Genomic DNA, 56,867 nt, shown 5'->3' with positions numbered 1-56,867 from the left:
CGTGTGTCAGACGGTCGCGACCGGCGTCAGCGGGCTGCCCTGCGTACCCGGCAGGTTCAGCGGGGGAGCGGTGAGCAGGAAGCGACTGCGGCGGTGCTCGCGCAGCCAGGCGGCCAGGTCGTGCAGGTACCACAGCTCGCCCATCGGCACGCCCAGCTTGAACAGGCACAGGTGATGGAGCGGCAGCAGGGTGTGCGGGCCCTGGGCCTGGGTGACGCCCACGCCCTCGATCGCGTAGTTGTCCGAGGCGATCGCGGAGATCCGCGACTCGGCGATCCAGTCGAGCAGCTTCGGGTCGTCGGCGTCGAGGTAGGCCGCCGTCTGGTGGATCGCGACGGGGTCCGGGTTCTTCTCCCAGGCGAGGACCTGGGTGGCGAAGCCCGTGTGCAGCAGCAGGATGTCACCCGGTTCGACGACGACGTCGTCGGCCGCCATGATCTCCTGCAGCTGCTGGAAGCCGACGGCTTGGTAGCCGGTGCCCAGGTGGTGGGCGATGTCGACGAGGACGCCGCGGCCCTGGACGCCGTGCCGCGCCATGTGCTCCAGACCGAGGTGGCGGGCGAAGCCGAGGCTGCCGCTGCCGTCGCCCTTGGCGTCGTCCCGCGGTCCGACGATGTCGGTGTCCGCGCGGAAGCCGTTGTAGTAGACCGGCTCGGTGACCCCGTCGCCGTCGGCGTCGAACTCCGCGCCCTGGTGGGCGAGGGAGTCCCACTGGGTCGAGTACTGCAGCCAGAGCGTGACCACGTCGTCCGACCACACGTCGATGAGGTCGGGCGAGAAATGCTCACTGGCCCTGATGTTGTAGAAGACGTCCTGCTGGTGCTGGAGGTCCTCGGTGGGGCGCAGGATCGGCGGATAGCGGCGCTGGTTCAGGGACGTCCCGCCGGGATAGTCGAGCGGCAGGCTCAGGCTGAAGGTGATGCCGTGCTCGACCTCCCGCACGCCCTGAAGGACCTTCTCGGGCGTCAGCAGGTTGACGCGCCCCAGTTCGTCGTCCTCGCCGAAATCGCCCCACGTGGAGCCGGGCGGCCGCTGCTTCCAACGCTTCGTCACGATAAAACGCCTCCTCTGGCGACAGTCCCCGTTGACAGCCATCGGCATGCTATTTGGATTGTACCGATCGGTCAACAACTCTGACCGCCTGGACAATGCTCTTCATATTGGCTGTAGCTCGGTAATAGACTGAGTGGTCGAAACATCAACCCCTGGAGAGACCATGAGTGAATCCGCACAGGCGTGGGTCGCGGCCGGTGTGCGTGCCGTGATCGGGGCGCACACGCAGGCCCAGGACGCCGGCCGCACCGACGACATCGTCGCGCTGTACGCATCCGACGGCGTCCTGGAGCTTCCGGGCGCCGACCCCGTCCAGGGGCACGACGCGCTGCGCGAGGCCTTCAAGGGATGGGCGCCGACGCGGCCGCAGCGACACCTGGTCGGCAACACCGTCGTGACCGTCACGGCCGAGGACGGGGCGACGGCCGTGAGCGACGTGGTCTTCTTCCAGCGCGGCGAGTCGGGCTGGGCGCCCCTGGTCGTCGGGCGCTACAAGGACACGTTCCGCCGCAGCGGCGGCACCTGGCTGCTCCAGCGGCGCGTCACGACCTACCAGGCCTGATCCAGCCCCCTGTCTGTTGGGAGAGAAGCCATATGACCGTGACCGCCGAAGCGGCCCTCGCGGGTGTGCAGAACACCGTCGCCGCTTACGCCCACGCTCTGGACGCCGGCCGCACCGAGGTGATCCCCGAGCTCTTCACCGAGGACGGCGTGGCCGAGATCACCGGCCAGGGCACCTTCGTGGGCCGCGACGCGATCCGCAAGGCCTACGGAGCCTTCGCGCCGCAGGCGCCGCAGCTCCACCTCGTCGGCAACACCGTCCTCACCTCGCCGCCCGGCGACGAGGTGACGGCCGCCGGCGATCTGGTGTTCTTCGTGCGCGGGGAGGAGGGGTGGGCCGTCCAGCTCGTCGGGAGCTACCAGGACACGCTGGTGCGTGAGGACGGGGTGTGGAGGTTCCGCCGGCGGGTCACGACGTTCCAGCCGTAGCGCACCCCCGAACGCGACGCCCGTGCCGCCTGGTCCACCAGGCGGCACGGGCGTTCTTCGCGGTCAGGTCAACGGATCGCTCAGGCCTGCGGGTTCTCCGCCTTGGAGAAGGCGAAGGCCGGGAAGTCGGCGACGACGGACTCGCGGATCAGCTCCTGGAGCTTCCAGCGCCCGGTCGGGTTCAGCAGCTGCTTGACGGGCTTGCCCGGGATGTTGGCGCCGTAGAAGTAGCTGCTCTTCAGGAAGGAGGACTGGCCCGCGCTGTCGTTCACCAGGTCCGTCCACTCCTGTTCCGCCGCCGCGGTCACCTCGACGACGTCGTGGCCGTGGTCGCGGGCGTGGACGAGCAGGTCCATGACGTAGTCGACCTGGTCGCCGGAGTAGCGGGGGTTGTTGCCGAGCGCGCCGTGCGGGCCGCCGGGGAAGTAGAGGTTGGGGAAGCCCGCGGTGGTGACGCCCAGGTAGGTGGACGGCCCGTCAGCCCAGTACTCCTCGAGCGGGAGCCCCCGCCGGCCCCGCAGGCCGAGCCGGTTGAGGGCGCCGGTGCCGAAGTCGTAACCGGTCGCCCAGATGATGATGTCGAACTCCTCGTGGCCCTCGGAGGTCTCGATCCCGGTCCCGGTGATGCGCACGATCGGTGTCTCGTTGAGGTCGACGAGCGAGACGGTCGGCTTGTTGTACGCCTCGTAGTAGCCGGTGCCGAACGGGGGTCGCCGGCCGCCGTAGCCGTGCCCCTTGGGGATCAGCTTCTCCGCCGTGGCGGGATCCTCGACGAGGGAGCGGATCTTGTCGGCGATGAACGCGCACCACTCGTCGTTCACGGTGGCGTTCGTCGTCATGTCGTAGTAGTGCTCGGACAGCTTGGTGAAGCCCGGGCCGTTCCACTTCTGCTCGTAGAACTCCTGCCGTTGCTCCGGCGTGTCCTCCAGGCCCGACCGCATGGTGATCCGGTGGAGGAAGCCGCTCGGCGACGTGTTCAGCGTGTCCCGGACGGACGCGTAGTCCGCCTTGAGGGCGGCCTGCTCCTCGGGGGTGATCGGCCGGTTGTTGAGCGGGGTGAGCCAGTCGGCGACCTTCTGGTAGACCGTCAGCCCCGCCACCTCGTCCGCGATCGCGGGGACGATCTGCACCCCGCTGGAGCCGGTCCCGATCTGGGCCACGCGCTTGCCGGTGAAGTCCACGGGCGTCCTGGGCCAGCGGCCGGTGTGGTGCTGCTCGCCCCGGAAGGCGTCGCGTCCCGGGATCTCGGGGACGAAGGGTACGGACAGGATGCCGGTGGCGGCGACGACATGGCGGGCGCGGTGCTCGGCGCCGTCCTCGGTACGGACGGTCCACGTCCCGGACGTTCCGTCCCAGACGGCGGACGTCACCTTCGCGTCGAAGACGATGTGGCGGCGCAGGTCGAAGCGGTCGACCACGTGGTTGAAGTACCGCTCGATCTCCGGCTGCCCCGCGAAGTGCTCCGACCACTCCCACTCCTCCCACAGCTCCTTCGAGAAGAGGTAGCCGTAGGTGTAGCTCTCGGAGTCGAAGCGGGCCTCGGGGTAGCGGTTCCAGTACCAGGTGCCGCCCACGCCGCCGCCCGCCTCCAGCAGCCGCACCGTGAAGCCCGACTCCCGGGCCCGGTACAGCTGGTAGATGCCGGTGACACCGGCGCCTATGACCAGTACGTCGACCCGGTCCAGGTCCGCCGGGCCCGTCTTCGTCGTTTCGCTCATGTGCTCTCCCGCGTGAGCCTTGATTCATATGTCGACCGGTCGATCGAATATTGAGCAGAGAGTAGAGGAGGGGGTGGATCCGTTCAATGGATGCGAATCTCACCTGGGGCATTGATTGTACCGACCGTCTGGTCTAACTTTCGCTGAAGGACGCGAAGCCGCGCAACGGGAGCGAGCCATGACTGACAAGGGCGTCGAGGAAACCACCGATCTCCGGGCCGCCGGCTGGCGGGCCATGCGGGCCGCCCTGCCGGGCGTGTTCCCCGAGAGCGAGATCGACCTGCGGGACGGGCGCCTCGGCGAGGACCTCGTCGACATCGGCCTCACCAGCGTCTGGGGGGCGCTGTGGGGGCGCGAGGGACTGGCCCCGCGCGACCGGAGCCTGGTCACGCTCGGCATCCTCATCGCCCTCGGGGCGGAGACCGAGCTGAAGACCCATGTCCGTATCGCGCTGACGAACGGACTGACCCGGGACGAGATCGCCGAGGTCGTCTACCACTCCAGCGGTTACGCCGGTTTCCCGCGGGCGGTCGCCGCCCGCACCGCGGCCCGCGAGGCGCTGGGCGACCAGTAGTCGTCCAGTCGCCGCGGTGCCGAATGACACGGACACGAGGAGCACGTATGTCACTGCAGGGAAAGGTCGCGGTCGTCACGGGCGGCGCCCGGGGCATCGGACGCGGGATCGCGACCGTGCTCGCCGCCAAGGGGGCCGCGGTGGCGGTCTGGGACCTGAACGCCGAGGGCGCCGAGAAGACCGCCGCTCAGATCCAGGAGGCGGGCGGCACGGCCGTCGCGGTGAGCGGTGACGCCGCCGACGCCGCCGGGGTGGCCGCGTCCGCCGCACGCACCCGTGAGGAGCTCGGGCCGGTGGCGATCCTCGTCAACAACGCGGGGACGACCGCCTACGAGCCCTTCACGAGCATCAGCGAGGCGGCCTGGGACCGCATGATCGGCATCAACCTCAAGGGGCCGTTCCTGGTCACCCGGGAGTTGGTCCCCGACATGCTCGCCGCGGGCTGGGGCCGGATCGTCAACATCTCCTCCTCGTCCGCGCAGACCGGGGCGCCCTCCATGGCGCACTACGCGGCGTCCAAGGGCGGCGTCATCGGCCTCACCAGGGCGCTGGCGGTCGAGTACATCGGCCAGGGGATCACCGTCAACCACGTCCCGCCGGGGTTCATCGACACCCCCCTGGTGCGCCAGGGCCCGGTCGACGTGGAGGCGGCCGCGGCCACGATGCCGATGAAGCGGGCCGGCACACCCGAGGACGTCGCGCACGCGGTGGCCTACCTCGCCTCCGAGGAGGCGGGCTATGTCACCGGCCAGACGTTCAGCGTCAACGGCGGGCGCTACCTCACCTGATCAAGCCGGTCCGTCTCGCACGGAACACCGCACCGACACCGCGATGGAGCCGCGAATGAGCATGCAGGACGACACCGGGGCCCCGGGCCGCGTCCTGGTGGTGGGCGCCTCGGCGTCCGGCCTGACCACTGTGGAGGCGCTGCGGCGCAAGGGCTACACGGGCGCCGTCACCGTGCTCGGCGACGAGCCGCACGCGCCGTACGACCGCCCGCCCCTGTCCAAGCAGGTGCTCTCCGGAGCGTGGGCACCGCAACGGGCCGCGTTGCGCGACCAGGAGACCCTGTCCGCGCTCGACGCCGAGTTCGTGCTGGGCGACCCGGCCGCCGGACTGGATCCGGCGTCCCGCACCGTCCGCACGGAGTCCGGGCGCGAACTCTCCGCCGACGCCGTCGTGATCGCCACCGGGGTACGCGCCCGGCTGCTGCCCGGACAGGACGGCCTGGCCGGCGTCCACGTCCTGCGCACGCTCGACCACGCGCTCGCGCTGCGCGCCGATCTGCTGGCCGGCGAACGGCTCGTGGTCGTCGGCGAGGGCGTGCTCGGCTCCGAGATCGCGGCCACCGCGCGCACCCTGGGCCTGGACGTGACCCTGACCGGACCCCTGTCGGCGCCCATGGCCCTGCAAGTGGGGCCGCTGGTGTCCGGGATCCTGGCCGACCTGCACACCGAGCGCGGAGTCAAGCTTCGACTGGGCGACGGAGTCGTGGGCCTCACCGGCGAGCGGGGTCGAGTCACCGGCGTCCGGCTCGCCACGGACGAGGTGCTGCCGGCCGACGTGGTGGTCGTGGCGATCGGCGCGTCCCCGGCGACGGAGTGGCTCACCGACAGCGGCCTCGCGCTCGACAACGGGGTGGTGTGCGACTCCCGTTGCCGGGCGGAGGCGGGCGTCTACGCCGTCGGCGACGTGGCCCGCTGGCACCACGAGGGCCTCGGCCGGCACATCCGCCTCGAGAACCGGACCAACGCCACGGAACAGGCCATGGCGGTCGCCGGGGCGATCCTCGGCGAGGACCGGCCGTACGCGCCGGTGCCGTACTTCTGGACCGACCAGTACGACGCCAAGCTCCAGGTGCACGGCTTCCTGCCGGCCGACGCCGAAGTGGACGTCGTCGAGGGCGACCTGACGGCCCGTCGCTTCGTCGCCAGGTACCGCAGCGAAGGCCGGGTCACCGGCGTCCTCGGCTGGAACATGCCCCGGCAGGCCCGGATGCGCCGCCAGGAGATCGTCGACGGTCTCGGCACCCCCGCGCCCACGCACTGAGGGCTCCCGCCCCACCCACTGAACGATCAGGAGAGATCCCATGAAGGTTGTCGTCGACGAGGAGAAGTGCGTCGCCGCGGGGCAGTGCGTGGCCGCCGCCATGGACGTGTTCGACCAGCGCGAGGAGGACGGCATCGTCGTCGTCCTCGACGAGAACCCGCCGGCGGAGCTGGCCGACGACGTCCGCAACGCGGCAGCGGTGTGCCCGGCGCTGGCCATCCGCATCGAGCAATGACCCCCGAACGCCACCCCTTCCCCCCACCCCACCACCGGAGGAACCCACCATGGCTGAGGCAGACACCCGGCACGCCCCCGACGAGGCGACGTACTTCTACCAGGACGACCGGGACCCCAAATGCCCCTACGCGCCGCCGCCCGGGCTGCGCGCGCTGAACGAGAAGGGCCCGGTCTCCCGGGCCCGGATCTGGGACGGCAGCACCCCCTGGCTGGTCACCGGCCACGCCGCGCAGCGCGCGATCCTGTCCGATCCCCGGGTGAGCTCCGACGACAAGCGGCCGGGATTCCCGTATCCCAACCGGGCCATGGCGGAGACCGCCCACGAGCACCCGCTCACGATCTTCAACGCGGACGGCGCCGACCACACGCGCATCCGGCGCATGATGACCCGCCCCTTCACCCGCCCCCGCATGGAGGCGTTGCGGCCGCAGATCCAGCGGTTCACCGACGAACTCATCGACGGGATGCTGGCGGGCCCCAAGCCGGCCGACCTGGTGACCTCGCTGGCGCTGCCGCTGCCCTCGCTGATGATCTGCGCGCTGCTCGGCGTCCCCTACGAGGACCACGACTTCTTCCAGGAACACGCGTCGTTCGCCACCCGCAGCGACAAGACGGCCGAGGACGACCGGCGGGCGGGCGAGGCACTGGGCGGCTACCTGGCGGGGCTTCTGCAGAAGAAGATGGAGGAGCCCGCCGAGGACGTCCTCTCGGACTTCGCCGCGCGGATCAAGGACGGCGACCTCACCCTTCCCGAGGCCACTCTCCTGTCCATGATCCTGCTGATCGCGGGGCACGAGACCAGCGCGAACATGATCACGCTGGGTACCGGCCTGCTCCTGGAGAACCCCGAACAACTGGCCGCGCTGCGCGAGATCGACGACACGAAGGCCGCCGCCAACGCGGTCGAGGAGATCCTGCGCTATCTGACCGTCGCCACGTTCGGGCAGCGGCGCATCGCCGGCGAGGACTTCGAGTTCGAGGGCGTGAGCATCAAGGCCGGGGACGGCATCGTCGTCCCGCTGCCCGCCGGCAACTGGGATCCGGAGGCCTTCCCCGAGCCGGAGAAGCTCGACCTCGCGCGCAGGGCGAGCCACCACCACGCCTTCGGCTGGGGCATCCACCAGTGCCTCGGCCAGCAGCTCGCCCGGATCGAGCTCCAGGTCGTCTTCGGCACGCTCTACCGGCGCGTCCCGACCCTGCGGCTCGCGGTCGACCGCGACGAACTCGCCTTCCGCCCGGCCGACGCGCTGGCCTTCGGCCTCCCCGAACTGCCGGTCACCTGGTAGCCGGGGGCGTCCGCCCCACGGCCCTCGGCCGACCCGCCGGTCTCGCCTCCACGGGCGGGGCCGGCGTTCGTATCCGCATCTCCCTCCGCAACTGCATCCGTGACCGCATCCGCAATCGCAGGACAACAGGAGTCACCCATGAACGAGTTCAGCTTCGAAGGACGCGTGGCGGTCGTCACCGGCGCGGGCCGGGGAATCGGCCGGGCCCATGCCCGCCTGCTGGCGGAACGCGGCGCGAAGGTCGTCGTCAACGACCTCGGTGGATCGATGGACGGCGACGGCTGGGACGCCGGTCCCGCGCAGAAGGTCGTCGAGGAGATCGTCGCGGCGGGTGGCGAGGCCGTCGCCGACACCCACGACGTCTCCACGCCCGCCGGCGGCCGGGCGATCGTCGACACCGCGATCGAGCACTTCGGCCGCATCGACATCCTGGTCAACAACGCCGGCATCATCCGGTGGGCCGGCCTCCCCGAGGTCGACGCCGACAACCTCGAACGCCACCTCGCCGTCCACCTCCTCGGCTCGTTCAACACGCTGCGCGCCGCCTGGCCGCACTTCGTCGAGCAGCGCTACGGCCGGGTCGTGCTGACCACCTCCAGCGGGATGTTCGGCCTCGACAACAACCTGTCGTACGCGGCGGCGAAGGCGGGCACGGTCGGGCTGGCCCGCAGCGCGAAGCTGGCCGGCGAACCCCACGGCATCAAGGTCAACCTGATCGCGCCGGCGGCGATGACCCGGATGGGCGGGGGTCCCGAGGAGGAGCCCACGGAGCCGGTCTCCGGTCAGCCGTACATGCCGTCGGACGCGGTCGCGCCGATGGTCGCCTTCCTCGCCCACGAGGACTGTCCGGTGAACGGCGAGATCTACACCGCCGGAGCCGGCCGTTTCGCCCGCCTGTTCATCGCCTCGACCGAGGGGTACGCCCACGAGGCCGGCCCCGCCACCGTCGAGGACGTCGCCGCGCACTGGGACACCATCAACGACGAGAAGGGCTACTACGTCCCGTCCGACCTGATGGCGTGGTCCGGCGCCTTCCTGAAGCACCAGTTCGCGCCGATCGCCGGTTCCGCGGACTCGTAGACCCGCGCGGGACGACACGGACGGCACGAGGGCCGGGCGAACCGCCCGGCCCTCGTGCCGTTCCCCTGTGTCAGGCCGCCCGGCCGACCACCCCTGCCTCGTCGAGGCGCTTGCCGCGGGGGATCAGCAGGACGAGGAGCGTCCCCAGGGCGCAGCATCCGACGACCAGCCAGAGCCCGTTGGTGAAGCCCTCGTCGAGGTAGAACTGCGTGCCCTTGAGGATCGCGCCGTGCTGGGCCATCACGACGAAGGCCAGCTGGGAGACGATGATCTGGGCGACGCCCTGACCCAGGGTCTGGGCACCGTTGGCCAGAGCCTGCTCCTCGGGGGTGACCACCTCGATGATCATGATGGGGACGATGGCGACGACCATGCCCGTGCCCAGGCCCGCGATCAGGCCCATCTCGACGATGTCGGCGGCGCCGTGGTGCAGTTGGGTGCCGATGCCGTAGCCGAGGACCGTGAGGGCGGAGCCGGTGCCCAGCAGGATCCGGGCGTCCACCCGGCGGGCGAGCCAGCCGGTGCCGACGGCCGCCACGACGATCATGGCGCTGATCGGGCTCGTGACGAGGGCGTTGTGGGTCCCGGACCAGCCGAGGCCCTCGGAGACGGCCGGGATGGCCGGCATCAGCACCAGCAGCTGGATCACCACGCCGACCGCGCTGAGCGAGCCGGCCGCCACCGAGGTGGCCAGCAGCACCGACCACACCGGACGGCGCCGTGTCATGGCCGACGGGAACAGCGGTTCGGCGACCCTGCGCTCCACGAGGACGAAGGCGACCAGCGTGAGGAGCGCTCCCGCGACGTAGGCGGCGAACTTCCCGCTGTCCCAGCCCCAGTGCGACCCCTGCCCGACGGCGTAGACGATCGCCGTGACCCCACCGCCGAGGAGGAGACCGCCGATCCAGTCCATCCGGCCGCCGCCCTCGCGCACCGGGCTCTCGGGCACGAAGACGCTCACCAGGACGAAGCTGGCGGCGGTGCTGATGGCCATGAACCACAGCACGCCGCGGAAGCCGTGGTGGTCCAGCAGCCAGCCGGACAGGAAGGGCCCGCCGAAGGCGACGAGACCGACACCGCCCGCCATGATCCCGGTGGCGAGTCCGACCCGGCGGCGCGGCAGGATGTCACGGGTGATCGCGTAGGCGAGCGGTGCGGTGGCCGCGTAGACGCCGGCGATGCCGCGTCCGATGAGCAGCGTGCGGTAGTCGGTGGCCAGGGCGGCGACCAGGTCGCCGACGAAGCCGAGCCCGGTGGCGACGAGCAGGACGCGCTTCTTGCCGTGGAGGGCGGCGGCCTTGACGGCGAACGGCAGGAAGAACGTCCCGGTGAGCAGGGTCATCAGGGTGAACCACGCGATCTCCGTGGTCCGGAAGTGGATCGCCACCTCGGCCTGCGAGATACCGGACAACGCGGCCACGAGCGCGACCAGTTGGACGGTCCACAGGAGCGCGATCACGATCAGCGCATGGCGCGTGGTGGACAGGGATCTCTCTTGGGCCTGCGGGGCGGCGGTCTGGGTCGGTGACATCGGCGGCCTTCCGTGGGTGAGCGGAGCTGGGGAGCGAGCGGCTCCGGTCCGGCGGTGCGACAGCCGGAAAGATAGACCCAACGGTCGGTACAATCAATGAGGTGCACAGAAATTCGACGCGGCACCGGTGCGCATCAGGCGAGTCGCGGTGCGACCTGGGTCGCGACCCACTCCATCGCCTCTCCGACGTGGTCGGCCGCGACGGGCAGCCACAGCGTGCAGACGGTGAGCCCTGCCTCGGCGAGCCGCCCGAGGTCGTCGGCCACGCTCTCCGCGCTGGGCGCGGCGCCGCCGAGCGGCCGGCCCGGTGGCGGAACCGCCGCGGGGACACCGGGCGGAGTGAGGAACGCGGCCGAGGCGAGCGTCAGGCGGTCGGTGTCCTCCGCGCCGGCGAGATCACGCAGGCGGTGCCGGACGTCCGCGACCTCGGAGGCGTCGGCGCCGGTGCCGTACCAGCCGTCACCGAACCGCAGCACGCGGCGCAGCGCCGCGTCACTGTGCCCGCCGACCAACACGGGCGGACCGCCGTCGGTGAGCGGAGGCACGCCCAGGCGCGCGGCGCGCAGTGTCGTGAACGGCCCGTCGAAGTCCGCCGGACGCCGGGTCCACAGGGCCCTGGCCGCCGCGAGATGGTCGTCGGTGCGGGCGCCACGCTCACGGGCGGACACGCCGACGGCGTCGAACTCGTCCGGGTTCCACCCGGTGCCCACGCCCAGGATCAGACGGCCGCCGGACACGACGTCCAGCGTGGCCGCCTGGTTGGCGAGCACCAGCGCCGGGTAGTACGGCGCGACGAGTACGGAGGTCAGCAGCCGTAGACGCGTCGTCGCACCCGCGACGGCCGACAGCAGCACCAGGGGGTCGGTGTCGAGGCCGAAGCCGCTGTCCAGGAGGCGGTTGCCGACGGCGACGTGATCGAAGCCCAGTTCTTCGGCGTGCCGTGCGGCGCGGAGCGCGGCGGCTCCGTCGTCGAGCGGCCAACGCGGCTGGAGGGAGACACCGAGGCGGATTTGGGGCATGAAGGGGCCTTTCGCCGGCGGTCCGGTGGCGACACGACGATCACCGACCGCCCTGTCGCCACACCCAACTACCGCACCGCCCCTCTTTCATCCCGTCCGGGACGCACCTCGTCGGGCCGATGCTCCCGGGAGGTTCGCGGGCCGTGATGATGGTGCGATGAGCATCCAACCGATCGGCAGTACACGGCAGATGCCCGCCGGGCTCGTCGCACTCGCCCTCGGCAGCTTCGGGATCGGGCTGACCGAGTTCGTGATCGCGGGGCTGCTTCCGCAGGTGGGGCGGAGCCTGGCGGTGTCCGAAGCCGCGGCGGGGTGGTTGATCTCCGGGTACGCCCTGACGGTCGCGGTCGGTGCGATCGTGGTGACGGCCGCCACCGCCCGCCTGCACCGCAAGACGGTCCTCACCGGGTTGGTGGTGCTGTTCGTCGTGGGCAACCTCCTGTCCGCCGTCGCACCGAACTATCCGCTGATGCTGCTCGGACGCGTGGTCGCGGCGTTGTGTCACGGCTCGTTCTTCGGCATCGGCTCGCTCGTCGCCCGGCGCATGGTCGCCCCCGAGCGGGCGTCCAGGGCGGTGGCCGTGATGTTCGCCGGGCTGACGGTCGCCAACGTGCTCGGCGTGCCGTTCGGCGCCCTGGTCGGCGAACGGTGGGGCTGGCGTGCCACGTTCTGGGCGATCACCGGTATGGGCGTCGTCGCCGCGGTCGCCATCGCCGTACTGGTGCCGCGCTGGGCCGGTGACGTGAACCGGCCGCCCTCCGCCGAGGACACGGGCCCGGACACGGGCCGCGCGGACGGGCTGCGTGCCCAGCTGCGAGCCTTCCGCTCGGGGCAGGTCTGGCTGACGCTCGCCGCCACCGCGCTCGGCTACGGCGGGATGTTCGGCGCGTTCAGCTATCTGGCCTACACCTTCACCCGGGTCACCGGCTTCACCAGCACCGATGTCGCCTGGCTGCTCGTCGTGTACGGCACCGGCCTCGTGGTCGGCAACATGGCCGGCGGACGAGCAGCCGACCGCAACCGCGACCTGACACTGATCGCCTCCCTGGCCGGTCTCACCGTCACCCTCACCGCGTTCGGGCTGCTGGCGGCCAGCCCCACCGCGTCGGTGATCCTGGTCTTCCTGACGGGACTCTTCGGATTCGCCGGTGTCCCCGGCATGATCACACGTGTCACCGACCACGCTCACGGCGTCCCGCTCGCCGCCAGTGCCAACGTGTCCGCCTCCAACATCGGCAACGCCCTGGGCGCCTGGCTCGGCGGCTTCGCCATCAGCGCCGGCCTCGGCTACACCGCCCCGCTCTACGTCGGCGCCGCCATCGTCCTGACCGGCCTCGCCGTGATGACGATCGCCGCACGCCGATCGGCCCGGCCGGAGCCCGCCACCACCGGCCTCGGTCCGGTCCAGGACCGGGCGTCCACAAGCTGAGGTCCGTGCGACGCGACCGTCTCCGCGACCGCCTGGATCCGTCCGCGATGCGAGATGGGTCACACGGCCCGCGCCTGCGGTAAATTACTAGGACGTCCTAGTATCTCGGGGTCGGCGTACCCCTGACCTCTCCGGGAAGGCCCCCATGAGCGAAGTGCACCGTCCCGTGCACCCCATCCGTCTGATCACCGCTTCGGCGCTGTTCGACGGGCACGACGCCTCGATCAACATCATGCGCCGGATCTTCCAGTCGCAGGGCGCGGAAGTGATCCACCTGGGCCACAACCGTTCGGTTCAGGAGGTCGTGGACGCGGCGCTCGAGGAGGACGCCCACGGCGTCGCCGTCTCGTCGTACCAGGGCGGGCACGTCGAGTATTTCGAGTACCTGGTCGACTCGCTGCGCCGGCAGGGCGCGGACCACGTCCGGGTGGTGGGCGGCGGGGGCGGAGTCATCGTGCCCGAGGAGATCGCCCGGCTGCGTGCGAGCGGGGTGACGATCTTCTCCCCGGAGGACGGCCAGCGGATGGGCCTGGCCGGGATGGTCAACTCGGTCGTGAAGGACTGCGACTTCGACCTGTGGGACGGCAGGCCGGCCGACGCGGCCGCCGTCCTCGCGGGCGAACGGTTCGCGATCGCCCGCGCCGTCACCGGCGCGGAACTGGGCAGGCTGCCGGCGGACTTCCTGGAGAAGATGCGGGTCACGGCGGCTGCCAGGACCGCGCCGGTGCTCGGCATCACCGGCACCGGCGGCTCGGGGAAGTCGTCCCTGACCGACGAACTGGTGCGCCGGTTCCGCGTCGACCAGCAGGACAAGCTGCGGATCGCGGTGATCGCGGTCGACCCGACCCGCCGCCGGGGCGGTGGCGCGCTGCTCGGCGACCGGATCCGGATGAACTCCCTGGACGGCAACCGGGTGTTCTTCCGGAGCCTGGCCACCCGTGGCAGCCGTGAGCTGCCCGAGCAGCTGCCGGACGTGATCGACGTCGTGAAGGCGGCCGGGTTCGACCTGGTGATCGTGGAGACCCCGGGCATCGGGCAGGGCGACGCGGCGATCGTGCCGTTCGTCGACACCTCGATGTACGTGATGACGCCGGAGTTCGGCGCCGCCTCGCAGCTGGAGAAGATCGACATGCTCGACTTCGCCGACGTCGTGGCGATCAACAAGTTCGAGCGGCGCGGCGCCAAGGACGCGCTGCGTGACGTGGGCCGTCAGCTGGTCCGCAACCGCGAGGCGTTCGGTATGCGGCCGGAGGACATGCCGGTCTACGGCACCTCGGCGGCCACGTTCAACGACGACGGCGTCACCGCCCTGTACCAGCACCTCAGGACCGCCCTGGGCGAGCAGGGGCTGCCCCTGGCCCAGGGCGCGCTGGCGCCGGTCGACGTACGCCACTCCTCCGGGATCCGGCAGGTGGTCCCCGCGGACCGGGTGCGCTATCTCGCCGAGATCACCGACAGCGTGCGTGCCTACCACACCGAGACCGGCCGGCTGGCCGAGGCGGCGAGGCGGGTCCAGCGACTCGACGCCGTGAAGGGCGAACTCGTCGCGGCCGAGGCCGACTTCGCCAACGTGGAGGCGCTGCTCGACGACGCCCGCCGGGACCTCCCGCACCACGTCACCGAGCAGATCCGCGACTGGCCCGCCGTCGTCGCCTCCTACTCAGGCGACGAGCAGGTGGTGAAGGTCCGGGACAAGGAGATCCGCACCCGGCTGACCCGCGAGACCCTCTCCGGGAACAAGGTCCCCCGCGTCGCCCTGCCCCGGTTCACCGACCACGGGGAACTGGTGCGGTTCTGGCGCGGCGAGAACCTGCCCGGCTCCTTCCCGTTCACGGCCGGGGTGTTCCCCTTCAAACGCGACGGGGAGGACCCGGCGCGGATGTTCGCCGGCGAGGGCGATCCGTTCCGCACCAACCGGCGCTTCAAGCTGCTCTCCGAGGGCCAGCCGGCCACCCGCCTGTCCACCGCCTTCGACTCCGTCACCCTCTACGGCCGTGACCCCGACGAACGCCCCGACATCTACGGCAAGGTCGGCACCTCCGGTGTCTCGGTGGCCACCCTCGACGACATGAAGGCGCTCTACGACGGCTTCGACCTGGTCGCGCCCACGACCTCGGTCTCCATGACGATCAACGGCCCCGCCCCGACGATCCTGGCGTTCTTCCTCAACACCGCGGTCGACCAGCAACTGGACGCCTTCCGCGCCGCCGAGGGACGCGACCCCTCCCCGGACGAGGCGGCCGAACTGCGGGCCAGGGCCCTGGCGAACGTGCGCGGCACGGTGCAGGCCGACATCCTCAAGGAGGACCAGGGCCAGAACACCTGCCTGTTCTCCACCGAGTTCAGCTTGCGGATGATGGCCGACATCCAGGAGTGGTTCATCGCCCACAAGGTCCGCAACTTCTACTCGGTGTCCATCTCCGGCTACCACATCGCCGAGGCGGGCGCGAACCCCATCAGCCAGCTCGCCTTCACCCTCGCCAACGGCTTCACCTACGTCGAGGCGTACCTCGCGCGCGGCATGCACATCGACGACTTCGCCCCGAACCTGTCGTTCTTCTTCTCCAACGGCATGGACCCCGAGTACTCCGTCCTCGGCCGGGTCGCCCGCCGGATCTGGGCCGTCGCGATGAAGGAGAAGTACGGCGCGGGCGAGCGCTCGCAGAAGCTGAAGTACCACGTCCAGACCTCCGGACGCTCCCTGCACGCGCAGGAGATGGACTTCAACGACATCCGCACCACCCTCCAGGCCCTTATCGCGATCTACGACAACTGCAACAGCCTGCACACCAACGCCTACGACGAGGCCGTCACCACCCCCACCGAGGAGTCCGTACGCCGGGCCCTGGCCATTCAGCTGATCATCAACCGGGAGTGGGGCCTGGCGATGAACGAGAACCCCCTGCAGGGCTCCTTCGTCATCGACGAGCTCACCGACCTCGTCGAAGAGGCGGTCCTGCGGGAGTTCGAGCGCATCAACGAGCGCGGCGGCGTGCTCGGCGCCATGGAGACCGGCTACCAGCGTGGCCGTATCCAGGACGAGTCGATGCTCTACGAGCAGCGCAAGCACGACGGCACCCTGCCCATCATCGGGGTCAACACCTTCCGCAACCCCCACGCCGACACCACCGAGCCCGGCGCCATCGAGCTGGCCCGCGCCACCGAGGGGGAGAAGCACTCCCAGCTGGAACGCGTACGGGACTACCAGGCCGGCCACCGCGACGAGGCGCACGCGGCGCTGGCCGCGCTCAAGGACGCCGCGGTGAACGACCGCAACGTCTTCGCCGTCCTCATGGACGCCGCCCGGGTCTGCTCCCTCCAGCAGATCACCGACGCCTTCTTCGAGGTCGGGGGCCAGTACCGCCGTAACGTCTGACCAGGCGCGTCGCGCTAGACTATGACGGGTGTTATAGGCCAGAGGGGAGCACGATCTTGGCCAAGTCCAGCGCGCCGTCGCGCGAGCGCATCGTGGCCGGTGCCGCCGACCTGATCAGCAGGCGCGGGCTGAACGCCGCGAGCATCCGGGAGGTGGCCAAGCACGCCAAGGCGCCGCTCGGCTCGACGTACCACTACTTCCCCGAGGGCAAGCAGCAGTTGGCGACCGAGGCGGTGCGGCACGCGGGCGGAGCGGTCGCCCGCATCCTGCGCAAGGAGCTGGACGCGGGGCCGGTCGCCGGGCTCCGCGCCTTCCTGGGGTTGTGGCGCGGCATCGTCGTCGAGAGCGACTTCCGCGCCGGCTGCCCCGTGCTGGCCGTCTCCGTCGAGGATTCGGCGACCGAGGAGACGCCGCCCGCCCTCCTCGCCGCCGCGGAGGCGTTCGAGGGCTGGGAGCGGCTCCTCGCCGACTCCCTGCGTCACCATGGCGTCGGCCCCGAGCAGGCCCCGGAGCTCGCGGCCCTCGTGGTGGCGGCCGTCGAGGGCGCCACCGCCATGTGCCGTGCGAAGCGCAGCGTGCTGCCCCTCGACCAGGTCGCGCGACAGCTCGAACCGGTGATCGAGGAGGCCCTCCGTCGCCCTTCCTGACGCCGGAGGGCCTCCGGCGTCAGTCGTCGCTCGCGGTTCCGTGCCCGGAGCGGGGGCCCCGGTGGTGGTGTCCCCCGTCTCCCCGGTCCCTTCCGTGCTCCTCGTTCCCGCCGCTGTCCCCGCCGCCGGTGCCGCACTCCGGTCCGGCCTCCCCGGAGCCCGAGTCGGAGCCCGGGTCGGTGTCCCCGCCGGGCTCCTCGGTGCCGGTCCCGGGATCCGACGTGTGCGGAGCCTCGGGCTCCGGCGTCTCGGGGGCCGGGGACGAGGGCTTCGGGGACTCCTGCTCGCCCTCGTCGGCAGGCGGTGAGGGCTGTTCCCCCTTCGGGGCGGTTTCGGTGGGTGAGGGCTCGTCGGCCTTGGGCTCCTCGGCGGTCTTCCCGCCCGAAGTCGTGGTTGTCTCCTCGCCGGTGGACGGCCGTGACGCATCCGTGGACGTGGTCGAGTCGTCCGTCCGCGGGGCGTCCGCGTCCCTGACGTCGGCCGCCTGCGCGGAGGTCACCCGGTCCTCGGCGGCCTCCGCCGGCGCGGCGGTCCCCGCGGGAGGCGCCACCGGCGTCTCCGCCACGGGCACCTGGCGCACGGGCGCGTCGGCGACCGGTGTGCGCTGTGCCGGTATCGGAGCGGACTCGGCCGGGGCGAGGACGAGGCAGACCACGACGGCGCCCGCCACGAGCGCGCCGGCCGCCACCGCCGCCGGCTTCGAGCCGCCCACCGCGGCATGGCGCACCCCGTGCAGCAGCCCGGCACCGTGCCCGGCCGCCGCGCCGACCGCGGTCGCCGCACCGGCGGACCCCGCGGTGAAGGCCAGAAGGAACTTGCCCGTGCCGCCGACGGCGAACACGAGCAGCGCCGGAGCGACGAGCGCGGGCAGCCGGTCGTTGGCCCGCATCAACGCGGCGAGCCGCGCGCGGCAGTCGTCGCAGCCGTCCACGTGACCGAGCAGCCGTTCGCCCTGGCGCGCGGACGCGGCGCCCCGGACGTACGCGGGCATCCGGGCCCAGTGGACCTGGCACGCGGGGTCGTCCGGGGCACCGGTCTGCGTGCGCAGGAAGGCCTGCCGCATGCCCTCCCGGGCGCGGTGCAGCAGCACGGCCGTCGCACCCTCCTTGGTCCCGAGTTGCGGCCCGATCGCCGCCAGCGGCTGCCCCTCCGCCTCGGCCAGCCACAGCGCCTTGACCCAGCGCTCGGGCAACTGGCCCAGCACCCGCACCACCAGGTCGACCTGGGAGACCTGCTCGGCCGGGTCGCCGTCGCGCGCGCCCGGCTCGGCCCGCTCGTCGGCCTGCGGATCCTGCGGCGTCTCGCGCACCGCGGTCCCGGAGGCGATCGCGAGATGCCGCACCGTCGTCCTGAGGTACGCCGGCACGTTGTCGATCTCGTGCCCCTCGGCCAGCCGCCGCCACACCCGGAAGTGCGCCTCGGCGACGAGGTCCTCGGCGGTCCAGGCGTTCCTGGTGAGCGAGCGGGCGTACGCGACGAGACGCGGCTGCTGTTCCTCGTAGATCCGGGCGTACGCGGCGGTCGCGGAGGACTGTGCGGGGACAGTGGTGGGCCTGTCGGACATGGAGGAACGCTCCGGTTGCCTGCTGAGGGGCGGAAGGTTTGTCAGCCTAGATGACAAAACTTTCAACGAAAGTTGCGGTGGTTGCCGGATGTGGCGCAGATCACGCCGGCCGGCCCCGACCTGTTCATCTACGCGGACGGGCTCGTCGACTGCTGGGGCCTGGTCACCCTGGAGAAGTTCGCGGAGAAGCTGCGCACCGGCTGGGTCGCCACCGAGTTCCCGGAGGGCGCCAGGGCCTCCGCCTTCGAGATGGCCGACTGGAAGTTCGCCGAGCCGGACAGCCGGCTGCCCCCCGAGCTGCTGCTCGCCGAGGTGCGCGACACCATCGACCAGCTCAACGGGCCGCACGCGCGGGCATCACCGACCCGGAGACGGGCCTGCCCGTGGGCTGACCCGCCGGGCCGCGCCGAGCCGGAGCCGGCCACCGCGGCGACCGGCTGACGCCGCCCGTCACGCCCGCCCGTGCGACTCCTGCGAGTGCCGCGACAGCGCGTCGATGACCACCGCAGCGAACAGCACCCCGCCCGTGATCACGGACTGGACGGCCGGGGGAGTGTCCGTGATCGCCATGCCCGAGGCGATCGACTGGATGACCAGCATGCCGAGTACCGCCGACCACGTCGTACCGCGCCCGCCGAACAGGCTGGTGCCCCCGATGACGGCCGCCGCGATGGCGTTCACCAGCAGGACGCCCCCGCCCGAGCTCTGGCTCACCGACGTGATGCGGGAGGCCAGGAACAGGCCGCCGACGGCGGCCATGGTGCCGGACACGGCGAGCACCGCGGTCTGCACCCGGAGCACGCTGAGGCTGGCGCGGCGGGCCGCCTCGATGCTGCCGCCGAGGGCGTACACCTGCCGTCCGTAGTGGGTCCGGCGGAGCAGGATGTCGAGACCGGCCACCACCACGAGGAAGATCAGCAGGGCGAGAGGCAGCCCCTGGAAGCGGTTGAGCAGGTACGCGACGCCGAACGCGACCACCGCCGTGACCGCGGTCCGCGTCGCCACGGTCGGCAGCGAGCGGTGCGGCATGCCGACGGCCCGGCGGCGCCGTCTGTCCCGGTCGGCCGCGAGGAACACCATGCCGGTGGCCGCCGCGGCCAGGCTGTAGGCGACGGCGTCCTGGGTGAAGTAGTAGCTGGTCAGCTTGGCGACGAGGCCGTCCTCGTCGAGGTTGATGGTGCCGCTGTCGCCGAGGACGGCGATCATGAGCCCGTTCCAGGTGAGCAGCCCCGCGAGCGTGACCACGAACGCCGGCACCCGGGTTCTGGCGATGGAGAAACCCTGGACGGTGCCCGCCACGGTGCCGGTGAGCACCCCGACGACGAGGGCGAGCCACTCCGGCACACCATTGTTCACGTTCAGCACCGCGAAGACGGCCGCCGCGAGACCGCTGATCGAACCCACGGACAGATCGAGTTCGCCGAGCAGCAGCACGAAGACGATCCCGACCGCGATCAGGCCCGTCCCCACGATGTCCACGCTCAGATTCGACAGGTTGCGCGGGGAGAGGAAGTTGTCGTTGAGGGACTGGAAGGTGATCCAGACGACGGCGAGGACGAGGACGACCGGCAGCGAGCCCAGTTCGCCCGCCCTCACCTTGCGGCGCAGCAGCGAGCCCGCTCCGCGCACGGCACGGATCCCCCCGTCCACGGCCCGGGAGGCGAGCCGCTCGCGCCGCGCCGGACGGGGCTCGCCGCCGCCGGACGCGGTCCGCTCGTCCGGGGCGCCGTCCGCCAGCTTGCGCATGTCCTTCACCACCCCGTCTCCCGGTGGGCCGACCGGCGCGGCACGTTCTCCGTGGCGCCGGTGATGGACGAGATGATCTGTTCCTGGGAGGCCGTGTTCACGTCGAAGAAGCCGTTGTTGCGGCCGAGCCGCAGCACCGCGGCCCGGTCCGCGAGGGCCTTCACGTCCCCCATGCTGTGGCTGATCAGCAGGACGCCCAGGCCCCGGTCGCGCAACCGGTCGATGAGGTCCAGGATCTCGGAGGTCTGTTCGAACCCCAGGGCCGCCGTCGGTTCGTCCAGGAGCAGCACCCGCGGCTCGCCCAGGAGCGAGCGGGCGATGGCGACCGTCTGGCGCTGGCCGCTCGACAGCGAGGCCACCGGAAGACGCAGATCGGGGACCCGGCTGGTCAGCCGCTCCAGCAGGAGCTGCGTGCGGCGCTCCATCTCCATCTCGTCGAGGAAGCCGTACCGGCGGATCTCCCGCCCGAGGAACAGGTTCCCGACGACGTCGAGGTTCCCGCACAGGGCGAGGTCCTGGTAGACGGTGGCGATGCCGAGGTCCCGCGCGTCGTGCGGGCGTCTGATGTGGACCGTCCGGCCCTCCCACTCGATGACGCCCCGCTCCGCGGGCGAGACCCCGGAGATCACCTTGACCAGGGTGGACTTGCCGGCTCCGTTGTCCCCGAGGAGGGCGACGACCTGGCCGGAGTGGATCTCCAGCTCGATGTCCGTGAGGACGTCGACGACGCCGTAGCGCTTGCACACCCCGCGCAGCGCCAGCAAGGGGGGATCCGGCACGGCAACCAACTCCTTCCCTGGACCCGGCCGGGGCCGAAGTCCGCGGAACCGGCCCGTCAGGTCAGCCCTGCCTCCTCGCAGGCGGACCGGAGCTGGGGGGTGCAGATCTGCTGGGCCGTGTGCAGCCCGTCCTTCACCACGGTGCTCTCGATGTTGTCGGCGGTCACGGACACCGGCTTGAGCAGGACGGCCGGGATCTTCCCGCCGCTCCGGTTCGTCACCTCACCCGTGGCCACCCGGTCGAGGCCCTCCTTGCGGGCCGCGGCCACGGCCATCGCACCGCCCGCCGAGGCCTCCGGACCGAAGGGCTTGAACACGGTCATGTACTGGTCGCCGGCGAGGATGCGCCGCAGCGCGCCCAGTTCGGCGTCCTGACCGGTGACCGGCGGCAGCGGATCGACCTTGTTCGCCTTGAGCGACGCGATGCTCCCGGCGGCGAGGCCGTCGTTGGCCGAGTAGACCCCGTGGATGGAGTCGGCGCCGAGCGCCGCGATGGCGGCGGACATGTTCATGTGCGCGGTCTCCGCCCGCCACTGGGGGGTGTCGTACTCCTTGCCGATCTTCACCTTGCCGCGGAGCACGGACAGCGCGCCCTCCTTGAACGAGGCCGCGTTCGGGTCGGCGGGGTCGCCGTTCATCATCACGATCTGCGGGTCCGCCACTTTTTCGCCCATGGCCTGGAGCAGCGCCGTGCCCTGCAGCCTGCCGACCTCCACGCCGTCGAAGGAGACATAGCCGGAGATCGGGCCCTCGGCGAGCCGGTCGTAGGCGATGACGGGGATGTCCGCCGCGCGGGCCTCCGAGACCGACGAGGCGAGCGACTTCGCGTCCACGGCCACCAGCACGATGGCGTCGACGCCCTTGGTGATCATCGAGTCCATCTGCTCCTGCTGGATGGCCACCTCGCCCCTGGCGTTGGCGTGCTCGACCACGCAGGTGTCGCACAGCTCCCTGATCCTCTTCTCGAGCAGCGGCCGGTCCTGCGCCTCCCAGCGGGCCGTGGTGGCGTCCGGCAGCAGCAGGCCGATGCGCGGCGCCTGCTCCCCGTCCGGGTCGCTCCCGGCGTCCGTCCCGCAGGCCGTCAGGGCGACGGCCGCCGAGACCGCGGTCACGGCGGCGGCCGTGTCCCGTATGCAGGCCTTCATGGGTGATACCTGACATAGACGACAATGATGATGATGGGTAGGTATGTTCGGTTGGTTCGTATATGCGATTCTGGTGGGTGGGTGCCCCGTTCTCAACCTGTCGGCACCTGCGGCAGGGACGGGAGGTACGTTGCGGACATGCCTCGACCGGGCCCTGACCTTGGCCGGAGCGACAAAGGCAGCGGTCTACGCGCCCGGGGCCAGGAACGAAGAGCTTCGGCTGGTGGACTCGGCGGGAGGTACCCCTTCCGAGCCGGGACCGCCGGAGCGGCTTCCCCTGTCCGGTGACTCACCCGCGGTGCGGGCCTTCCTCACCGACCGCCCGCTGTGGCTGACCGCGGACCCCTCGCTCGGCGCGCTGCCCCTCGACGTGGAGGGCAGACGGCTCGGCTGTCTCCTCGTGGTGGGCGCCTCGGCGGACGGCTTCGAACTCGAACAGCGCCGCTTCCTGGAACGCTACGCCGACGCGGTCGCTGGACTGCTCCAGCCCGTGACGGGCCCGCCCGAGCCCTCGTCGCTGCTGGATCCCGCGCTGCGCAGTCTGCGCGTCGGCACCTTCGTCCTGTTCCCGGACACCGGTCTGGTCGAGGTGGACGACACGCTGCTCGACCTGGTCGGCATCTCGGCGGAGGACTTCGACGGCAAGGCGGACACCCTGCTCGCCCATGCCCTCCCGGAGGACATGCACGCCCTGATGTCGGTCCTGGAGCCGTCCTCCCAGGCGTCCGCCCGGCGCGAGCTGGAGTTCCGGGTCCGCGGCCCCACGGGCGAGATGCGCTGGCTGAGCATGAGCTGCCGGGCCGAACCGGCCACCGTCGACCGGCTGGAACAGGTACTGGGCGTGGTGACGGCGACCCCGGTCCTGCGCCGCGGCGGCGACGACGTCGCCCGGATCCAGTGGCTGACCGCCGCACTCGACGACGCCGTGACCGTCCGCGACGTCGGGCGGGTGGTGGTCGCCGCCCTGTGCGAGCCGCTGGGTGCCGACCGGGTGGCCCTCGCCGCCCTCCAGGAGGACCGGTTGATGGTCACCGTGCTGGACCCGCCGCAGCCCACCGCCTGGCCGGACGTGTGGCGTGCCGAGTGGCGTACGGAGTGGCCCGACGCCCCGGTCCGCGCCCTGCCCACCCTGCAGGCCGCGCTGAGCGACGGACGCATGGACCTGTGGCCCGCCGGCACCGCCCTGGAACCCGGTCTCGCGGGCATCGGCCCCGGCGGCCTCGCCGTCCTTCCGCTGCCCGCCAAGGGCCGGGTCGCCGGGGTGTGCCTGGTCGGCTGGAACCGGCCGCACGCGTTCGCCCCGGAGGAACGCTCCCTGCTGACCGCCACCGCGGCCCTGGTCGGACAGGCCCTCCAGCGCGCCCACGCACACGACGCCGAGCAGGAACTCGCCACCATGCTCCAGCGCAGCCTGCTGCCCCGCCGGCTGCCCGAACTGCCCGGCGGGATCGCCGTCGCCCGCTATCTGCCCGCCCGGCGGGGACTTCAGGTGGGCGGCGACTGGTACGACGTCATCGCCCTGTCCGAGGACCGCGTCGCCCTCGTCATCGGCGACGTGCAGGGCCACAGCGCCGGAGCCGCCACGATCATGGGCCAGATGCGGACCGCCGTCAGGGCCTACGCCATGGAGGGCCACCCGCCCGACGTCGTCGTCTCCCACGCCAACCGGCTCCTCGTCGGCATGGAGACCGACCTCTTCGCGACCTGCTGCTACGCCGAACTCGACATGGAGGAGGGCAACACCCTCTTCGTCCGCGCCGGGCACCTCGCGCCGCTGGTGCGCCACCCCGACGGCGGCACCGAGGAGATCGAGGTCGAGGGCGGGCCCCCGCTGGGCATCCTCGCGGAGGCGGAGTTCCCCATGACCTCCGTCGCGCTGGCCCCCGGCACCGTCCTCGCCCTGGTCACCGACGGCCTCGTCGAGGCCGCCGACCTGCCGCTCGACGAGGGCATGCGCCGCACCCGCACCGCGCTCGCGGCGGCCGACCCGGCGGATCCCGGAGGCATGGCCGACGAACTGCTCGGCGACGCGGGCCGCCGCGAGGACGACGTGGCGCTGCTGCTCCTGCGCTACGACGGCATGGTCACCCGGCCGATCCGGGCCGGCTGGATGGTGTGGCGGCTGCCCGACGCCGTCATGCACGCCCGCCGTTTCACCGCCCGCACCCTGCGCCGGTGGAAGGTCCCGGAAGCCGCCGACGCGGTGCTGCTGGTCGTCTCCGAACTCGTCACCAACGCCCTGGTGCACACCCAGGGCCCGGTCCGCCTCGACCTGGTGCTGCGCGGGGACCGGGTCCGGGTCAGCGTCAGCGACTCCTCGCCCCGCGCACCCGCCAAGCCGGTGATCGTGGACTGGGAGTCGACCGGCGGCCGGGGGCTGATGCTGGTCGAGGCGATGTCGGAGTCCTCCGGCTCGGTCCCGGTCGCGGGCGGCAAACAGGTGTGGAGCGAGATCGTCGTACCGGACCACGAACCGGACCTCGCACCGGTCCCCGAGAGGGAGGCGGGTGGTCTGCCATGAGGACACGCAGGCGGCCGGTCATGGCCGCGTGCGCCGCGGCGCTCCTCGTGCTGCCCGTGGCCGCGTGCGGCGGCGACGCCGGCACGGAGTCCGACGGGTTCACCGTCGGCCTGCTGCTGCCGAGCCGGTCGGTACCCCGCTGGGAGCACTCCGACCGGCCCCTGATCCAGGCCCAGGTGAAGAAGCTGTGCCCCACGTGCTCCTTCGAGTACGCCAACGCCGAGAACGACGCGACCAGACAGCGGCAGCAGATGATCTCCATGATCACCAAGGGGGCGGGTGTCATCATCCTCGACGCCGCCGACACCCGTGCGATGCGCTCCTCCATCCAGGAGGCGCGCAAGGCGGGCGTCCCCGTGATCGCCTACGACCGGCTTGCCGAGGGGCCGATCTCCGGCTTCGTCGGATTCGACGGCGGGCAGGTCGGCAGGCTCCAGGGCGAGGGTCTCCTGCAGGGCATGGGGAAGCAGGCCGACGGCGGGTCGGTCGTGATGATGAACGGCGACCCGACCAGCCCCAACGCCGCGTGGTACCGGCGGGGCACGCTGTCCGTCATCAAGGACCGGGTGCGGATCGCCAGGTCGTACGACACCCAGGACTGGAGCACCCAGGTCGCCCACGCCAACATGTCCGCCGCGATCGCGGCCCTCGGCCCGGACGGGATCGACGGCGTCCTGGCGGTCAACGACAACATCGCCGCGGGCGTCATCTCCGCCCTCAAGAGCGCCGGCGTCGCCCCCCTGCCCCCCGTCACCGGCCAGGACGCCGACCTCGACGCCGTACGGCGCATCGTCAAGGGCGAGCAGTACATGACGGTGTACAAGCCGTTCCGCAAGGAGGCCGCCGCGGTCGCCGCCATGGCCGTCGCCCTGGGACGCGGCAAGGATCCCCGCGACAAGGCGCCGACGACCATCGACAGCCCCACCACCCGCGACATCCCGGCCGTCCTGCTCACCCCCTACTCGGTGACGGCCGCCGACATCGAGCGGACCCTCGTCCGGGACGGCGTGTACACCGTCGACCGGATCTGCGCCGGGGAGGTGCGGGCTGCCTGCGACAGGGCCGGGCTCAGCCGGTGACCGACCCCTGGGTCCGCAACCGCTCCGCCTCCTGAGCGGTCACCTTCTGTTCCGCGCCGCAAAAGGTGCACTGCGTCAGGTACTTCGTCGAGACCGGGAACAACGGCACGAAGAACAGCGTGAACTTGGTGACGCGCTTCCTGAGCGTGTGCGCGGCGGGGTTGCCGCAGCGGCCGCACACCAGGGTCACGATCGCCAGCTGGTACAGGTAGCCCTTGGTGCCGAAGATGATCACGCCGTTCTTTCCCTCTCGGTCGGTGCCCGACTGCACGGCACAGTCTCCTGCATGCGGCAGGCGGGTTCATGACCTGGGCCACGCGGGGGATCCCCCGGCCGCGACTGCCGCGGCCACCACCGGCCCGCCGCCATGTTCGTCTGGCGCCGCACACCGGCGTTTCCCGCCCCCTCCAAGGAGAGGCCCATGTCCCGACTTCCACGCCTGGCGGGTGTCACCGCGGCCGTCCTCGCCCTCGGCCTGCTCACGACGGCCCCCGCGGCGGGCGGCGAGCCGACCGTGTCCGACCCGCGCGTCGTCGCCCACTTCGACTTCGCCAAGGGGCAGACACCCGAGAACATCGCCCTCGAACCCGACGGCTCCGCCGACCTGACGTTCTTCTTCGCCCGGAAGGTCGTGAACGTCACCCGCGAGGGCATCAAGCGGAGCATCGCCACCCTGCCCGCCGTCGCGAACCCCGACACCCCCGTCATCGGCGCCGCCGTCGTCACGGGCATCGCCCGCGCGTACGACGGCACCCTCTACGTCAACTACGCCACCGGCACCAGGAAGACCGGCATCTGGCGCATCGCCCGCGACGGAAGCGCACCGCGGCAGATCGCCAAGCTGCCGTCCGACGGGTTCCCCAACGGCCTCGCCCTCGACGAACGCCGGGGCGTGCTGTACTCCGCCGACTCGGTGCGGGGCACCGTCTGGCGCGTCCCGATCAAGGACGGCAAGCCCGAGGCATGGGCCACCGGACCCGAACTCGAGCCGGGAACCGGCCCGGACGCCGCCGGCGTCGGCGTCAACGGCCTCCGCTTCCACCACAACGCGGTGTGGGTGTCCAACAGCGACGCCGGCACCCTCCTGCGCATCCCCGTCCGCGAGAACGGCTCCGCCGGAGCCATCCGCACCAAGGCGACCGGCCTGACGGGCATCGACGACTTCGGCTTCGCCGAGCGGCACCGCGACACCGTCCTCGCCGCGCTGGTCACCGCCAACCAGGTCGTCCGGGTCCGCCCGAACGGCACCCACGCCGTCGTCCTCACCGGCGACGACGGACTGTCCAACCCGACCGCCGTGGCCGTACGCGGCCGGACCGCCTACGTGACCAGCGCCGCGTACTTCACCCAGGAGGACCCGAACCTGCTCCTCGCCCGCGTCCACCAGCGCGCCCGCGGCTGACCGGCGACGGCCGCGGTCCCGCCCGGAACGTCTCCGACTCCGGGCGGAGCCACGGCCGTCGTCTCAGCGTTCGTGGACGACCCGCCCGTCGAACACCGTCATGTCCACCTCCACCTCGGTGATCGCATGCGGGTCGAGCGCGAGCAGCGGCCGGTCCAGGACGCACAGGTCCGCCGCCTTCCCCGCCTCCACCGTCCCCTTCCACTCCTCGGCGAAGTCCTGCCGCGCCGGATGGACCGTGTACGCCCGCAGCGCGTCGGCGAGGCCCACACGCTGCTCCGGGCCACTGGTGCGGCCGCTCGCCTTCGACTCCCGCAGCAGCATCGCGGCCACGCCCTGCCGCCAGTCGGGCTCCGTGATCGGCGCGTCGGAGCTCGCACAGACCGCGACCCCGGCCTGGAAGGCGGACCGCACCGGCCACTGGTAGGCGGACCGCTCCCGCCCCACGACCTCGTCCATCAGATCGGAGATCGTCCACTTGATGGCCGGGTTCATGTTGACGCCCCAGCCGTGCGCGGCCAGCCGGGCCAGGCTGCCCGGGCCGATGAAGTCACCGTGGATGACGTAGTGCCGGGCGTCCGGGCGGGGCATCGCCGTGTCGGCCGCGACGAACGCGTCCACGACCGCGTCGATGGCCAGGTCCCCGGTGACGTGCACACCCAGCTGGAAGCCCGCCGCATGCGCGGTGCGGATCATCTCCCGCAGCTCCTCCGCCCGGAGGGCGGGCGTGTCGCCGTGCACGCACAGCGCCCCGTGGCCGCCGTCGGCGTACGGCTCGCTCATCCAGGCCGTACGGTTCGGCGGCACCCCGTCGGCGAAGATCTTCACGCCGATCACGTTCAGCCGGCGCGGGTCGGCCGGGGCGGGCGGCCGCAGCTCGGCCAGCCCCTTGCGCAGGTCGTCCGCCGAGCCGCCCATCGGCGCGGGCAGCAGCAACACGCTGACCCGGGCGTCGAGTTCGCCGTCGGCGGCGAGCTCGGTGTAGGCGGTGAGGTTGTCGGTGCTCAGCCCGCCGAAGAGGGTCGTGCTGCCGCCGGGGCCCAGGCCGGGCTCGGTGTAGCTGGTGATGCCGCGGGAGTGGAGTTCGCCGACGACGGCGCGGATCGCCTGTCGGCGCTGTGCGACGGTGGGGGAGGGCAGCGCCGCCTGGACCAGGGCCTGGGCGGCCTCGCGCAGGACGCCGGTGGGCCGCCCGTCCGGGTCGCGGTCGATGACACCGCCGGGCGGTGGGGTGCTGTCGGCGCCGATCCCGCACACGCGCAGTGCCGCGCTGTTCGCCCACACCATGTGCGAGGAGAAGTCGGTGAGACAGACCGGGTTGTCGGGCGCCACGGCGTCCAGGTCCCGGCGGTGCGGAAAGCGCCGGGGGTCCGCCACGCACTCCGCGAGATAACCGGGGTCCCAGCCCAGCCCCACGATCCACTCGCCGGGCCCCGCGGCGGCCGCCGCACGCCCGACGGCCGTCACGATGTCGGCGATCGAGCCGACGGCCGGGTGACCGACGGCGAGGGCGAACGGCGGCTTCGTCATGCCGTACGCGGCCCCGTGCAGATGGGAGTCGTTGATGCCGGGCAGAACGGTCCGTCCGCCGAGCTCGACGACGCGGGTGCCGGGCCCGGCCAGAGCGCGCATCTCGGCGTCGCCACCGACGGCGACGATGTCCCGGCCGCGCACGGCCACGCCTTCGGCGACCGTGAAACCGGCGTCGAGAGTCAGGACCTGACCGCCGGTCAGGACGAGGGTGGGGGTGCTGTCGCTCACGCGAGGCCTTTCCGGGGGGCGGGGAAGCGCGGTCATCGTGTCGTCCGGGGACCGAAGAAGGCGAGGGCGGCGCCCGCGACGAGGGCCGTGCCCTGCGCCATCTGCTGCCAGAAGGTGGGCACGTTCAGCAGGGTGAGGCCGTTCTGCAGACAGCCCAGGAAGAGCACGCCGAGCAGCACCCCGAAGACCGAGCCGGACCCGCCGGTGAGCGCGACCCCGCCGAGCAGCACCGCGGTCAGCACGGTCAGCTCGAACCCGGCCCCCGAGGTACCGGCGACCACGCTGTCCAGCACGGACGCCTTGATCGCCCCGGCCAGCGCGGCCGCGACCCCGGTGACCACGAACAGCGCGAAGGGCGTACGGCGGACGTTGATACCGGAGAGATAGGCGGCTTCCCGGTTGACGCCGATGGCGTAGACGTGCCGCCCCGCAGGGGTGAGCGCCAGGAACAGAGCACCCGCCACCAGCGCGAGCACGGCGATGACCACCGGCGCGTCGATCCCGGCGACGCGTGATCCGCCGAGCCAGGCGAAGCCGCTCCCGAAGCCGCTCAGCGGGAGCGGGAAGAGCTGCTGCGCGAGTCCGCGCACCGCGGTCAGCATGCCCAGCGTCACGATGAACGGGGACAGGCCGAGGTAGCAGCAGAGAAGTCCGTTCACGGCCCCGACGGCCCCGCCCACCACCAGCGCGCCCAGCACGGCGACCACCGGCGACTGGTGCTGCGGCCCGGCGAGCCAGCCGGCGACCAGCCCGCCCAGAGCGAGCGTGGAGCCGACCGACAGATCGAGGTAGCCGCTGATGACCAACAGCGCCAGCGGGACGGCCACGATGGCGAGCGTGGCCGCGTCGGTGGCGATCCCGCGCAGATTGCCCGCGTCGAGGAAACTGCCGGTCGTCAGCTGGAAGACCAGCACCATGACGGCGAGGACCGCGAGGAGCGGATGGCGGCGTACGGCGGTGAGTCTTCCGTACGGCATCACGCGCGCGGCGGTGAGGGTGGTCATGCTGCTCCTTCGTGTACGGCCGACAGCAGCGCGGCCTCGGTGAGTTCGGGTCCGCTCAGCTCGCCGACGACCCGGCCGGCCGAGACGATCAGGCAGCGGTGGGCGAGGGCGACGACCTCCTCGGGGTCGTTGGAGGCGAACAGCACGGCGGTGCCCTGCTCGGCGGCGAGCGCGGACACGACCTCGTAGATCTCGCGCCGTGCCCCCACGTCGACGCCCTGCGTGGGCTCGTCGAGCAGCAGGACGTCCACGCCGCGTGCCTCGTTGATCCAGCGGCCCAGGACGAGCTTCTGCTGGTTGCCGCCGGAGAAGGCGGCGGCGGGGAGTTGCGGATGGGCCGGACGCAGTGCGACCGCGTCGGCCAGCGCGCCGAAGACGCGCCTCTCCCCGCGCGGGGAGCGCACTCCGTGCCGGGCGAGTCGGCGGATGCTGGGGAGCAGGGCGTTGTCCTGGGCCGTGAGGATCGGGAACAGGGCCTGGCCGCGTCTGTCCCCCGGGACCAGGGCCATGTGTGCGGCCAAGGCGTCGGACGGACGGGAGGGTTTGACCGTCCGGTCCCCGACCCGGATGGTTCCGCCGGTTGCCGGGCGTCTGCCGTAGATCGTTTCCAGGAGGCGGGTGCGGCCGGAGCCGATCAGGCCGTAGAGGGCGACGATCTCGCCTTCGGCGACGGAGAGGTCTACGGGGCCGAAGCGGGGGCCGCGCAGATCGGTGAGGGTGAGGCGGTTGTGGGGCGGGTGCGGCGTTCGTCGTGGCTGGTCGCGCCCACGCGGCGGAGGCGCATATCGATACGGCCCGCGCCCCTGGGGTTGGCCGGCGATCGCCATGACAAGATCGCGCCGCGACTGTCCTGAACCCCCCGATCGGTGCGCCACCTTCCCGTCCCTCAGGACCGTCACCGCGTCCGCGAGGCGTTCCACCTCACCCAGCAGATGGGTGACGTAGACGATCGCCAGGCCCTGGGCTCTCAGGTCCTCCACCCGTTCCGCCAGGGCGTCGCTCTCCGTGCCCGAGAGGGCCGCCGTCGGTTCGTCCAGGACCAGGACCGAGGCGCTGCGGCTGAGGGCCTTGGCGATTTCCACCAACTGGCGCTGGCCCATGGGGAGTTCGCCCACGCGGTCGCGTGGGGAGCAACTGGCCGCCACCCGTTCCAGGAGTCCGGTGGCGACCTCCTCCTGGGCCCGCCGGTCGATCCGGCCGTACCGGGTCCACTCCTGCCCGAGGAAGATGTTCTCGGCCACCGTCAGGGAGTCGACGACGCTGAGCGTCTGGAAGATGATCGCGACCCCGGCGGCGATCGACTCGCGCGGGCTCAGTCGAGCGTAGGAGGTGCCGCCCACCTCGATGGTGCCCGCGTCCGGCGGGAAGGCCCCGCCGAGACACTTGATCAGGGTGGACTTGCCGGCCCCGTTGTGGCCGAGCAGGGCGTGCACCTGGCCGGCCGGGACGGTGAGGTCGACGCCGTCCAGGGCCCGGACGCCGCCGAAGGACTTGGTCAGGCCCCGGATCCGCAGGTTCGGTTCGGTCATCGCGGTCGCCTAGGAGTTCTGGGCGAGGAGGGCGTCGATACGGGCGCCGTCGGAGCGCTGCACGAGCGTGATCGGTATCTGCGCGCCGGGGTTCTTCTTCCCCGCGGCGACGGCGAGCGGCACGTCCACGACCGCGTCGGCGATGTCCTGGGGCGCGAGGGCGGCGGAGGCGCGGTAGAAGGTGCCCTGCTTGATCGCGAGGAGGGAGGGCGCGGCGCCGTCCTGCCCGCCGACGAACGTCTTCGCGTCGGCCGACTTGCGGCCCGTCTGCTGGAGCGCCTTGAAACCGCCGTAGGCGGCCGCGTCGGTGACGCCGAGGACGAGGTTGAGGTCGGGGTGCTTGGCGAGGACGGCCCGGGTCTTCGACAGTCCGGTGTCCGGGTCGATGGCCTGCTCCTGGGCGACGACGTCGACGCCGGGGGCGGCCTGGGTGAAGGCGTCGACCATGCCCTTGGTGCGCTCGCGGCCCAGCTGGATGGTGCTGTCGGTGAGGAAGGCGATCTTGCCCTTGCCGCCGAGCTGCTCGTTCGCCCACTTCGCGGCCGCCTCGCCCAGCAGCCGGCCGCCCTCCAGGAAGCTGAACTGGATGTCCGCGCTCTGGTGTTCGAGCGATCCGCCGTACGTCACCCAGATCAGCCCCGCGTCCAGGGCCCGCTCGGCGATGGCCTCGGTGGCCTCGAAGACCATCGGGAAGGAGACGATGGCGGGGATCTTCCGGGAGACCCAGGTGGTGAGGTTGGCGGCCTGGGTGTCGGCGGAGGCCGCGTCGCTCGTCGTCAGCAGTTCGGCGCCGTGCTTCTTCGCGGCGGCGGTGGAGAGCTTCACCAGGGTCGAGTAGAGCGGGAGTTGGGTGAATGGGTAGTCGAACCCGATCTGCGTGAGGTCCTTCCTCGAGGCACTCGCGCCCGCCGCCCGCGCCGTGCTCGCGCCGCCGCCCGGAGCGGAGCAGGCGGCGCCGAACGCTCCGGTCGCGACGGCGCCGGCGGTCCAGGCGAGGAACCGCCGGCGTGAGGCCGGCGCGGCGGTGGCGGCGTACGGGGATCTGGTCATGGCGCAACTCCCGGGGAAGGCGGCCCGGCACGGCGGGCGGCTGGCTGTGCCGAACAGGAAAGACCGGCGCACGGCCGCCCGCCATCCGTACAAATACCGACCTGCCGACGCCCGGGCCGCCCACGGGTCACAGAACGGTGAACGCCTTGTCCGGCCCTGCCCCCGGTCCTATCGTTAGGGGCCAAACAACCGCTTGCGGCCCCACACACCGCTCACGCACCCCGGGAGGCGCGCATGCTCGGTCACCGGCAGATCGCCGCCGCCGCCCGCATCGGCATGCTGACCCGGGAACGGGACACCGTCACCGCCTGCGCCGAGGCGCTGGACGAGCTGGGCCGCGCGCTCCCCTTCGACGCGGTGACCCTGCTGGCGATCGACCCCGTCTCCCGCTCCCACGTCCAGGTCGCGGGCGTCGGCTACACCGCCGAGACCTCCCAGGCGCTGGCCACCGAGTTCGTCGCGACGCCGTGGTACGCCAACGTCGTGGGACAGGATCTGCCCCGGTCGATCTCCGAGGACGCCGAGGATCCCGGAGAGCGGTTCCGGCAGGGCTGGTTCTACGCCGAGCGGGTCCGGCCGGCGGGCTTCCGGGACGGGCTCACCGGGGCGCTCAGACACAGTGGGCGCCTGGTCGGGCTGGTCCATCTGTCGACCGAGGGGGCGGACGTCTACGACACCGAGGCCCGGCGCCTGCTCGCGCTGCTCCTGCCGGCCCTGGGCGCCCTCGCCGACCCCACCCTGCACGCGGGCGACCCGGGGGAGCTGCCGGCTCGGGCGAGGGCGAGCCTGGTGGCCGCCGACGGCGTGATCTCCCTGCCGGGCCGGGAGGCCGCGGGCGCCCTGGAGGACGAGGACTTCCGGCGGCTGGTGGCCGCGTTCGACGCGTCGGGCGGCCACCGGCTGCGGGTGCTGTGGCCGGTGGCCGCCGACTGGTGCCGGGTGGTGCTGCGCCGCCGTACGGTGGGGCCGGCCGCCGCCCGCACGGCCGTCCTCGTCACCGAGGTCCCCGGCGAACTGCCGTACGGCGTCAGCCCCCGTGAGCTGGAGGTGCTCACCCGCGCGGCCACCGGCCAGACCAACCAGGCCATCGCCCAGGCCCTCTATCTCTCGCCGCGCACCGTCCACAGCCACATCGAGCACCTGCTGCGCAAGACGGGCTGCGCCTCCCGCGCGGAGGCCACCGCCCTGGCCGTCCGGGACGGGGTGCTGCGGCCGGCGCCCGAGCACCTCGAGCACTTCGTGGAGGGTGCGCCGGCCACTCGCTGACGGGCCCGGCTCAGACGGCGCTCTCCGCCCGCGCCACCAGGTCCAGCGCCACGTCGGTGATCATGTCCTCCTGCCCGCCGACCATCCGGCGGCGGCCGACCTCGACGAGGATCGTGCGGGTGTCGAGGCCGTACCGGTCGGCGGCGGCCTCGGCATGCCGCAGGAAGCTGGAGTACACGCCCGCGTAGCCGAGGCTGAGGGTCTCGCGGTCCACCCGCACCTCGCGGTCCTGCAGCGGTCGTACGAGATCGTCGGCCGCGTCCATCAGGGGGAACCGGTCGCAGGCGTGGTCCCAGCCCATCAGGTCGGCGACCGCGACGAACGCCTCCAGCGGACAGTTGCCCGCGCCCGCGCCCTGTCCGGCGAGGGAGGCGTCGACGCGCACGGCGCCGCTCTCCACCGCGACCACGGTGTTGGCCACGCCCAGGGCGAGGTTGTGGTGGGCGTGGATGCCCAGCTCGGTGCTCGGGTCGAGGACGTCCCGATAGGCGCGGAAGCGGTCGCGGACCCCGTCCATGGTGAGCCGGCCGCCGGAGTCGGTGACGTACACGCAGTGCGCGCCGTAGGACTCCATCAGCTTGGCCTGGCGGGCCAGTTCGGCGGGCTCGGCCATGTGCGACATCATCAGGAACCCGGCGACGTCCATGCCCAGGTCACGGGCGGCCGCGATGTGCTGGGCGGAGATGTCGGCCTCGGTGCAGTGGGTGGCGACGCGCACTGAGCGGACGCCCAGCGCGTGGGCCCGCCTCAGGTCGTGGACCGTGCCGATGCCGGGCAGCAGCAGCGTGGTCGGGATTGCCTGCCGTACGGCGTCGGTGACGGCCTCGATCCACTCCCAGTCGGTGTGGGCGCCGACGCCGTAGTTGATGCTGGAGCCGGCCAGTCCGTCGCCGTGGGCGATCTCGATCGCGGCCACGCCGGCCGCGTCCAGCGCGGCGGCGATGGTGCGGGCCTGCTCGACGGTGTAGCGGTGCCGGACGGCGTGCATGCCGTCCCGCAGGGTGACGTCCTGGACGTACAGCCGGGTCATCGGGCTGCCACCTCCGTGGTGCGGCGGTAGAGGGCCATGCGTTCCGCGGTGCGCAGCGCGGCCGAGGTCATGATGTCGAGGTTCCCCGCGTAGGACGGGAGGTAGTGGGCGGCGCCCTCGACCTCCAGGAAGACGGAGACCTTGAGGGCGTCGCCGGCGGCGGGGGCGAGGGTGCGCAGCGGGGCGTCGGCCGGCACCCGCTCGAACTGCACCTTCTGCTTGAGCCGGTAGCCCGGCACATACGCCTGGACGCGGCCGACCATCTCCTCGACCGACGCCGTCACCGCCTCGGTGGCGCAGTCGGACACCAGGCAGTGCACGGTGTCCCGCATGATGAGCGGGGGTTCGGCCGGGTTGAGGACGATGATCGCCTTGCCTCTTGCCGCCCCGCCGACCCTTTCGATGGCCGCGGACGTCGTCTCGGTGAACTCGTCGATGTTCGCGCGGGTGCCGGGTCCCGCCGAACGGGAGGCGATGGAGGCGACGATCTCGCCGTAGTGGACCGGGGTCACCGCGCCCACCGCCGCGACGATCGGGATGGTGGCCTGACCGCCGCAGGTCACCATGTTGACGTTCGGGGCGCCGAGATGGGCGTCGCCGTTGACCGGCGGCACGACGTACGGGCCGAGCGCGGCCGGGGTGAGGTCGACCAGGGTGCGGCCGAGCGGGCGCAGGACCTCGTCGTGGTGGCGGTGGGCGCCCGCCGAGGTCGCGTCGAACACGATCTCGACGTCCGCGAACTCGTCGAGACCGACGAGACCCTCCACACCCTCGTGCGTGGTGGCCACCTTGAGGCGACGGGCACGGGCCAGACCGTCGGAGTCCGGGTCGATCCCGGCCAGGGCGGCGATCTCGAGGCTCTCCGACAGCCGCAGGACCTTGATCATGAGGTCGGTGCCGATGTTGCCGGAGCCGATGACGGCGACCTTGGTACTCATCGCTGCTCTCCTTCCGCAGCGCATTCCGCCGCGAACCGGACCCGCACCGAGCCCAGGTCCAGGATGTGGGCCTCGAACAGGTCCCCCGGCGCGGCGGGCGCCATCGGGCCCAGGGCGCCGGTCAGCACCAGGTCGCCGGCGCGCAGCGGGTCGCCCCGCTCGGCGAGGGCCGAGGCCAGCCAGACCGCCGCGTTCAGGGGGCTGCCGAGGCAGGCGGCGCCGGTGCCCTCGGAGGCCGTCTCGCCGTTGCGGTGCATGGCCATCGTCACGGCCCGCAGATCGACGCAGGTGAGCGGTACGGGCGTGGCACCCAGTACGTACAGCCCGCAGGAGGCGTTGTCGGCGACGGTGTCGACCAGCGAGATGTCCCATCCCCGCACCCGGCTGTCGACGATCTCCAGCGCGGGCAGCGCGAAGTCGACCGCCCGCAGCACGTCCACGACGGTGCACTCCCGGTGCGGCAGATCACGGCCGAGGACGAGCGCGACCTCGGCCTCCACCTTCGGCTGCAGCAGCCGTCCCACGGGGACCTCGCCGCCGTCCGGCACGGCCATGTCCGCGAACAGCGCGCCGAAGTCGGGCCGGTCCACGCCGAGCTGGCGCTGTACGGCCACGGAGGTCAGACCGATCTTCCGGCCGACGATCCGACGGCCGGCGTCGAGGCCGCGCCGGACGTTCAGCTGCTGCACGGCGTACGCGGTCTCGAGATCGCCGCCGTCGTCGAACAGATCACGCACCGGCGGACAGGCGGCCCCGGTGCGGGCCGCCTCCGCCAGCAGGTCGGCGGCCTTGACCACGGCCGGTGGGTCGAGCACGGTCGTCACGGTTGCCTCCGGGGGCAGGAGAATCGGCTGGCACACCGATATAGACATCGGCCCCTGTCGGAGCACAAACTTTGTTCCGTGGCACGGAACAACGAAACCGGCAGCATGCTGGACAAGGCAGCGATTATCCTGGAGTGCTTCAGCCCCAGTGGTGGACCGTTCCGTCTGTCGGAACTTTCCGAGCGTGCCGGTCTGCCCAAGCCCACCGTGCACCGGCTGGCCGCGGACCTCGTGCGGCTGGGCTGGCTGGAGCGCTCGGGCCCGCACTACCGCCTCGGCACCAAACTGTTCGAGCTGGGCTCGCTGGTGCCGCACCGGCTCGATCTGCGCGAGGCGGCCCTGCCCTTCCTCCAGGACCTGTTCGAGGCCACCCGCGAGACCGTCCATCTCGGCGTGCGCGAGGGGATGGAGGTCGTGTACCTGGAACGTATCCACGGCCACGAGGCCCTGCGACTGCCCTCCCGCATCGGCGGCAGCCTCCCCCTGAGCTGCACTGGAGTGGGCAAGGCCCTGCTCGCCTTCTCCGGCGGCGAGCTGACCGAGGAGGTGCTGTCCCGGCCGCTGCCCAGCCTCACCCCCCACTCGATCACCGACCCGGCCCGCCTGCGCCTGACCCTGGAGAAGATCCAGGTCTCCGGCCTCGCCTACGAGGAGCAGGAGGCCGCCCTCGGCGTGAGCTGCATCGCGGCCCCCGTCTTCGCCGGCGGCAGCACGGTCGCCGCCCTCTCCGTGGCCGTGCCCCGCTCCCGCTTCAGCCCCGCCCAGCTCGCCCCCGCCGTACGCACGGCGGCGCTGGGGCTGTCCCGGGTGCTACGGGGAGCGGCCTGAACCTCCCCTATGGGCCGGGTGCGTCCAGACCCGCTCCGGTGTCCGGCTCGGGGTTGAACACCGGGTGGTAGCTCTCCGGCGGCGCGAGATAGGCGGCGGCCGGCACTCCACCCGTGTCGACGACGATCTGGTCCACGGCGATCCCCGGATCGACCATGAAGACCCGCAGGACGTGCTCGCCGGGTTCGCCGACCGTCACCGTGGCGGTCAGCTTCTCCACACCCTCCTCCACATTGCGCGCCCAGGCGTCCCCGCGGTTGCCGGTGGCGATGTTCTGCCCCGTCAGAACCGTCACCGGCTGGTCGTCGAGGCCGACCGCGAGCCGCCGCGCGCCCCGCTCGTCCAGAGAGGGCAGCCGGAACACGGTGACCGGGAAGGCGCCCGTGCTCGTGAAACGCACGCGGTACCGCAGCTCCGGAGCCCGGGAGGCGAACTCCCCGGTCACGGGAGCCGCCGTCGACGGCACCGCCTCCACCGCGCCCGTACGACGCCCCAGACCGCGTACGGTCCGCCAGCGGGCCCCGCCCCGCGCCACCCGCCGCTCGGTGTGCACGGCGTCGATCGACACGTACCCGCCCGCCTCGACGAACCCCCGCGCCCTGCGCCGGGCCCGCGCCCCGCCGTTGACCATCCGCAGCGGCACCTCGAAGCGCTGGGCACCGGCGGTGAAGGCGACCGTGGAGTCCTCGGTGCCCTCGGGGGCGAGCGCCCAGTCGATCTCGATCCACACCCTGGTCTGCTCGGTGAGGGAACCGCCGGCCGAACTCAGCAGGACCCAGGGGCGATCGGCCTCGGCCGCCCAGGTCAGCGGCAGGAAACCGGTGTTGAAGACGTCCACGAACCGCCGGTCGCGGGTGAGGGAGGAGAAGGAGAGGGGACGGTCCAGGCCGGTCTCGTTCCCCTCGGCGGCCACCCCCAGCCCGGAGGTCTCCCGCCGGGGCACCCGGGTGACGGCCGGACGGCCCGGTGCCTTCGGTATCTGGGAGGGATACGGGTTGATGTACCCGTCCCATTTCCCGTCCGCCACCTCGGAGTTGTACCGCAGGGTGAGCGCGGCCTCCGCCGTGTGCGCCGCCTCGGCCAGGTCCGCGAAACGGTTGGCCCCGGCGCCCCGCCCCTGCCGCACCGCGAGCGCGTTGCGGTCGGCCCAGTAGTACTTCAGGTTCATCAAGCAGGCGCCGTGCACCGGGTAGTGGACGAGCTCGTAGAAGGCGTCCTGGTGGGCGGCGGGCAGTGCGGCGCCCACCGCGCGGACCCGCTCCAGCAGCCGGTCGTACGCGGCCGCACGGCGTCCCGCCTCGTCCCCGTGATGGACCACGGAGAAGACACCCCGGTCGATGAACTCCGGTCTGCGCTCCGCCGCGAGACGGTAGTACTCGGTACGGATCGCGGCGATCTCCGCCGCGTGGCGCGGCCCGAACTGCCGCCCGTACCACTCCGCCAGGAAGCCCTCGACGTCGTCGGCGCCCCACCGGTCCACGTCCCAGGCCATGTCCATGGAGAACGACAGCCCGGTCTCGATCGACTTGACGTCACCGACGTTGAAGATCCACATCCGGTCCACGCCGTGCTCGTACACCCGGCGCAACTCCTGCCACACCTTGGCGAGTTGTGTGGTGTCCAGCCAGAGATAGCTGCGCGGGCGGCCCCAGTAGGAGAGGTGGTAGTAGATCCCGTTGCCGCCCGGGCGGGCGCGCTCGGCGTCGTCCGGCAGCTGGCGCATGTTGCCGTGGTTGTCGTCCGGCCAGATCAGCGTCACGTCGTCGGGGACCTCGACCCCCGCGTTGTACAGGTCCAGGACCTCCTTGTACGGGATGAAGATCTGCGGCTCGGCGGCGGCGCCGACCTCCTCGGCCAGGATCCTGCGCTGGTCGGCGATGATGTCGTTCATCACCGCGACCTTCTCCGGAATCGTCGTCGCGTACTTCGTCTCCAGCGCGGAGTCGTGCAGCCCGCGCATCCCGATCGTCCAGCTGCTCTCGTACGCCGCGTTCTCGCGGGCCCGCGCCCTCCAGTACTCGGAGACGACCGTCGGGTTGACCGTGTAGTCGTACACGGGCAGGGTCCCGTCCGCGGTGCGGTGCTCCTCCGCCCACGGTGCCCACTCGTGGACGCCGTTGCGCAGCAGCGCCTCCGGGTGGCTGGAGCCGACGACGAGGCCGTAGCGGTCGGCGAGTTCGGGGTTCTCCCGGTACTTGTTGAAGAAGTCGGAGTACGGATGCATGGCCGGCCACAGGTAGTTGGCCTTCAGGCGCAGCAGCAGCTCGAAGATCCGCCGGTACGTCTGCGGGCCGATGTTCTTGTCCGGCTCCTGGGTGCGGTGGGACCAGGTGGTCAGGTTCTGCTCGTCGTTGATGAAGACACCCCGGTAACGGACCGAGGGCTCCAGCCGCTCGAGCGGTGCCGCGGGCACGGTCACGGTGTCCCGCTGCTCGACCGGTACGTCGGCCCACCAGTACCAGGGGGTGACACCGATGCGTTCCGAGGTGTCGTACACGCCGTACACCGTGCCGCGCCGGTCGCTGCCCGCGATCACCAGCGCGCGGTCCACGCCGGGTGCAGGCCGGTCCACCACCTGTGTCACGGACGCCTCCCAGCGCCCCTCGACCCGCGAGACGTCCAGGCGTCCGCGTGCGACGAGCCGGTCGATGACGGGGCTGGAGCCGAGGGTGCCGATCAGGACCAGTTCGGCGGCCCGTTCCGGGAGCGTGTGCCGTATCTCCGGCAGGACTCCCGTCACCCGCTCCACGTCCGCCCGGAGGTCGTCGGCCACGCGGAGCACGGCGGGGTCGTCGTCCGCGTCCACATGGACCTCGACCGCGACGCCGTCCCGGACCAGCGCGAAATCCGGACGCGCGGGTGAGGCGGCGGCGGAGGACTCGGGAAGCACGGCGGGGAGCAGGGGAGCCGCGCCTGCGGCGGCCATGCCGCGCAGGAAGGACTTGCGGGTCACTTGCCGGAGGGGGTCCGACGGATCCCTGGGGGCGGAGTGCGGCACGAGATGCTGTCCCTTCCGTGCGGTGCGGCGAACGGCTGGATCAGTGCGGTGCGGCGGGCGCGGCTGGCATGGGCATGCTAGAAAGCGCTTGCTGTGCACCCTAGGTCAGGCTCGGGAGACGCGTCCATAAGCGTGCGCGGGTCAGTCGCCCCGGAGCCGGTCTCCTCGAAGTCCGTCTCCTCGAAGTCCGTCTCGTTGGAGCCGACGGGCCAGGGTGCGGCGCACCGAGGCGGAGCCCGTGGTGGGGGGAGCCTTCACGGACAGGTCGAGCCCGCGGCTGATCCCGTCGTACGCGGCACGGTGGGCGGTGGGCAACTCCGCGCGGCGGGCGCGCAGATCCTCCTCGACGAGGCGCCGCAGGGCGTCGACGTTCTCGGGTGTGAAGCGCTTCCTGCCCCGAGCGACGGCGTCGACGTACCGGGTGCAGCGGGCCGAGTGGTCGAGGCTCTCCGAGATCTCCTCGGCCAGGCCCCACAGGCGTCCTTCGAGCCAGGGGATGTCGGGCTGGTCGAGGGTGAGCTCCATCGGGGCCGGTGGGTCGTCCCGGTGCTTCGTCATCTGCTTGGACACGGCGGGCTGGCTCATCCCGGCGAGCCGCGCGATGGCGTCCTGGGTCCAGCCGAGGCCGGCGAACACCTGGATCATCTCGGCGCGCAGCGCGCGCATCTCCTCGCCCGCGCGGATGACCTCGTTGATGTCGGCCAGCATGCGCCCGGCCTGTTCCTCGGTCAGTGTCCCGGGGGCGCTCCCCGTGCTCTCGTCACCTGCCACAACCCGGTTATACACCCTGCTCGGCGCCCATAACCGGGTTGTATAACTCGGTTATCAGTGTCAGGATCCCGGGCATGCCCACCTTCTGCGCACCCGACGGCACCCGGCTCGCCCACCGCGAGACCGGAACCGGAGCCCCGCTCGTCTGTGTCCCCGGCGGCCCCGCGGACTCCGCCTACCTCGGGGACCTCGGCGGCCTGTCCGCACACCGTCGGCTGATCGTGCCGGACCTCCGCGGCACCGGGCGGTCCGCGATCCCCGACGACACCTCCACCTACCGCTGCGACCGCCTCGTCGACGACGTCGAGGCCCTGCGCGCCCACCTCGGACTGCCCCGGATCGACCTCCTCGCCCACTCCGCCGGTGCGAACGTCGTGACGCAGTACGCGGCCCGGTACCCGGAGCGCGTCGCGAGGCTCGCCCTGATCACCCCCGGCACCCGGGCCGTCGGCATCGAGATCAGCGGGGAGACGCGCCGCGAGCTCGCCCGGTTCCGCAGGGACGAGCCGTGGTTTCCCGAGGCGTACGCCGCCCTGGAGGCGATCACCCAGGGGAGGGACGGGGACTGGGAGGCCGTCGCGCCCTTCTTCCACGGCCGCTGGGACGCCGACGCACGGCACCACCATGCGCGGGCCCGCCCGGACAACGAGGAGGCCGTCGCCCTCTTCGCCGCCGAGGGCGCCTTCACCCCTCGGACCACCCGAGCGGCGCTCGCCGCCTTCACCGCCCCCGTCCTGCTGCTCGCCGGAGAGTTCGACCTGAACAGCCCGCCCCGCTCGGTCGCGGAGTGCGCCGAACTGTTCCCGAACGCCTCGCTCGTCGTCCAGCCGGGAGCCGGGCACTACCCCTGGCTGGACGACGCCGGACGCTTCGTCGAGACCGTCTCGGCGTTCCTCGACGCGGTGCCCGCTTCTACCGGCACAGCGCGTCCAGGTCCTCCTCGAACGTCGGGAACTCGGCCCTCGCCCCGTCGATGATGGTCCGCGCGGGCCGACGCGGGGTCGTGGCGTGCCGTGCGGCCAGTTCAGCGAGCTCCGGCCGGGGATGTATGTCGCGGTCCGGGTATTCCACGGTCTCCATCGGACCGAAGCCGTCGGCCAGCACCCACAGGAAGTCGGACAGGTTCCCCGCCACCACCCCGACCTCGCCCTCCGAGCCCAGGAACACCACCGGCTGCTCGGTCAGGGGAAGGCCCGGGCGCACGCACCACAGGGCGGCGAGCCCGCCGGTGCCGTCCTGCCCGAAGATCCGGAAGGCGTCGCCGTCCAGCTCGTGGTTGCCGGTCCACTGGCGGATCCAGTCGGTGGTCTCCTCGGCGGAGTCGAAGGCGTCGTACGGCTCGAAGTCGAAGCCCTCGCCGTCCTCGTAGGGGAAGTCCGCCCTGGCCACCTCGGCGAGGGCGGGCGGGAAACGGCGGTCCTCGGTGATCGCGTCGGTCATGAGTGCAGGCTAGGCGCGACCACTGACAACGCCGCCCGGGGTTGTTATGACCGCCGTCATGACGGATGCTTCCTCCCGGCACCCGCCGCCGACGAACCGGGAGGACAGCAGTGAGCGACACCGCCGCACGGACCATGTGGGAGCGGTTCGAACCGGTCCACGACCTGGTCTACTTCGCTCCCGAGGTGCGCCGGGCCGCCGACGACCTCGGCCTGCGCGGCTACTGGATGGGCTACTTCGCCCTGCGCGCGGCCCCTCTCGGCCCCGCTCCCGCCTCCGTCGTCACCAGCAGCTTCTACGTCTTCCACCCCCACCGCGTGGCCCGCGCCCTGCCCGACGCCTGGAGTCACGCCGACCCGGCGGACGTGCTCGCGGCACGCGCGCGTGCCATGGACGCCGCGATGACCGGTCTCTACGGCCCGGACGTCGTCGCCTCCGCCGAGATCGCCGAGGCGGCCGACCTGGCCTGGGAGGCCGCGCGGGCCGCGGACACCGGCGGGCGGGTGCTCGCCGCCGCCAACCAGGCCCTCGCCCGCCCCGCACAGCCGCACGTCAGGCTCTGGCAGGCCCTCACCACCCTGCGTGAACACCGCGGTGACGGGCATGTCGCCGTGCTCGTCAGCCGCGGTGTGGGGCCGGTCGCGGCCATGGCGCTGAAGTGCGCGGCGGGGGAGTCGGACCCGGAGTTCCAGCGGACCACCCGCAAGTGGGACGAGGAGCAATGGCGGGCGGCACAGGCGGAGTTGGGCACACGCGGATGGCTCGACGAGGACGGGCTCCTCACCAAGGAGGGAGCCGCCGCCCATGAGGAGATCGAGGCCGACACCGATGCCGCGGCCACCCTGCCCTGGACCGCCCTCGGCCCCGCCGCCACCGCCCGCCTCGCCCACCTGCTCGAACCCCTCGCCCGTACCGTCCTCGACTCCGGGATCATCCCGCCCGCCAACCCGGTCGGACTGACCGGAGCCACCTGGCCCTCGGCCACCGGCTGACCGGACCCGGCGGCGCGGAACAGCACGGGGAGGTCAGCCGGTGCCCGCACTTGCGCCGACTTCCCGGGGCGACACCGCGGCCGCCCGCTCAGTAGGCTCCCTGGCATGCGGATCTCCGTTTCCTCGGACATGGACGAAGCCGTGGCCCGCTCGCTCGTCTCGGAGCTGCGCGGGCGCGGACACGACGTGGTGACCCACGGTGCGTTGCGCCCCGGGGCCGACCCGCAGTGGGCGGTGTGCTCGGAGGCGGCGGCGCGGGACGTGGCCGACGGGACCTCGGAGCAGGCCGTGGTGTGCTGCTGGACCGGCACGGGCGCGTCGATCGCCGCGAACAAGGTGCCCGGCGTCCGGGCCGCCCTGTGCACCGACGCGTACACGGCCGACGGCGCCCGCCGCTGGAACGACGCCAACGTCCTCGCCCTCAGCCTGCGCCTGACCTCCGAGCCGCTGCTCAAGGAGATCCTGGACGCCTGGTTCGGGGCGGAGGCCAGCCCGGACGCCGAGGACCGGCGGAACGTGGAGCACATCGACGGGCTCGACGCGGGCCGTACGGCTTCCTAGTGCTTTTACGGGAGCCCCGTACGGACGGATCCGCTCCGCCGTATGGTCCGGTCGGCCCTGTCGGGTACCCGGCGGCCGGGAGAGGGTGGGGAGGTACGGACCGGCACGCACCTCCGCGCGACCCCGATCCGGAAGGGAACCCGAGATGTCCGTCGACCAGCAGCAGTCGTCCGCCCGGCTCACCGACGACGAGCTCAGGACACTGCACGCCCACTGGCGCGCCGCGAACTACCTGTCCGTCGGCCAGATCTACCTCATGGCCAACCCCCTGCTCACCGAACCGCTGCGACCGGAGCACGTCAAGCCGCGGCTGCTCGGCCACTGGGGCACCTCACCGGGGCTCAACCTCGTGTACACCCATCTCAACCGGGTCGTCCGCAACCGCGACCTGAACGCCCTGTGCGTGTGGGGACCCGGTCACGGCGGTCCGGCGGTGGTCGCCAACTCCTGGCTGGAGGGCTCGTACACCGAGACCTACCCCGACGTCACCCGGGACGCGGCCGGCATGGCCCGGCTGTTCAAGCAGTTCTCCTTCCCCGGCGGCGTCCCCAGTCATGTCGCCCCCGAGACGCCGGGCTCGATCCACGAGGGCGGTGAGCTCGGCTACTCCCTCTCCCACGCCTACGGCGCCGCGCTCGACAACCCCGACCTGCTGGTCGCCTGTGTGATCGGCGACGGCGAGGCGGAGACCGGCCCGCTGGCCGCCTCCTGGCACTCCAACAAGTTCCTCGACCCGGTGCACGACGGCGCCGTCCTGCCGATCCTGCACCTCAACGGCTACAAGATCGCCAACCCGACCGTGCTGGCCCGGATCCCGGAACCGGAACTCGACGAGCTGCTGCGCGGCTACGGCCACGACCCCATCCACGTCACCGGCGACGAGCCGAACGCCGTGCACCGCGCGATGGCGCAGGCCATGGACACCGCCCTGGACCGCATCGCCGCCCTGCAGCGCGCGGCCCGCGAGGACGGCGCCGGGGAACGCCCCCGCTGGCCGGTGATCGTGCTGCGCACCCCGAAGGGCTGGACCGGCCCCGCGCACGTCGACCGGCTGCCCGTCGAGGGCACCTGGCGCGCCCACCAGGTCCCGCTCTCCGCCGTCCGGGACAACCCCGACCACCTGCGCCAGCTGGAGGCGTGGCTGCGCTCCTACCGGCCCGAGGAACTGTTCGACGAGCACGGCAGCCCCCGCCTCGACGTCCTCGCCTGGATCCCCGAGGGCAACCGCCGCCTCGGCGCCACCCCGCACGCCAACGGCGGACTGCTCCTGCGCGAACTCCCGCTGCCCGGCCTCGACACCTACGCCGTCCCGGTCGACAAGCCCGGCACGACCCTGCACGAACCCACCCGCGTCCTGGGCGAGTTGCTGCAGGACGTCATGCGTTCCACCGCCGGACGACGGGACTTCCGGCTCGTCGGCCCGGACGAGACCGCCTCCAACCGCCTCCAGGCCGTCTACGGCGTCAGCGGCAAGGCCTGGCAGGCCCAGACCCTCCAGGTCGACGAGGACCTCGACCGGCACGGCCGGGTGATGGAGATCCTCTCCGAACACACCTGCCAGGGCTGGCTGGAGGGCTATCTCCTGACGGGCCGTCACGGACTGTTCTCCTGCTACGAGGCGTTCGTGCACATCGTCGACTCGATGGTCAACCAGCACATCAAATGGCTCCGCGTGACCCGGCGGTTGCCCTGGCGCGCCTCCATCGCCTCCCTCAACTACCTGCTCACCTCGCACGTGTGGCGCCAGGACCACAACGGCTTCTCCCACCAGGACCCCGGCTTCGTCGACCACGTCCTCAACAAGAGCCCCGAAGTCGTGCGCGTCTACCTGCCGCCGGACGCCAACACCCTGCTGTCGGTGGCGGACCACGCCCTGCGCAGCCGCGACTACGTCAACGTGATCGTGGCCGGGAAACAGCCCTGCTTCGACTGGCTGACCATGGACCAGGCCCGCGTCCACTGCGCCCGCGGCGCCGGGGTCTGGGACTGGGCCGGCACCGAGAACGGCAGCCGAGAACCCGACGTCGTGCTCGCCTGCGCCGGGGACGTCCCCACCCAGGAGGTGCTGGCCGCCGCCCAGCTGCTCCGCCGCAACCTGCCCGAACTCGCCGTCCGCGTCGTCAACGTCGTCGACATCGCCCGCCTCATGCCGAGCGAGGAACACCCGCACGGCATGAGCGACTTCGAGTACGACGGCCTGTTCACCACCGACAAACCGGTCATCTTCGCCTACCACGGCTACCCGTGGCTCATCCACCGCCTCGCCTACCGCCGCACCGGCCACAGGAACCTGCACGTGCGCGGCTACAAGGAGATCGGCACCACGACCACGCCGTTCGACATGGTCGTCCGCAACGACCTCGACCGCTACCGCCTGGTCATGGACGTCATCGACCGGGTCCCCAAAATCGCCGTCCGCGCCGCCGCCGTACGGCAGCGGATGGAGGACGCGCGGCTGCGCCACCATGACTGGATCCGGGCCCGTGGCACCGACCTCCCCGAGGTCGCGGACTGGTCCTGGGACGGCTGAGACTGCAGCTCACGGGCGGCCGGGCAGGGCGCACGGACGGGGGCGGACGGCGCAGGGGAAGGGGCAGGAGGAGGGCGCGCGTGCGCCCTGGTACGGCGCCTCGCCCGGTGCTTACAGTGGTCGGCCAGCCCTGCGACGCGGATCCGGTGGGGCAGGCCCCATCACCCCCCGTGGTCACCGGTCGTCCCGGGCCGGTCAGCCGCCCGGACCCCCGTACGGCTCGCACACCGGCGCGGCTTCCAGGCCGACGGGTGCGAGGACCACCCGCGCGACAGGCACCATCCGTGACACCGCTCGGACCGCGCACGAGGGCATCCGCGGGACGAGCGCGCGTCGACACCACTGGAGGCCGCTGTGTCCCGACCGAGCATCGCCCTGATAGCCGATCCCACGTCGCCCGAAGGCTGCCGGGAGTACCTCGCCGACGCCGTGGAACTGCTCACCGGCGCACCGCCCGTCCGGATCGACTCCCGGCACTTCGCGACCGGCGGGACCGGCCGCGGCGTCCCCGACGGAGGCAGGTTACGGCTGCGGGTCCCCGAGGAGCGGCTGGACTTCGTCCCGGACGTCGTCCTGCTCTACGAGATCCCGCCGCACCGCCGGCGGGACCTCGCCGCCTTTCAGGAACTCCTCGAGACCCACGACGTGGTGACCCTGGGCACCGGCCCGGAAGCCTGGCGGACGGCGACGGAGAAGAACCTCACCGTCGCCCGCTTCCAGCGGGACGGCGTCGCCCAGATGGAGACCGTCGTCCTGTCCGGGCCCTCCGTGCGGGAGGCCGCCGAGGTGTTCGAGCGGCTCGGCGGCGACACCTGGGCCCGGCCCGTCGTCGGCACCGGCGGCGACGACACCTTCCACGTCACCGCCCCGGACCTGCTGGAACAGGCCACCGCCTACTACGCCGAGCACGGCACCGACTGGATGCTCTCCCGCGACGCGGGCAACGTCACCGCCGACGGCCTGCGCCACCAGTTCCGTGTCTTCGTCCTCGGCGGCCGGGTCGTGCACGCCCGCGAGCACCTCCAGCCCGAACCCGACACCCCCTGCAACACCTGCCGGGGCGCCACCCCCGTCCACATCGACCCGTCCGACCTCCCGGTCCGGCTCGGTGAACTCGCCGTCGCCGCCACCGCCTCGGTCGGGCTGCCGTTCGCCGGTGTCGACCTGGCCGTCGAGAACGGCGGGGTCGTCTTCGAGGTGAACGTCCAGCCCGCCTTCGTCGACGGCCGCATCGAGGTGGAGAAGGTGGCCGTGCCCTACGTCCAGGCCCACCTGGACGCCTTCGAACTGGCCCGCGGCGGCCCGTCCCGGGGGCTCACAGCCTCAGCGTGAACCAGGTGGTCTTGCCCTCGTCCGTCGGCCGTACCCCCCAGCCGGCGGCGAGGGCCCGGACCAGGAGCAGCCCCCGCCCCGACTCCTCCTCCTCGGTCGCCAGGCGCGGCTGGGGCAGATGCGGGCTGCGGTCGCTGACCTCGACGGTGAGATCGGTGGCCGTGCGGTGCAGATGCAGTCCGATCGGGCCGTCGGCGTGCAGCACGGCGTTGGTGAGCGTCTCCGACAGCAGCAGCAGGGCGTCGTCGGCGCGGGACATGCAGTTCCACGAGGTCAGCGCCTTGTGCAGGAAGATCCGCCCCTCCGGCACGGAGGCCGGGTCGGCCGGCAGGTCGATGGTGACGGCTGCCAGCGGCGCCGCCGGAAGCTGCGCGAACAGCAGGGTCACGTCGTCGTTGTGGCTGTCGGCGTCCGGCAGCAGACCCGCCAGCACATGGTCGGCGGCGTCCTCCAGGGAGGGCGTTCCGGCGAACAGCTTGTCGAGCATCACGGTGAGTTCACCGATCCTCAGCTCGATGTCACTGCCGGGCGTCTCGACCAGGCCGTCCGTGTACAGCACCAGCGTGGCGCCCGGCGGTATCTCCGTGCTGGACTGCTCGTACAGGACGTCGCCCACCCCGAGCGGGGCGTTGACCGGGCAGGGCAGCGCGGTGATGCCCTCGCCCGCCCCGGCGACCAGCACCGGCAGATGGCCCGCCGAGCAGACCGTGACCGTGCCCGCGTCCGGGGCGATCACCAGATAGCAGCAGGTGACGAGCTGGTCGGGGACGTCGAGGTCGGCGACGCAGGTGTCCAGCGCCCGCATCAGCTGGCGCGGCTGCATCCCGGTCTTCGCCAGCGCGTGCGCGGCCGACCTCAGCTGGCCCATCACGGCGGCCGCTTCGAGGCCGCGGCCCATCACGTCACCGATCAGCACGCCGACCCGGTCGGCGCCCAGCGGGATCAGATCGAACCAGTCGCCGCCCACACCGGCGCCCTGGGTGGCGGGCCGGTACCGGCTCGCGGTGGCCAGACCGGGCAGCGCCGGCGGTGTGCCCATCAGGCTGCGCTGCAGGGTCAGGGCGATGTGCCGCTGCTGCTCGTAGAGCGCCGTGAGCTCGGCCTCGGCGCGCTTGCGGTCGCTGATGTCCCGCACGATCGCGCACGCCCCGACGACCGTGCCGTGCGTGTCCCGCGTCGGCCACAGGGTGACGTCCACGTCCAGCAGCGTCCCGGCACTGGTCAGCCGTAACGTCTCGAAGTGCTCGACCTTCTCGCCGTGCCGCAGCCGTTTCAGCAGGGAGCGGACCTCGCCGCGCAGCTCCGGCGGCGACAGTACCGAGACGTGCCGTCCTATGACCTCCTCGGCCGTGTAGCCGTACAGCCGCTGCGCGGCCGCGTTCCAGTAGGTGATGTACCCGTCGAGGGTCTTGGCGAGGATCGCGTCCTGCGAGGACTCCACCAGCGCGGCGAGCTCGTTGATCCGCGCCTCGGCCGCCTTGCGGTCGCTGACGTCCCGCACGGCCGCGGACACCAGCAACCCGTCCGCCGTCTCCATCGGGCTCAGGCTGATCTCGACGGGGAACTCGGTGCCGTCCTTGCGCAGCCCGTGCAGCTCCAGTCCGGCGCCCATCGGCCGCACCTGGCGGTTGGCCGTGTAGCCACCCCGGTGCCCGGTGTGCTGTTCGCGGAAGCGGTTGGGGATCAGCAACTCGACCGGGTGGCCGAGCAGTTCCTCGCGGCCGTAGCCGAACAGCGCCTCCGTCTGGGCGTTGACCAGCTTTATGGCGCCCGTGTCGTCGACGATGACCATGGCGTCCGGCGCCGCCTCCAGCAGCCCCCGGAACCGCTCCTCGGCCCCGCCCGGCGTGCCGTCCTGCACCGGTGCGCCGCAGCCGCACCGTTTCTGCTGGGACCTGCCCGGGCGCCGCACGGCTTCTGCCTGCATCACGTCGGCCATCTTCCACCTCACCCTGCGCGACGGTTCAGGCCACTACAGCGCCTTTCGGCCGCCTCCACTTCGCGAAGTCGTTTACTGTCCGTTCACTGTCCGAACCTGAACGTGAGGTCACGGGATGGCCGCCTGATCCGGAACGCAGTTCTGCAGTCGCCCCGGAACGCGCCGTACGCTCGTCCCCGTGTCCTCGCCACGCCGGCCCGACCCCGAACCCGATCCGGCTCCCGGTTCCTGTTCCGACCCCGCTTGCGCCGCCGCCGGACTCACCGGCACGTCTGTCCACCGCACACGTCCGCTGTCCGGGACGCTCTGGGAGGCCGTCCTCGACGACGGGCGGACGGTGATGGTCAAGAGGAGCGACGAGCGGGACGCCGTACGGGCCGAGGCCGCCGGGCTGCGCTGGCTGGCCGCGGCCGGCACGGTGCGGGTGCCGGCCGTGTACGGCCACGACGAACGGTGGCTGGTGACCGAGCGGGTGCCCGCCGGGGCGCCGGGCGCCGGGGCCGCCGTACGGTTCGGCCGTGACCTCGCCGCGCTGCACGCCGCCGGCGCCCCCGCGTTCGGCGCGCCGCCGCCGGACGGTCCCGAGGACGCGTACATCGGGCTCGCCCCCCTGCGGAACGCCGTCGGCGCGGACTGGCCGGGCTGGTACGCCGAGCACCGGGTGCTGCCCTATCTGAGGTCGGCGGTCGACGCCGGTACGGTGCGCCCCGGCGAGGCGGCGGTCGTCGAACGCGCGTCCGCGGCGCTGCCCGGGCTGGCCGGGCCCGCCGAGGCGCCCGCCCGGCTGCACGGCGACCTGTGGAACGGCAACGTGCTCTGGGGCGCGGACGGTGAGGTCCGCCTGATCGACCCGGCCGCGCACGGCGGGCACCGCGAGACCGACCTCGCGATGCTGGCGCTGTTCGGCTGCCCCTGGCTGGAGCAGGTGCGGGAAGGATACGAGCAGGTCGCGCCGCTCGCCGCCGGGTGGGAGGAACGTGTGGGCGCGCACCAGCTCTTTCCTCTGCTGGTGCACGCCGTGCTGTTCGGGAGGCCCTACGCCGAGCGGGCGCTGGCGGTGGCCCGGAGGGTTGCGTAGTCAGTGGGCGCCCAGTCCGCCTCCGCCGAACGAGCCGCTGCTGCCCTTGCTCCAACGGGGCCGTGTCTTGTCGTCGCTGGGACGGGTCTGCATATTGCTCAGCTCGTACGGGGTGAGGGGGCGTTCGCCCTTGGGCGTTCGGGGTACCTCTTCGGGCTCACGGTTCTCACGGATCTCGTGCACCGGGCCGTCCGGCGGCAGGTGCGGTTGCTCCTCGGGGCGCGGCCTCGGCGACTCGCGCAGTTTGTACCGTGCGCCCAGCCAGAAGCTCCCGGCCAGCAGCGCCACGACGACGACAGCGACCACGAACATCACCAGGCTGAGCAGGCCGCTCGCCGCGGCCAGCTGCTCGCTTGCGGTAGTCATATCGGCTGAATACCCCAGGAACAGGGCGTGAATCACGCCGCTCCACCCCTTACTCAGCGTCGACAAACCGGTCACACGGGGCGTCCGGGTTTGGCGTGTCCCGTCCCGGCTACCCGCGAGGGGTGACTTCGACGACTTCCCAACAGGAACTCTTCCGGTTCCTGGAGGACCGCTTCGCGTGCGCACAGGCCTGCACCGAATGTGCGCGGGCCTGCGCGCTGCGCGCGAGCCTCCAGGATCCGGACGGGACGGAACAGCAGGAACTGCTGCGCCGCAAGGGCATCATGTGCGCGGAGGTGTGCGACGCGACCTGCCGGGTGCTGTCCGAGGAGAACCGCATGGACGAGGCCGGTATCCGCGTCCAGCTGGAGTGGTGCCGGACCGTCTGCCTGGAGAGTGCGCACGTCTTCGGCAAACAGCCGGGCGCGGAGGCGACCGAGGAGGCGTGCCGCGCGTGCGCCCGGGCCTGCACGGACTTCATGGCGACACTGAGCTGAGGCTGCCGCGCATCCCCTCTCGCGCCCACCTTGTCCGGCGTCCGCCATTCCCAATTTCTGGAACACGTTCTACGGTGTGCGCCGTCAGGACACAGGCCTTGCCGTCAGGACGCCGGCCGTTGGGAAGCCAGGAGGCGCCGTGCACCTCGACCACACGCCCGAGCAGCAGCGACTGCGTACCGAACTGCGCGCCTACTTCACCGAGTTGGTGCCGGACAACGCCTACGCCAGGCACTCCGACCCGGTCGGGGCGAAACGCTTCTACCGTGCGACCATCCGCCGCCTCGGCGCGGACGGCTGGCTCGGCGTCGGCTGGCCGAAGGAGTACGGCGGCCGCGGTCTGACCCCGATCGAGCAGTTCATCTTCTTCGACGAGGCCGCGCAGGCCGGCGTGCCGCTGCCCCTGATGGCCCTGAACACCGTCGGCCCGACGATCATGCAGTACGGCACGGACGAGCAGAAGGCGTACTTCCTGCCGAAGATCCTCTCCGGCGAGATCGACTTCGCCATCGGCTACAGCGAACCCGACGCGGGCACCGACCTCGCCGCCCTGAAGACGCGCGCGGTCCGGGAGGGCGAGGAGTACGTCGTCAACGGCCAGAAGATCTGGACGACCAACGGCGACACCGCCGACTGGGTCTGGCTGGCGACCCGCACCGACCCCGAGGCCCCGCCGCACAAGGGCATCACCATGCTCCTCGTGCCGACCACCGACCCCGGCTACTCCTGCACCGTCATCCGCACCCTCGCCTCGCACGACACCACCGCCAGCTACTACGAGAACATCCGCGTCCCCGTCTCCCGCCGGGTCGGCGCCGAGAACCAGGGCTGGCGGCTCATCACCAACCAGCTCAACCACGAGCGCGTGACCCTCGCCGCGCACGGCACGATGGCCATCCGCGCCCTGCACGACGTCCAGCGCTGGGCCGCCGAGACCAAGCTCGCCGACGGCCGCCGCGTCGTCGACCTCCCCTGGGTCCGCCGCCGCCTCGCCCAGACCCACGTCAAGCTGGATGCCCTCAAGCTCCTCAACTGGCAGATGGTGGGCGCCCTCCAGAACGGCACCCTCACCCCGCAGGACGCCTCCGCCGTCAAGGTCTACGGCTCCGAGGCCCGCCGGGACGCCTACGCCTGGCTCCTGGAGATCGTCGCGGCGCCCGGCGCGCTCCAGGAGGGCTCGGCGGGCGCCGTGCTGCACGGCGAACTCGAACGCGGCTACCGCTCCGCCGTGATCTTCACCTTCGGCGGCGGCAACAACGAGATCCAGCGGGAGATCATCTCGTGGATAGGCCTGGGTATGCCCCGGGTGCGGCGCTAGCCTGCCGGTATGACCGCTGACCCGGGGCTGTTCGGTCCGACCTCCGTGACCTGGCAACTCCACGGCGACCCCATGATGTGGGTCGCCGGGATCCGCGCGCTCTACCTCCAGGCCCTCCACCCCCGCGCCGTACGCGGTGTCATGGAGAACTCCGACTTCCGGCGCGACGCCTGGGGCCGGCTCATGCGCACCGCGAACTTCGTCGGCACCACGACGTACGGCACGAGCGAGGCCGCCGAGAAGGCCGGGGCGCGCGTGCGCAGGATCCACCGGATGCTCTCCGCGACCGACCCGGAGACGGGGGAGCGGTACCCGGTCGACGAGCCGGAGCTGCTCCTGTGGGTGCACTGCGCCGAGATCGACTCCTACCTGCACGTCCTGCGCCGCTCCGGCTACCCCCTCAGCGACGCGGCCGCCGACCGCTATCTCGCCGAACACCGGGTCGGCGCCCGCCTGGTGGGCCTCGACCCGGACGCCGTACCCGCCGACCGGGCGGAGATGGAGACCTACTTCGAGAAGATGCGGCCCCACCTGGCCGCCGGGGCGGACGCGCGCGCGGTGGACGACTTCCTGCTCCGCCCGCCGACGCACCCCCTGCTCGTCCCGGCGCGGGCCCTGCTGTGGCGGCGCGTGGCACACCTGGCGTACGCCTCCCTGCCGCCGTACGCCCACGAGTTGTACGGCAGACGCGCGCCACGACCGGCAACCGTGACCCGGGAGTTGCGTGTCACGGGCACCCTGCTGCGCTGCGTTCCCGCACGTCTGCGCTGGCAACTCCCGCCCAAACACATCCTGCGGGCCATGACGAGACTCGGCCCGGACACCCGTCCCGCACCGTACAAAGTCAGGCTATAGGCCGCCATACTGGACGTGCCGGGGCGGGGCCGGACAGTACGGGGGCGGCACCATGACGGAGAGCAGGCTGATCCAGGGCCGGTACCGGCTGCTGGACCTGATCGGGCGCGGTGGCATGGGCGAGGTGTGGCGCTCGCGCGACGAGTCCCTCGGCCGGCAGGTCGCCGTGAAGTGCCTCAAGCCGCCCGGCCCGCACCATGATCCGTCCTTCTCGCGGGTGCTGCGCGAGCGGTTCCGCCGCGAGGCCCGGGTGGCCGCGGCGCTCCAGCACCGCGGGATCACCGTCGTCCACGACTTCGGCGAGTCCGAGGGCGTCCTCTTCCTCGTCATGGAGCTCCTGGACGGCCGCAACCTCTGCCAGCTGCTCGACGACAACGAGCGCCGGCCGCTGCCCGTCCCCGACGTCGTCGAGATCGCCGACCAGGTCGCCGCCGCCCTCGCCTACACCCACCGGCAGGGCATCGTGCACCGCGACCTGAAACCGGCCAACATCGTGCGCCTGTCCGACGGCACCGTGAAGATCTGCGACTTCGGCATCGCCCGCCTCGGCCACGACATCGGCTTCACCTCCCGCCTCACCGGCACCGGCATCGCGATGGGCACCCCGCACTACATGTCCCCGGAGCAGATCGGCGGGGACGAGGTCGACCAGCGCAGCGACCTGTACTCGCTGGGCTGCGTCCTGTACGAACTCGCCACCGGGGCACCGCCGTTCGACCTGGGCGACCCGTGGGCGATCCTCGTCGGCCATCGTGACACCCCGCCCCGGCCCGCCCGTGAGCAGCGGGGCGACCTGCCCGACTACCTCGACCGGATCATCCTCGACCTGCTCGCCAAGAGGCCGGCCCAACGGCCCCACGACGCGCGCGAGCTGGGGCGGCGGATCACCGCGGGCCGGACGACACCGGCGTACGTCCCGACCCTCGTCGCCCGTCGGCCCGCGCCGCCCGCGCCCGAGCAGGCGCGGCTGCCGGACTGGACCCGCGGGATGACCACCGGCCACAAGGCGACCTGCGCCGGACTGCGCCCCACACCCCCGGACGCGGGAGCGGCCCTCACCGGCGAGTGGATCCCCCGCCCCGCCCTCGGAGCGGTCCCCGTGTCCCCCCAGCCGGACGCCCCGTCCCCGCACACGCTCACCGTGCTCGCCCGGCGCCACGACGCCGGCCTCAGCCTCGGCCGGCTCGGCCGCTGGGCCGAGGCCGGGGAGGTGTACCGCGCGGTCGCCGCCGAACGCGCCCACCTGCTCGGCGCCGACCACCCCGACACCCTCGCCAGCCGCCACGAGGTCGCCGTCACCCTCAGCCGCACCGGCCGCGCCGCCGACGCCCTGCGCGAGTACCAGCACGTGGCCGCCGCCCGCACCCGCGTGCTGGGCGCCGACCATCTCGACACCCTCGCCACCCGCCAGGAAGTGGCCTACGTACTGGGCCGGCTGGGCCGGCACTTCGACGCCCACCAGCTCTACACCGCGGTCCTCGCCGCCCGGGAGCGCACGGCGGGCCCCGACCATCCCGACACCCTGCGCTGCCGCCACAACCTCGCCTTCAACCTCAACAGGCTCGGCCGTCTGGAGGAGTCGTACCGCATGGCCCGCGCGGTGGCCGCCGCCAGGGCCCGCGTGCTGGGCGCCGACCACCCGGACACGCTCCTCACCCGGTACGAAGTGGCCTACATGCTCGGCCAGTTGGGACGCTGGACGGAAGCGCTCCAGACCTATCGCGAGGTCGCCGAGGCCCGCGCCCGTGCCCTCGGGCAGGACCATCCCGACACCCTCGCCGCCCGCTACGAGACCGGCATCAGCCTGGGCCGCCTCGGCCGCAGCGCGGAGGCGCTCCAGCTCTACCGCGGCCTCGTCGACGACCGCACCCGCGTGCAGGGTTCCGCCCACGCCGAGACCCTGCGCGCCCGTCACGCCCTGGGCGTCAATCTGGGCCGCCTCGGCCGCTGGGAAGAAGCGCTCGCCGAGTCGCGCGACGTGTGCGCGATCCGCGAGCGCGTCCTCGGCCCCGAGCACGCGGACACCCTGGTCAGCCGCCGTGAGGTGGCCGTCGGCCTGGGCTGGCTGGGCCGCTGGGCCGACGCCCTGACCGAGTACCGCCGGGTGGCCGCCGCCCGTGAACGCCTCCTCGGCGCCGACCACCCCGACACCCTCGCCACCCGCGGCGACGAGGCCCACTGCCTGGAACGACTCGGCCGGAGCCCGGAGGCGGTGGCGCTGTACCGGAGGGTGGCGGCGCTGCGGCAGCGGCGGGCGGCGGGCGGGGCGTGAGCCGGGTCAGTCCCAGCCGAGCTCCGTGTACGGCCGCCCGGCGCGGATGCCGTCGACCGCCGCCCGCGCGTACCCGACCATCGGCTCAGGGAGGGCGTCCAGCGGCCACCAGTCCCAGCCCAGGCACTTGTCCGGTTCCAGCAGCCGCGGTTCGCCGCCCCAGCGCCGGGCGCGGAACACGAGCTGGATCCTGGGCCGTCGGCGGAAGCCGTTGTCGATGTGGACGGTGTGCGCCAGTTCCACGTCCACCGGGTCGATCTCCAGCCCCGCCTCCTCCCTGGCCTCCCGCACCAGACAGGCCACGGCCGACTCCTGCTCGCAGTGCCCGGCCAGGAAGTGGTGGGTCAGGGGCGCGAAGGGCGCGTCCGCATGGCGCAGCCCGAGCAGGATCTCGCCGTCCCGCTCCAGATAGAGATGGACGCCCACGACGTGCGGAGCCTCCCGTCGCACGGGCACGCTCCCG

At 72.3% G+C, this 56,867-nt stretch carries 49 protein-coding genes (1 of these 49 only partly in view); 27 read left to right on the top strand and 22 right to left on the bottom strand.

What is annotated here, in order from left to right; all coding sequences use genetic code 11:
* Positions 1–6: 6 nt before the first annotated feature.
* On the bottom strand, positions 7–1,053 hold the full coding sequence (locus ACIRF9_RS27830; protein ID WP_403827532.1) for a cyclase family protein: 1,047 nt from the start codon (positions 1,051–1,053) through the stop codon (positions 7–9).
* 163 nt (positions 1,054–1,216) lie between these two features.
* Here ACIRF9_RS27830 and ACIRF9_RS27825 point away from each other — a divergent pair, with 163 nt between their 5' ends.
* Positions 1,217–1,615 carry a nuclear transport factor 2 family protein gene (locus tag ACIRF9_RS27825; RefSeq protein ID WP_403827530.1) on the top strand — a complete coding sequence of 133 codons (399 nt, stop codon included), beginning with the start codon at positions 1,217–1,219 and terminating at the stop codon, positions 1,613–1,615.
* A 32-nt stretch (positions 1,616–1,647) separates the two neighbouring features.
* The gene (locus ACIRF9_RS27820; protein ID WP_403827528.1) at positions 1,648–2,043 is read left to right on the top strand and encodes a nuclear transport factor 2 family protein; all 396 of its coding nucleotides are present in this window, start codon (positions 1,648–1,650) and stop codon (positions 2,041–2,043) included.
* A gap of 80 nt (positions 2,044–2,123) precedes the next feature.
* Here ACIRF9_RS27820 and ACIRF9_RS27815 read toward each other — a convergent pair whose 3' ends face one another.
* A complete protein-coding gene (locus ACIRF9_RS27815) occupies positions 2,124–3,761 on the bottom strand; it encodes a flavin-containing monooxygenase (protein WP_403827526.1) in 1,638 nt (545 codons plus the stop codon).
* A 178-nt stretch (positions 3,762–3,939) separates the two neighbouring features.
* Here ACIRF9_RS27815 and ACIRF9_RS27810 point away from each other — a divergent pair, with 178 nt between their 5' ends.
* From ACIRF9_RS27810 to ACIRF9_RS27785, 6 genes are all read left to right on the top strand, one after another.
* Positions 3,940–4,335: a carboxymuconolactone decarboxylase family protein gene (locus tag ACIRF9_RS27810; RefSeq protein WP_403827524.1), complete on the top strand. Its 396-nt coding sequence runs from the start codon at positions 3,940–3,942 to the stop codon at positions 4,333–4,335.
* A gap of 47 nt (positions 4,336–4,382) precedes the next feature.
* Complete coding sequence (locus tag ACIRF9_RS27805; protein ID WP_403827522.1) at positions 4,383–5,123, top strand: SDR family NAD(P)-dependent oxidoreductase; 741 nt, start codon at positions 4,383–4,385, stop codon at positions 5,121–5,123.
* Positions 5,124–5,178: 55 nt separating this feature from the next.
* Positions 5,179–6,384, top strand: coding sequence for an NAD(P)/FAD-dependent oxidoreductase (locus tag ACIRF9_RS27800; protein ID WP_403827520.1), 1,206 nt, complete (start codon positions 5,179–5,181; stop codon positions 6,382–6,384).
* 40 nt (positions 6,385–6,424) lie between these two features.
* Positions 6,425–6,619 carry a ferredoxin gene (locus ACIRF9_RS27795; RefSeq protein WP_403827518.1) on the top strand — a complete coding sequence of 65 codons (195 nt, stop codon included), beginning with the start codon at positions 6,425–6,427 and terminating at the stop codon, positions 6,617–6,619.
* A 49-nt stretch (positions 6,620–6,668) separates the two neighbouring features.
* Complete coding sequence (locus tag ACIRF9_RS27790; protein WP_403827516.1) at positions 6,669–7,907, top strand: cytochrome P450; 1,239 nt, start codon at positions 6,669–6,671, stop codon at positions 7,905–7,907.
* Between the two features lie 138 nt (positions 7,908–8,045).
* Positions 8,046–8,987: an SDR family NAD(P)-dependent oxidoreductase gene (locus ACIRF9_RS27785; RefSeq protein WP_403827514.1), complete on the top strand. Its 942-nt coding sequence runs from the start codon at positions 8,046–8,048 to the stop codon at positions 8,985–8,987.
* 70 nt (positions 8,988–9,057) lie between these two features.
* On the opposite strand, the gene ACIRF9_RS27780 is transcribed toward ACIRF9_RS27785, so the two are convergent.
* A complete protein-coding gene (locus tag ACIRF9_RS27780) occupies positions 9,058–10,518 on the bottom strand; it encodes an MFS transporter (protein WP_403827512.1) in 1,461 nt (486 codons plus the stop codon).
* A 134-nt stretch (positions 10,519–10,652) separates the two neighbouring features.
* Entirely contained in the window at positions 10,653–11,537 is an 885-nt protein-coding gene (locus ACIRF9_RS27775; RefSeq protein WP_403827510.1) for a TIGR03619 family F420-dependent LLM class oxidoreductase, read from the bottom strand.
* A 190-nt stretch (positions 11,538–11,727) separates the two neighbouring features.
* On the opposite strand from ACIRF9_RS27775, the gene ACIRF9_RS27770 reads away from it, so the two are divergent.
* The 3 genes from ACIRF9_RS27770 (at position 11,728) to ACIRF9_RS27760 (ending at position 16,989) form a co-directional block, all read left to right on the top strand.
* Positions 11,728–12,966 (top strand): MFS transporter, encoded by a 1,239-nt coding sequence (locus ACIRF9_RS27770; protein WP_403827764.1) that lies wholly within the window; start codon positions 11,728–11,730, stop codon positions 12,964–12,966.
* Positions 12,967–13,111: 145 nt separating this feature from the next.
* A complete protein-coding gene (gene icmF, locus ACIRF9_RS27765; protein WP_403827508.1) occupies positions 13,112–16,342 on the top strand; it encodes a fused isobutyryl-CoA mutase/GTPase IcmF in 3,231 nt (1,076 codons plus the stop codon).
* Positions 16,343–16,398: 56 nt separating this feature from the next.
* Entirely contained in the window at positions 16,399–16,989 is a 591-nt protein-coding gene (locus tag ACIRF9_RS27760; protein ID WP_403827506.1) for a TetR/AcrR family transcriptional regulator, read from the top strand.
* 19 nt (positions 16,990–17,008) lie between these two features.
* Here the strand turns inward: ACIRF9_RS27760 and ACIRF9_RS27755 are convergent, their stop codons facing one another.
* Positions 17,009–18,553 (bottom strand): sigma-70 family RNA polymerase sigma factor, encoded by a 1,545-nt coding sequence (locus ACIRF9_RS27755; protein ID WP_403827504.1) that lies wholly within the window; start codon positions 18,551–18,553, stop codon positions 17,009–17,011.
* Positions 18,554–18,643: 90 nt separating this feature from the next.
* Here ACIRF9_RS27755 and ACIRF9_RS27750 point away from each other — a divergent pair, with 90 nt between their 5' ends.
* Positions 18,644–18,994, top strand: a complete 351-nt coding sequence (locus tag ACIRF9_RS27750) for a hypothetical protein (RefSeq protein ID WP_403827502.1) — start codon at positions 18,644–18,646, stop codon at positions 18,992–18,994.
* 9 nt (positions 18,995–19,003) lie between these two features.
* Here the strand turns inward: ACIRF9_RS27750 and ACIRF9_RS27745 are convergent, their stop codons facing one another.
* Genes ACIRF9_RS27745 through ACIRF9_RS27735 form a run of 3 tightly spaced genes read right to left on the bottom strand, consistent with a single transcriptional unit; the run spans position 19,004 to position 22,223 of the window.
* Positions 19,004–20,299 (bottom strand): sugar ABC transporter permease, encoded by a 1,296-nt coding sequence (locus tag ACIRF9_RS27745; protein ID WP_403827500.1) that lies wholly within the window; start codon positions 20,297–20,299, stop codon positions 19,004–19,006.
* A 5-nt stretch (positions 20,300–20,304) separates the two neighbouring features.
* A complete protein-coding gene (locus ACIRF9_RS27740; RefSeq protein ID WP_403827498.1) occupies positions 20,305–21,078 on the bottom strand; it encodes an ATP-binding cassette domain-containing protein in 774 nt (257 codons plus the stop codon).
* A 56-nt stretch (positions 21,079–21,134) separates the two neighbouring features.
* A complete protein-coding gene (locus ACIRF9_RS27735) occupies positions 21,135–22,223 on the bottom strand; it encodes a sugar ABC transporter substrate-binding protein (RefSeq protein ID WP_403827496.1) in 1,089 nt (362 codons plus the stop codon).
* A 97-nt stretch (positions 22,224–22,320) separates the two neighbouring features.
* Between ACIRF9_RS27735 and ACIRF9_RS27730 the strand changes: the two genes are divergently transcribed.
* A complete protein-coding gene (locus ACIRF9_RS27730; RefSeq protein ID WP_403827762.1) occupies positions 22,321–24,744 on the top strand; it encodes a SpoIIE family protein phosphatase in 2,424 nt (807 codons plus the stop codon).
* Positions 24,741–25,823 (top strand): substrate-binding domain-containing protein, encoded by a 1,083-nt coding sequence (locus tag ACIRF9_RS27725; protein ID WP_403827494.1) that lies wholly within the window; start codon positions 24,741–24,743, stop codon positions 25,821–25,823. The genes ACIRF9_RS27730 and ACIRF9_RS27725 overlap by 4 nt, the downstream gene beginning before the upstream one ends.
* Here the strand turns inward: ACIRF9_RS27725 and ACIRF9_RS27720 are convergent.
* Positions 25,813–26,058, bottom strand: coding sequence for a zinc-ribbon domain-containing protein (locus ACIRF9_RS27720; protein ID WP_403827760.1), 246 nt, complete (start codon positions 26,056–26,058; stop codon positions 25,813–25,815). The two genes, ACIRF9_RS27725 and ACIRF9_RS27720, sit on opposite strands and share 11 nt — an antisense overlap.
* Positions 26,059–26,244: 186 nt before the next feature.
* Between ACIRF9_RS27720 and ACIRF9_RS27715 the strand changes: the two genes are divergently transcribed.
* Positions 26,245–27,225 (top strand): SMP-30/gluconolactonase/LRE family protein, encoded by a 981-nt coding sequence (locus ACIRF9_RS27715; protein WP_403827492.1) that lies wholly within the window; start codon positions 26,245–26,247, stop codon positions 27,223–27,225.
* A 63-nt stretch (positions 27,226–27,288) separates the two neighbouring features.
* Here the strand turns inward: ACIRF9_RS27715 and ACIRF9_RS27710 are convergent, their stop codons facing one another.
* The 4 genes from ACIRF9_RS27710 to ACIRF9_RS27695 are packed head-to-tail and all read right to left on the bottom strand — an operon-like array spanning position 27,289 to position 32,569.
* Entirely contained in the window at positions 27,289–28,986 is a 1,698-nt protein-coding gene (locus ACIRF9_RS27710) for an amidohydrolase (RefSeq protein ID WP_403827490.1), read from the bottom strand.
* 32 nt (positions 28,987–29,018) lie between these two features.
* A complete protein-coding gene (locus ACIRF9_RS27705) occupies positions 29,019–29,990 on the bottom strand; it encodes an ABC transporter permease (protein WP_403827488.1) in 972 nt (323 codons plus the stop codon).
* Complete coding sequence (locus ACIRF9_RS27700) at positions 29,987–31,519, bottom strand: sugar ABC transporter ATP-binding protein (protein WP_403827486.1); 1,533 nt, start codon at positions 31,517–31,519, stop codon at positions 29,987–29,989. The genes ACIRF9_RS27705 and ACIRF9_RS27700 overlap by 4 nt, the downstream gene beginning before the upstream one ends.
* Before the next feature lie 9 nt (positions 31,520–31,528).
* Complete coding sequence (locus ACIRF9_RS27695) at positions 31,529–32,569, bottom strand: sugar ABC transporter substrate-binding protein (protein ID WP_403827484.1); 1,041 nt, start codon at positions 32,567–32,569, stop codon at positions 31,529–31,531.
* Positions 32,570–32,803: 234 nt separating this feature from the next.
* On the opposite strand from ACIRF9_RS27695, the gene ACIRF9_RS27690 reads away from it, so the two are divergent.
* Positions 32,804–33,835 (top strand): response regulator transcription factor, encoded by a 1,032-nt coding sequence (locus tag ACIRF9_RS27690; RefSeq protein ID WP_403827482.1) that lies wholly within the window; start codon positions 32,804–32,806, stop codon positions 33,833–33,835.
* Positions 33,836–33,845: 10 nt separating this feature from the next.
* Here ACIRF9_RS27690 and dmpG read toward each other — a convergent pair whose 3' ends face one another.
* The 3 genes from dmpG to ACIRF9_RS27675 are packed head-to-tail and all read right to left on the bottom strand — an operon-like array spanning position 33,846 to position 36,627.
* Complete coding sequence (dmpG, locus tag ACIRF9_RS27685; RefSeq protein ID WP_403827480.1) at positions 33,846–34,865, bottom strand: 4-hydroxy-2-oxovalerate aldolase; 1,020 nt, start codon at positions 34,863–34,865, stop codon at positions 33,846–33,848.
* Positions 34,862–35,803, bottom strand: a complete 942-nt coding sequence (locus tag ACIRF9_RS27680) for an acetaldehyde dehydrogenase (acetylating) (RefSeq protein WP_403827478.1) — start codon at positions 35,801–35,803, stop codon at positions 34,862–34,864. Before ACIRF9_RS27680 ends, dmpG begins: the two co-directional genes overlap by 4 nt.
* The gene (locus ACIRF9_RS27675) at positions 35,800–36,627 is read right to left on the bottom strand and encodes a 2-keto-4-pentenoate hydratase (RefSeq protein WP_403827476.1); all 828 of its coding nucleotides are present in this window, start codon (positions 36,625–36,627) and stop codon (positions 35,800–35,802) included. The genes ACIRF9_RS27680 and ACIRF9_RS27675 overlap by 4 nt, the downstream gene beginning before the upstream one ends.
* 105 nt (positions 36,628–36,732) lie before the next feature.
* Between ACIRF9_RS27675 and ACIRF9_RS27670 the strand changes: the two genes are divergently transcribed.
* Positions 36,733–37,455 carry an IclR family transcriptional regulator gene (locus tag ACIRF9_RS27670; RefSeq protein WP_403827758.1) on the top strand — a complete coding sequence of 241 codons (723 nt, stop codon included), beginning with the start codon at positions 36,733–36,735 and terminating at the stop codon, positions 37,453–37,455.
* 7 nt (positions 37,456–37,462) lie between these two features.
* Here ACIRF9_RS27670 and ACIRF9_RS27665 read toward each other — a convergent pair whose 3' ends face one another.
* Positions 37,463–40,381, bottom strand: coding sequence for a glycosyl hydrolase 115 family protein (locus ACIRF9_RS27665; protein ID WP_403827756.1), 2,919 nt, complete (start codon positions 40,379–40,381; stop codon positions 37,463–37,465).
* 213 nt (positions 40,382–40,594) lie between these two features.
* A complete protein-coding gene (locus ACIRF9_RS27660) occupies positions 40,595–41,224 on the bottom strand; it encodes a sigma-70 family RNA polymerase sigma factor (protein ID WP_403827474.1) in 630 nt (209 codons plus the stop codon).
* Positions 41,225–41,298: 74 nt separating this feature from the next.
* Here ACIRF9_RS27660 and ACIRF9_RS27655 point away from each other — a divergent pair, with 74 nt between their 5' ends.
* Positions 41,299–42,201, top strand: a complete 903-nt coding sequence (locus ACIRF9_RS27655; protein WP_403827473.1) for an alpha/beta fold hydrolase — start codon at positions 41,299–41,301, stop codon at positions 42,199–42,201.
* On the opposite strand, the gene ACIRF9_RS27650 is transcribed toward ACIRF9_RS27655, so the two are convergent.
* Positions 42,137–42,664 carry an SMI1/KNR4 family protein gene (locus ACIRF9_RS27650; protein ID WP_403827471.1) on the bottom strand — a complete coding sequence of 176 codons (528 nt, stop codon included), beginning with the start codon at positions 42,662–42,664 and terminating at the stop codon, positions 42,137–42,139. The genes ACIRF9_RS27655 and ACIRF9_RS27650 overlap by 65 nt on opposite strands.
* 110 nt (positions 42,665–42,774) lie before the next feature.
* Here ACIRF9_RS27650 and ACIRF9_RS27645 point away from each other — a divergent pair, with 110 nt between their 5' ends.
* From ACIRF9_RS27645 to ACIRF9_RS27630, 4 genes are all read left to right on the top strand, one after another.
* A complete protein-coding gene (locus ACIRF9_RS27645; protein WP_403827469.1) occupies positions 42,775–43,656 on the top strand; it encodes a hypothetical protein in 882 nt (293 codons plus the stop codon).
* 105 nt (positions 43,657–43,761) lie between these two features.
* A complete protein-coding gene (locus ACIRF9_RS27640; RefSeq protein ID WP_403827467.1) occupies positions 43,762–44,217 on the top strand; it encodes an RpiB/LacA/LacB family sugar-phosphate isomerase in 456 nt (151 codons plus the stop codon).
* A gap of 145 nt (positions 44,218–44,362) precedes the next feature.
* The gene (locus tag ACIRF9_RS27635) at positions 44,363–46,747 is read left to right on the top strand and encodes a phosphoketolase (protein ID WP_403827465.1); all 2,385 of its coding nucleotides are present in this window, start codon (positions 44,363–44,365) and stop codon (positions 46,745–46,747) included.
* Positions 46,748–47,101: 354 nt separating this feature from the next.
* Entirely contained in the window at positions 47,102–48,079 is a 978-nt protein-coding gene (locus ACIRF9_RS27630) for a RimK family alpha-L-glutamate ligase (RefSeq protein ID WP_403827463.1), read from the top strand.
* On the opposite strand, the gene ACIRF9_RS27625 is transcribed toward ACIRF9_RS27630, so the two are convergent.
* The gene (locus tag ACIRF9_RS27625; protein ID WP_403827461.1) at positions 48,063–50,018 is read right to left on the bottom strand and encodes a PAS domain S-box protein; all 1,956 of its coding nucleotides are present in this window, start codon (positions 50,016–50,018) and stop codon (positions 48,063–48,065) included. The genes ACIRF9_RS27630 and ACIRF9_RS27625 overlap by 17 nt on opposite strands.
* Positions 50,019–50,196: 178 nt before the next feature.
* On the opposite strand from ACIRF9_RS27625, the gene ACIRF9_RS27620 reads away from it, so the two are divergent.
* Complete coding sequence (locus ACIRF9_RS27620; protein WP_403827459.1) at positions 50,197–51,096, top strand: fructosamine kinase family protein; 900 nt, start codon at positions 50,197–50,199, stop codon at positions 51,094–51,096.
* On the opposite strand, the gene ACIRF9_RS27615 is transcribed toward ACIRF9_RS27620, so the two are convergent.
* Positions 51,097–51,462, bottom strand: a complete 366-nt coding sequence (locus ACIRF9_RS27615; protein ID WP_403827457.1) for a DUF6479 family protein — start codon at positions 51,460–51,462, stop codon at positions 51,097–51,099. It lies immediately after the preceding gene.
* Between the two features lie 122 nt (positions 51,463–51,584).
* On the opposite strand from ACIRF9_RS27615, the gene ACIRF9_RS27610 reads away from it, so the two are divergent.
* The 4 genes from ACIRF9_RS27610 (at position 51,585) to ACIRF9_RS27595 (ending at position 56,404) form a co-directional block, all read left to right on the top strand.
* Positions 51,585–51,959: a ferredoxin gene (locus tag ACIRF9_RS27610; protein WP_403827456.1), complete on the top strand. Its 375-nt coding sequence runs from the start codon at positions 51,585–51,587 to the stop codon at positions 51,957–51,959.
* A 139-nt stretch (positions 51,960–52,098) separates the two neighbouring features.
* On the top strand, positions 52,099–53,277 hold the full coding sequence (locus ACIRF9_RS27605) for an acyl-CoA dehydrogenase family protein (RefSeq protein ID WP_403827454.1): 1,179 nt from the start codon (positions 52,099–52,101) through the stop codon (positions 53,275–53,277).
* 9 nt (positions 53,278–53,286) lie between these two features.
* A complete protein-coding gene (locus ACIRF9_RS27600) occupies positions 53,287–54,132 on the top strand; it encodes an oxygenase MpaB family protein (protein WP_403827452.1) in 846 nt (281 codons plus the stop codon).
* A gap of 52 nt (positions 54,133–54,184) precedes the next feature.
* Positions 54,185–56,404 carry a tetratricopeptide repeat protein gene (locus ACIRF9_RS27595; RefSeq protein WP_403827450.1) on the top strand — a complete coding sequence of 740 codons (2,220 nt, stop codon included), beginning with the start codon at positions 54,185–54,187 and terminating at the stop codon, positions 56,402–56,404.
* Positions 56,405–56,410: 6 nt separating this feature from the next.
* Here the strand turns inward: ACIRF9_RS27595 and ACIRF9_RS27590 are convergent, their stop codons facing one another.
* A protein-coding gene (locus ACIRF9_RS27590; RefSeq protein WP_403827448.1) for an NUDIX domain-containing protein crosses the window boundary here: on the bottom strand, positions 56,411–56,867 show its 3' portion. Its footprint extends 377 nt past the window's final position; only the last 457 of its 834 coding nucleotides appear in the window; its start codon lies off the right edge, out of view; the stop codon is at positions 56,411–56,413.

The organism is Streptomyces sp. NPDC096132 (assembly GCF_044763345.1).
Classification (GTDB): Bacteria; Actinomycetota; Actinomycetes; order Streptomycetales; family Streptomycetaceae; genus Streptomyces.
This window is presented reverse-complemented; position numbering and strand designations above follow the sequence as displayed.

Coding starts and splice junctions, on each gene's coding strand:
- ACIRF9_RS27825 (WP_403827530.1), top strand. CDS start 1,217: ATGAGTGAATCCGCACAGGCGTGGGTCGCGGCCGGTGTGCGTGCCGTG.
- ACIRF9_RS27820 (WP_403827528.1), top strand. CDS start 1,648: ATGACCGTGACCGCCGAAGCGGCCCTCGCGGGTGTGCAGAACACCGTC.
- ACIRF9_RS27815 (WP_403827526.1), bottom strand. CDS start 3,761: ATGAGCGAAACGACGAAGACGGGCCCGGCGGACCTGGACCGGGTCGAC.
- ACIRF9_RS27810 (WP_403827524.1), top strand. CDS start 3,940: ATGACTGACAAGGGCGTCGAGGAAACCACCGATCTCCGGGCCGCCGGC.
- ACIRF9_RS27805 (WP_403827522.1), top strand. CDS start 4,383: ATGTCACTGCAGGGAAAGGTCGCGGTCGTCACGGGCGGCGCCCGGGGC.
- ACIRF9_RS27800 (WP_403827520.1), top strand. CDS start 5,179: ATGAGCATGCAGGACGACACCGGGGCCCCGGGCCGCGTCCTGGTGGTG.
- ACIRF9_RS27795 (WP_403827518.1), top strand. CDS start 6,425: ATGAAGGTTGTCGTCGACGAGGAGAAGTGCGTCGCCGCGGGGCAGTGC.
- ACIRF9_RS27790 (WP_403827516.1), top strand. CDS start 6,669: ATGGCTGAGGCAGACACCCGGCACGCCCCCGACGAGGCGACGTACTTC.
- ACIRF9_RS27785 (WP_403827514.1), top strand. CDS start 8,046: ATGAACGAGTTCAGCTTCGAAGGACGCGTGGCGGTCGTCACCGGCGCG.
- ACIRF9_RS27780 (WP_403827512.1), bottom strand. CDS start 10,518: ATGTCACCGACCCAGACCGCCGCCCCGCAGGCCCAAGAGAGATCCCTG.
- ACIRF9_RS27775 (WP_403827510.1), bottom strand. CDS start 11,537: ATGCCCCAAATCCGCCTCGGTGTCTCCCTCCAGCCGCGTTGGCCGCTC.
- ACIRF9_RS27770 (WP_403827764.1), top strand. CDS start 11,728: ATGCCCGCCGGGCTCGTCGCACTCGCCCTCGGCAGCTTCGGGATCGGG.
- icmF (WP_403827508.1), top strand. CDS start 13,112: ATGAGCGAAGTGCACCGTCCCGTGCACCCCATCCGTCTGATCACCGCT.
- ACIRF9_RS27755 (WP_403827504.1), bottom strand. CDS start 18,553: ATGTCCGACAGGCCCACCACTGTCCCCGCACAGTCCTCCGCGACCGCC.
- ACIRF9_RS27745 (WP_403827500.1), bottom strand. CDS start 20,299: ATGCGCAAGCTGGCGGACGGCGCCCCGGACGAGCGGACCGCGTCCGGC.
- ACIRF9_RS27735 (WP_403827496.1), bottom strand. CDS start 22,223: ATGAAGGCCTGCATACGGGACACGGCCGCCGCCGTGACCGCGGTCTCG.
- ACIRF9_RS27725 (WP_403827494.1), top strand. CDS start 24,741: ATGAGGACACGCAGGCGGCCGGTCATGGCCGCGTGCGCCGCGGCGCTC.
- ACIRF9_RS27715 (WP_403827492.1), top strand. CDS start 26,245: ATGTCCCGACTTCCACGCCTGGCGGGTGTCACCGCGGCCGTCCTCGCC.
- ACIRF9_RS27705 (WP_403827488.1), bottom strand. CDS start 29,990: ATGACCACCCTCACCGCCGCGCGCGTGATGCCGTACGGAAGACTCACC.
- ACIRF9_RS27700 (WP_403827486.1), bottom strand. CDS start 31,519: ATGACCGAACCGAACCTGCGGATCCGGGGCCTGACCAAGTCCTTCGGC.
- ACIRF9_RS27695 (WP_403827484.1), bottom strand. CDS start 32,569: ATGACCAGATCCCCGTACGCCGCCACCGCCGCGCCGGCCTCACGCCGG.
- ACIRF9_RS27690 (WP_403827482.1), top strand. CDS start 32,804: ATGCTCGGTCACCGGCAGATCGCCGCCGCCGCCCGCATCGGCATGCTG.
- dmpG (WP_403827480.1), bottom strand. CDS start 34,865: ATGACCCGGCTGTACGTCCAGGACGTCACCCTGCGGGACGGCATGCAC.
- ACIRF9_RS27680 (WP_403827478.1), bottom strand. CDS start 35,803: ATGAGTACCAAGGTCGCCGTCATCGGCTCCGGCAACATCGGCACCGAC.
- ACIRF9_RS27670 (WP_403827758.1), top strand. CDS start 36,733: ATGCTGGACAAGGCAGCGATTATCCTGGAGTGCTTCAGCCCCAGTGGT.
- ACIRF9_RS27665 (WP_403827756.1), bottom strand. CDS start 40,381: ATGGCCGCCGCAGGCGCGGCTCCCCTGCTCCCCGCCGTGCTTCCCGAG.
- ACIRF9_RS27655 (WP_403827473.1), top strand. CDS start 41,299: ATGCCCACCTTCTGCGCACCCGACGGCACCCGGCTCGCCCACCGCGAG.
- ACIRF9_RS27650 (WP_403827471.1), bottom strand. CDS start 42,664: ATGACCGACGCGATCACCGAGGACCGCCGTTTCCCGCCCGCCCTCGCC.
- ACIRF9_RS27640 (WP_403827467.1), top strand. CDS start 43,762: ATGCGGATCTCCGTTTCCTCGGACATGGACGAAGCCGTGGCCCGCTCG.
- ACIRF9_RS27635 (WP_403827465.1), top strand. CDS start 44,363: ATGTCCGTCGACCAGCAGCAGTCGTCCGCCCGGCTCACCGACGACGAG.
- ACIRF9_RS27625 (WP_403827461.1), bottom strand. CDS start 50,018: ATGGCCGACGTGATGCAGGCAGAAGCCGTGCGGCGCCCGGGCAGGTCC.
- ACIRF9_RS27615 (WP_403827457.1), bottom strand. CDS start 51,462: ATGACTACCGCAAGCGAGCAGCTGGCCGCGGCGAGCGGCCTGCTCAGC.
- ACIRF9_RS27600 (WP_403827452.1), top strand. CDS start 53,287: ATGACCGCTGACCCGGGGCTGTTCGGTCCGACCTCCGTGACCTGGCAA.
- ACIRF9_RS27595 (WP_403827450.1), top strand. CDS start 54,185: ATGACGGAGAGCAGGCTGATCCAGGGCCGGTACCGGCTGCTGGACCTG.